The following is a 57,671-nucleotide window of genomic DNA, read 5'->3' as shown; positions in this document are numbered from 1 at the left end:
CAGATCCCCCTGGCCGACCACGCGGCCGCCACGGTTGTCGAGGTTGCCGGTGATATCCAACACGGCCTGGCCCTTGCCTTGCAGCAGGCCTTGCTCACGGTTGTCGATCGCACCGCCCGTGGCTTTCAGGGTGTCGTCGGCCAGCACCTGGCCTTTGCGGTTGTCCAGCAGGCCTGCGGTCAGCGTGGTGGCGCGGCCCTTGAGGCTGCCACCCTGGTTGTCGAGCGTGGCGCTGCTGTCGATCTCGAGGTTGCGGTTGGCGACCACGCTACCGCGGTTGTGCAGGGTCTGGCCCTTGAGGCTCACATCGCCCTGGGCGTTGCGGCTGTTGTCTGGCTCCACGCCGGCTTCGATGATGCCCTGGTTGTCGATCCGCGCGCCCTGCACGCTGATGCTGCCCTTGGCGGCGAGGCTCTGGCCGACAGTCACATCGTCACGCACACGCACGGTGGCGCTGCCGGCGGTGTAGGTCTTGCCGGTCAGCTCGGCGCTTTGCGCGGCAATCTTCAGGTCGCCGGCGCTGGAGGTCTGGGCAAGCGTCACCTTGCCGTTGGCGTCTACCTGGATATCGCCGGTGGTAGCAGCCATGTTGCCGGCCAGCTTGACGCCCACGCCCTGCTCGGTGCCGACCAGGCGGATGGTGTTGGCATACATGCCGCCCAGCGCCGAGCTGTCGATGGCCAGCAGAGGCTTTTCGCTGCCGTCATCGGCACGCGGGGTGGCCTGCAGGGTATCGGCCTGGACGTCGTTGCGCCCGGTGACGATGTTCAACTGCTTGGCGTGCAGCTCGGTATTGAGCTTGGCACTGCGGGTGATCAGGTCGAACTGGTCGAGGTTGGTGGCGTTGAGCGCATCGCCCTCGATGGCGATGTCGCCGCCATCGACCTGGAAGCGGTCCAGGCGCTCGCCGTCCATGATCGGCTTGCCGGTGGTGAGGGTCGCCCGTGGCGTGTTGATGAAGCCGCAGCCGTTGCAGGTGATGCCGTGGGGGTTGGCGACGATGACCCGTGCCGCCTGGCCCGCCACCTCGGTGTAGCCTTGCAGGGTACTGCGGTTGCCGCCGGTGACCTGGTTGAGGATGACCTGGGCCGCCTGCCCCCTGAGATTGGGGTTGCCGACGATGATGCCGCCCAGTTGAGTCGACTGGGTCTTGCCGGTGGCGTTGTTGAGGATCAGCCCGTTGCTGCCGACGTTGTAGTCACGGAAGGTGTTGCTCGACAGGCCGCTGCCGTTGGGGGTGGCGATATTGACGATCGGCACCCCGTTGCCGGCCTGGTTGATGCTGGTGTTGGCATTGGCCGCCGCATCGACGGTCAGCTGTGCAGCCGTGCTGACGATGGGGTTGAGAAACATCACGCCAGCAACGATCAGGGCGATGCACTGGTTCAGTGGGGTGCGGATATCCATGTCGAACAAACTCCAGTCGCAGCTCAGGCCAGTTGCCGGCCTGCCCCGCAAGGGGCAGCGATGTCACGGGTAATGGGTAGGGCCGGCGCTCAGAAGAAGGCGTCGACGCGGAAATAGATCGGGTGCTCGCGGCGGGTTACCGCATCGGGGCGCTCCAGCGAACGGGCAAAGGTTGCGCTGGCAGCGAAGTACTGGCCGCGCACATTGAACTCCAGGGCATTGCCGCTCAGGCGCCCATGGTCCTTGCCGTTGCCATGCTGGCCCTTGATCACACCGGCGTCGTAGGCGAACGCCATGCCGTATTCGCGCAACCAAGGCTGCAGCGCAGCCCAGGTGACCGGCCGACGCCAGCGCAACTGGTTGCGCCAGTAGCCGCCGCTGTCGCCGGTGAGGGTCTGATCCTTGAAGCCACGCACCGAGGTCAGCCCGCCGACACTGATGCGCTGGGCACTGTAGAGCGCGTCCTCGCTGCGCTGGCCGGTGGCCAGGCTGTCGAAGCTGAACTGCTCGCCCCACAGCTGGAACGGCTGCAGGTAGCTCAGGGTCAGGGTGTACTTGTTGTAGCGCGACACCGGTTCGTTGCCGTGGGGGTCGCCTGCGCCCTGGGCGTCGAGCGCGCCGATGCCCTGCTGCCAGCCGGCATCGAGGTTGACGAAGGCATTGCCGATGCGTCGGCCGTGGTTGACACCAAGCTGACGCTCGGTGATGCGGGTGCTGGAGACATCGATCAGGGTGTCGTCAAGGTAGTTGCGCGCACGCAAGTGGCTCACCCCGATATTCACCGCCGTCTTGCTCAGGCTGTCGCGGTGGATCACCCGTTCGGCCTGGAACTGGTGCACGCTGTTGTCGCCGTCGAGCTTGAAGGGAAAGCCGCTGGAGGTGTCGCGGGTGCGGTAGTAGTTGTGGTTGTAGCTGTAGTTGAAGGTCCACCAGCCCCACGGCAGGCTGTAGTTCAGGCCATGGCTGTCGGAATGGCGCCAGTGGTCGCTGACCACATCACGCCCGCCCCTGAGGCTCAGCTGATCGGCCAGGCCCAACGGGCTGTCCCACTCCAGGCCCAGGTTCATCTGTTGCTCGCCGCTGCTGGCATCACCATTGTTGTGGCGGCTGGCCGAGACTCGCCAGGGTTTGTCACGCTGGCCCTTGAGCTGCACGCGGCTACCGCCGACTTCCTGGCCTGGCACCAGCTCGACTTCGACCTGACGCGACGGCAAGCGACCAAGCTGGTCGACCATCTGCTCCATGTCGCGCAGGTTGAGCACTTCGGAGACCTGGCCGGGGAAGGTCATGGCCATTTCCCGTGGGCTGGCGAGCGCTGAGCTGTCCAGGCCTTCCAGGCGTCCTTCGACGATGATGATCTGCAGGATGCCCGAACCCAGGTCCTGCTGCGGCAGGTAGGCACGGGTGGTCAGGTAGCCACGGTCGATGTAGTGATCGGTGATGCGCTTGAGCAGGCCGTTGAGCTCGCCCACCTGCAGGCACTTGCCTTCATAGCCCTCGACCAGTGCCTGGCGCTGCCGCTCGCTGAGCAGGGTCGCACCTTGCAGCTCGACGCTGCGGATCTGGAAGCACCGCCCTTGCTCCGAGGGCACCACGGGGGCCTGAGGGGCCTGCTTGCCGGGCAATTGCTGCAGTTCCTCAAGGCGCTTGCGCTGCTCTTGCAGAAGGTTTTCCTGACGGTCACGAATCAGGTCGCGGTCGCCGGGAGACTGGAAGGGGGCGGCACTGGCAAGCAGCGGCAGGAGCGCAAAGCCGGTCGCCAGCGCACGGAGGAAGAGGGACATGCAAGTAATCCGTCACTTGAGAACTGATCGCATCACTGCGAAAGGGTGCGCAGGATACAAGAGCAGAACCACGCCATCAATGCGCCACTTAGTGCTTTGCGACGAACGCTGATTCGTTTCCGTGCTTGGATAGCGAAGGGATGCGGGTCGGGGGGATCGGGCGGGGTTTCGGGCAATTGCTACAGAATGAAAAAAGCCCGCCAGTGTGATAGCGGGCAAGGACCTACGAAGATTCTTCTAGCGACCAACCAGGCTCTGTCTGAAATGTATCTGCACTCGCCCATACTGCGTTGAAACGGCGCTCGGAATGCTCATTTACAACCCGTAAACTCCGCTTCCTCGCCCCGTTTCGCCTTGCCTGGCCTTCGCGCAGACACATTTCAGCCAGACCCTAGCTCCCACGATAGGTCGAATAACTGTACGGCGAGATCAGCAGCGGCACGTGATAGTGCTCCTGCCCTTCATCGATGCCGAAGCGCAGCACCACGACATCGAGAAACGCCTGGTCAGGCAGTGCAACACCCTTGGCCCGGTAGTAGTCCCCGGCGGCAAACTGCAACTGGTAGACACCGGTACGGTAGTCATCGCCCTGCAACAAAGGCGCATCGACGCGGCCATCGCTGTTGGTCAGTGCGCTGTTCACCAGCTCCAGTTGCTGGCCTTCGACACGGTACAGCTCGACCTTGATCGAGCTGCCCGGGCAGCCGTGAGCGGCATCCAGTACGTGTGTGGTCAAACGTCCCATTTGCTTGTCGCCTCTTGTCGTTTGCATGGGCAGAAAATACACGGCATGCACCAACACGAGGCTGACGAAATGCCGGAATGGGCTCATTAAGACACTTTCGATTCAGATTGTACACAATTTTTTGAACCCCGCTGCGCACCGCTCACACCAGGCCTTCCGAGCATGAGCATCCATCGCAAATACAGGGCCTGTGCAGCAGGCCGAGGTATTATCTGACCGATCAGGCAGGTTTCTTGCAGTGCTTTTCCAGCCTGAGTTTGAGGCGACAAGTGGGAAGAAATGCGGAAAAACGGGCTTACAAATGGTCAAATAAGTTGTATACAATCATCCCATCCGGTGCGTGCGACAACCCGCCGCGGTCCACCCACCACCCGCACCTACGAACATAAGGAAGACTGCAGTGAGCGCTGACTACCCTCGCGACCTGATCGGTTACGGCAACAACCCACCTCACCCGCAATGGCCGGGCAACGCCCGCATTGCCCTGTCTTTCGTGCTCAACTACGAAGAAGGTGGCGAGCGCAACATCCTGCACGGTGACAAGGAGTCCGAAGCCTTCCTCTCTGAAATGGTGGCTGCCCAGCCGCTGCAGGGCGTGCGCAACATGAGCATGGAGTCGCTCTACGAATACGGCAGCCGCGCCGGGGTGTGGCGCCTGCTCAAGCTGTTCAAGGACACCGGCGTACCGCTGACCGTGTTCGCCGTGGCCATGGCCGCCCAGCGCCACCCGGACGTGATCCGCGCCATGGTCGAGGCCGGCCATGAGATCTGCAGCCACGGCTACCGCTGGATCGACTACCAGTACATGGACGAGGCGCAGGAGCGCGAGCACATGCTCGAGGCCATCCGCATCCTCACCGAACTGACCGGCGAGCGCCCGCTGGGCTGGTACACCGGGCGAACTGGCCCGAACACCCGGCGCCTGGTGATGGAGGAAGGCGGCTTCCTCTACGACAGCGACACCTACGACGACGACCTGCCCTACTGGGAACCGAACAACCCCACCGACAAGCCGCACCTGGTGATCCCCTACACCCTGGACACCAACGACATGCGCTTCACCCAGGTGCAGGGCTTCAACTGCGGCGAGCAGTTCTTCCAGTACCTCAAGGACGCCTTCGACGTGCTCTACGAAGAAGGCGAGCACGCGCCGAAGATGCTCTCCATCGGCCTGCACTGCCGCCTGGTCGGCCGCCCCGCGCGCCTGGCCGCGCTCAAGCGCTTCGTCGAGTACGCCAAGAGCCACGAGCAGGTCTGGTTCGCCCGTCGCGTGGACATCGCCCGCCATTGGCACGCCACCCATCCGTACAAGAAAGAGAACGCCTGATGACCGCTTTCAACACCCTCAAGCCCTCGACCCTCGGCCGTGACGCCTTCGTCGCGGCCTTCGCCGACATCTACGAGCACTCGCCGTGGGTCGCCGAAAAAGCCTACGCGCTGGGCAACCTGAGCGAGCTGGACGAGATCGAGGTGCTGCACCAGCGCATGAGCGACATCCTGCTCAGCGCCAGCCACGCCGAGCAACTGGCGCTGATCAACGCTCACCCGGACCTGGCCGGCAAGGCAGCGGTGCAGGGCGAACTGACCGAATCGAGCACCAACGAACAGGCCGGCGCCGGCATTCACCAGTGCACTGCCGAAGAGTTCGCACGTTTCACCGAACTCAACGACGCCTACAAGGCAAAATTCCAGTTTCCGTTCATCATGGCGGTCAAGGGCAGCAACCGGCACCAGATCCTCGCCTCCTTCGAAAAGCGCATCCACAACGACACCGATGCCGAATTCAAGGAAGCGCTGGCGCAGATCAACCTGATCGCCCTGTTCCGCCTGCTGCAGCTTTGAGGACCAAACCCGGACTGGCCCGAGTGCGTGACGCGACCGCACCCAGGGCCTGCCCGAACGAGGTCCGCCCTACATACCGATAACGAATACAGAAGAGATAACCGCATGCGTACCCTGATGATCGAGCCCCTGACCAAAGAAGCCTTCGCCCAGTTCGGTGACGTGATCGAAACCGATGGCAGCGACCACTTCATGATCAACAACGGCTCGACCATGCGCTTCCACAAGCTCGCCACGGTCGAGACCGCCGAGCCGGAAGACAAGGCGATCATCAGCATCTTCCGCGCCGACGCGCTGGAGATGCCGCTGACCGTACGCATGCTGGAGCGCCATCCGCTGGGCAGCCAGGCTTTCATTCCGCTGCTCGGCAACCCCTTTCTGATCGTGGTCGCGCCAGTTGGCGATGCACCTGTATCAGGCTTGGTCCGAGCCTTCCGCAGCAACGGCAGGCAGGGCGTTAATTACCATCGCGGCGTCTGGCACCACCCGGTGCTGACGATCGAAAAGCGGGATGACTTCCTGGTGGTTGATCGCAGTGGTTCCGGCAACAACTGCGACGAGCATTACTTCACCGAGGAACAGATGTTGATCCTCAATCCCCACCAATAAGAAAAGGTCGGTCATCCCGGGTCTCGGCCTGTCGGTGATCGGCAGAGGTACATACTGTGGAAGCACACCTTCACGAATGGCTGAACCTGAGCATTCGCTGGGTTCACATGATCACCGGCGTAGCCTGGATCGGTGCATCGTTCTACTTCGTCTGGCTGGAGAACCACCTGAATCGAAGCAACCCGCGCGATGGGTTGTCAGGTGACCTCTGGGCCATCCATGGCGGTGGTATCTACCACCTGGAGAAATACAAGCTCGCACCACCGAAAATGCCCGAGAACCTGCACTGGTTCAAATGGGAAGCCTACTTCACCTGGATGTCCGGGATCGCCTTGCTGTGCGTGGTGTTCTACTGGAACCCAACCCTGTACCTGCTGGCACCTGGCAGCACCCTGAGCGGCGCCGAAGGCGTAGCCATCGGCATCGGCTCGCTGGTCGTCGGCTGGTTCGTCTACGACTTCCTCTGCGACTCACCACTGGGCAAGCGCCCCGCCCTGCTCGGCGCCGTGCTGTTCGTGCTGATCATCGCGGCATGCTGGGGCTTCAGCCTGGTGTTCAGCGGTCGTGGCGCGTACCTGCACACCGGCGCGATCATCGGCACCATCATGGTGGGCAACGTGTTCCGCATCATCATGCCGGCCCAGCGCCAGCTGGTGGCGGCGATCGAGAACAACCAGACCCCTGATCCGGTACTGCCGGCCAAGGGCCTGCTGCGCTCGCGACACAACAACTACTTCACCCTGCCGGTGCTGTTCATCATGATCAGCAACCACTTCCCGAGCACCTACGGCAGCCAGTACAACTGGCTGATCCTGGCCGGGATCGCAGTGGCTGCGGTACTGATCCGTCACTATTTCAACACCCGCCACGACAGCAACAAATACGCCTGGACCCTCCCTGTAGGTGCCCTGGCGATGATCTGCCTGGCCTATGTGACCGGTCCCAAGCCGCTGCCGACCTCGCCCGAGCAGGCTGCTGCGAAGATCGAGTACCAGCCATTGCCCGCCACTGCAGTCGGCGGCAAGACCGCTGCCGAGCTACGCGCCGAGGAAGCTGCCAAGGCTGCCCAGGCACCTGCCGAAGCGCCGGCCCAGGCCACCGCCCAGGCTGCGCCCGGCAACTTCGAGAAGATCCACGACGTCATCCAGGAACGCTGCACCGTGTGCCATTCGTCGAAACCGACCAGCCCACTGTTCAGCACCGCCCCGGGCGGCGTGATGTTCGACACCCCGCAGCAGATCCAGGCCCAGGCCGCGCGCATCCAGGCGCAGGCCGTCGCCAGCCAGATCATGCCGCTGGGCAACATCACCCAGATGACCGTCGAGGAACGCAAGCTGGTCGGCGACTGGATCGCCAAGGGTGCCCCGGTCAACTGACACCGCACATTCTGTTTGTGGGAGCGGGCTTGCCCGCGTAGAGGCCGGTGTTGCCGGCCTCGCTTCCAATGAAACACCGTAACAAGCAAGCATCGAGCGTACGGCTCCATCCGGAAACCCCAGGTCCTTCAACCGAAGCGCCTGCCGCCTGGAGCCGCCCGCTTGGATCCGAGAATAAAAACAAAACTCGAGGTGCTGCATGTCCGAGTCACCCAAGGCGTTCATCCCCGTTGCGCCGCCACGACAGCCCCTGCCCCTGTTCCAGCTGATCCTGGTGGGCCTGCAACATGTCCTGCTGATGTACGGCGGCGCCATCGCCGTGCCGCTGATCATCGGCCAGGCCGCCGGGCTGTCCCGTGAAGAAGTCGCCTTCCTGATCAACGCCGACCTGCTCGTGGCCGGTGTCGCTACCATCATCCAGTCGTTCGGCATCGGCCCGGTGGGCATCCGCATGCCGGTGATGATGGGCGCAAGCTTCGCCGCCGTCGGCAGCATGGTGGCCATGGCCGGCATGCCCGGTGTGGGTTTGCAGGGGATCTTCGGCGCGACCATCGCCGCCGGGTTCTTCGGCATGCTGATCGCGCCGTTCATGTCCAAGGTGGTGCGCTTCTTCCCGCCGCTGGTCACAGGTACCGTGATCACCTCCATCGGCCTGTCGCTGTTCCCGGTCGCGGTCAACTGGGCCGGCGGCGGGCAACAGGCGGAAACCTTCGGTTCGCCGATCTACCTGATGGTCGCAGGCCTGGTGCTGGCCGTGATCCTGCTGATCAATCGCTTCATGCGTGGCTTCTGGGTCAACGTGTCGGTGCTGGTGGGCATGGGCCTGGGTTATGTGCTGGCCGGTTCCATCGGCATGGTCGACCTGTCGGGCCTGAACGAAGCGCCGTGGCTGCAGGTGGTCACGCCACTGCACTTCGGCATGCCGACCTTCAGCCTCGCGCCGATCCTGTCGATGTGCCTGGTGGTGGTGATCATCTTCGTCGAGTCCACCGGCATGTTCCTGGCCCTGGGCAAGGTGACCGACCGCGAAGTGACACCCGGCATGCTGCGTCGCGGCCTGCTGTGCGATGCCGGCGCCTCGTTCGTGGCCGGTTTCTTCAACACCTTCACCCACTCCTCCTTCGCCCAGAACATCGGCCTGGTGCAGATGACCGGGGTGCGCTGCCGCTATGTCACGGTGGTCGCGGGCGCGCTGCTGATCCTGCTCAGCCTGCTGCCCAAGGCGGCCTTCCTGATCGCCTCGATCCCGCCTGCGGTACTGGGCGGCGCATCCATTGCCATGTTCGGCATGGTCACCGCCACCGGCATCAAGATCCTCCAGGAGGCCGACATCAGTGATCGGCGCAACCAGTTGCTGGTCGCGGTCAGCGTCGGCTTCGGGCTGATCCCGGTGGTGCGTCCGGAGTTCTTCGCGCAGATGCCCCAGTGGATGGAGCCCATCACCCACAGCGGCATCGCCATGGCCACGCTCAGCGCCCTGATACTGAACGTGCTGTTCAACATCCTCGGGGGCGCCGAACGCGCGGCCCACAACGAGGCCTGTCACCCGCACTGAGTCAGCGGGCGGCGCCCTGGCCGCCCGTCTCGTCCAAGCAGTGAAACGCAGTACCGGCGGCCCACGGGAGCGGGCCGTCCGGGGCGCCTGCGCGCCGAAGAAACCTCGAACAACAACAAGAACACGGGAATTCGCACATGAAGCGCACCACCTCGTCCCTGCTGCTGGGCAGCAGCCTGCTGGCCACCCTCCCCGCGTTCGCGGGCGACTGGCTGCAATGGCACGGCGAAAGCCTGACCTACCTCTACGGCAAGGATTTCAAGGTCAACCCGGACATCCAGCAGACCATCACCTTCGAGCACGCCAACAAGTGGAAGTACGGTGACACCTTCCTGTTCATCGACAAGATCTTCTACAACGGCAAGACCGACGCCAGCAAAGGCGTGAACACCTACTACGGCGAGTTCAGCCCGCGCCTGTCGTTCGGCAAGATCCTCGACCGAAAACTGGCCTTCGGCCCGGTCAAGGACGTGCTGCTGGCCATGACCTACGAGCGTGGCGAAGGGTTGAACGCCGCCTACCTGATCGGCCCCGGGTTCGACCTGGACATCCCTGGCTTCAACTATTTCTACCTCAACATCTACCTGCGCAACACCGAGGGCAGTCGCCCCGGCGACAACGTCTGGCAGTTCACTCCTGGCTGGTCGTACACCATTCCCCTGGGCCGCTCCGACCTTCTGATCGACGGCTACATGGACTGGGTGACCGACAACGACCAGACCCGCCGCGGCACCTACCACGCCAACCTGCACTTCAACCCGCAGGTCAAGTACGACCTGGGCAAGGCCCTCAACCTGGGCGCCAAGCAGTTGTATGTCGGGTTCGAGTACAGCTACTGGAAGGACAAGTACGGCATCGACAGCCGCGGCAATCTGCAGAGCAACCAGAGCGTGGCCAGTGCGCTGGTCAAGGTGCATTTCTAAGAACCTGACCGAACGCCCAATTTTGTATCACCGCGCTCCAGGACGGAGCACTTGAGGACCGGCGCGCAAGCCAGTAATCTGCGCGCCCCCTCGCTCAGGGCAGGCCGGATCCTGCCCGCGTTTACTGACCGCTCAGTCAATGAATTCGGGCGGTTGGTCGATGTTTTGCCAGCCAGAAACACCCTTTTCATCCGTTCAGAACGACGTCGAGCAGGATGGTTGTGACCAACCCGGAAAGTTGGCGCAGCACTTGCCAGAGAGCTGTGGCCAACCCGAAAAAACTGACCCGAAAGACAAGAAAGGCGCCGACACGAGCGCTGACAGCAACATCCAATCAAGGGAGCGACACACGCAATGCGCATCATCAACAGCCTGATCCTCGCCGGCGGCCTGCTCGCCTGCGGCACCAGCTTCGCCGACGACCTGCTGCAGTGGCAGACCAACAGCCTGACCTACCTCTGGGGCAAGAACTTCAAGGTCAACCCCGAGACCCAGCAGACCGTCACCTTCGAGCACGCAGATGCCTGGAAGTACGGCGACAACTTCATCTTCGTCGACAAGATCTTCTACCAGGGCAAGAAAGACGCGAACAACGGCCCGAACACCTACTACGGCGAGATCAGCCCACGCCTGTCGTTCGGCAAGATCTTCGACCAGAAGCTGGAGTTCGGCCCGGTCAAGGATGTGCTGCTGGCCATGACCTACGAGTTCGGCGAGGGTGATACCGAGTCCTACCTGATCGGCCCTGGCTTCGACCTGGCGATTCCTGGCTTCGACTATTTCCAGCTGAACTTCTACCACCGCACCACCGATGGCAGCCGCCCGGGTGATCACGTCTGGCAGATCACTCCAGTGTGGTCCTACACCATTCCCGTGGGCTCATCGGATGTGCTGATCGACGGCTTCATGGACTGGGTGGTGGACAACGACGAGAACAGCCGTGGCAGCTACCACGCCAACCTGCACTTCAACCCGCAGGTCAAATATGACCTGGGCAAGGCATTGCACCTGGGTGAGAAGCAGTTGTACGTCGGTATCGAGTACGACTACTGGAGCGACAAGTACGGGATCAAGGACAGCGATGCCTTCACCACCGACCAGAACACCATGAGTTTCCTGGTCAAGGTGCACTTCTGATCTGAGCGGTGGGTCTGCTTAGCGGGTAAAACCGCGAAGCAGACCCACCGATGATCACGCTGCTGGCCGCAGCATCCGCCACAACTTGCCAGCCACACTTACCACCGCCAGCACCACCGCCCCGGCTAACACTCCCAGCACACCGTTGATCAACGCCCCGGTCAGTGCCCCGCCACGTCCGTCGGCAAAGGCCTCGATGGCGTGATGCAGCGGCGCGATGCCGTGCACGAGAATGCCGCCACCGACCAGGAACATGGCCGCGGTGCCGATCACCGACAGACTCTTCATCATGTAGGGGGCCGCACGCAGGATGCCATTGCCGACCGCTTGTGCCAGGCTCGAGCCCTTGCGGGTCAGCCACAGCCCCAGGTCATCGAGCTTGACGATTCCGGCCACCAGCCCGTACACACCCAATGTCATGACCACGGCAATGCCTGACAGCACGATGATCTGCTGGCTCAGCGGCGCATCGGCCACCGTACCGAGGGTGATGGCGATGATTTCGGCGGAGAGGATGAAGTCCGTGCGCACTGCGCCCTTGATCTTGTTCTTCTCGAAGGCGACCAAGTCGACATTCGCATCGGCCACGGCCTCCTTGCGCGCCGTGTGCTGCGCCTGATCCTCCTCCTTGCTGTGCAGGAACTTGTGCGCCAGCTTCTCGAAGCCCTCGAAGCACAGGTAGGCACCCCCAAGCATCAGCAACGGCGTGACCGCCCAGGGGATGAATGCACTGATTAACAGGGCAGCCGGCACCAGGATCGCCTTGTTCAGCAGCGAGCCCTTGGCCACCGCCCAGACCACCGGGATCTCCCGCTCGGCCCGTACCCCGGTCACCTGCTGGGCGTTGAGCGCCAGGTCATCGCCCAGCACGCCTGCGGTCTTCTTCGCCGCGACCTTGGTCATCAGCGAAACATCGTCCAGCACCGTGGCGATGTCGTCGATCAACACCAGTAAGCTGCTTCCTGCCATGTCGTTGTGTTTCCAATGATTGCAAAGGTCCGATTCTAGCCCAATGCCGTCGCCTTGAGCCGCTCTCTGGGCCGGTGCTACCATGCCCGACGCTCTCAGGGTCTGTATGAAAAGCCTTGAGACGAAGGTCAGGCAAGGCGAAAACAGCCGAGGAAGCGGAGTTTACGGATTGTAAATGAGCATTCCGAGGCTGTTTTCAACGCAGCATCACCGAGTATCAAGGCTTTTCGTACAGAGCCTAGAGGCGGCCAGTCACAGGAAGATTCATAGACCATGAGCACGATTCGCGAGCGCAACAAGGAACTGATCCTGCGCGCGGCCAGCGAGGAATTCGCCGACAAAGGCTTCGCCGCCACCAAGACCAGCGATATCGCTGCCAAGGCCGGTCTGCCCAAGCCGAACGTCTACTACTACTTCAAGTCGAAAGAGAACCTCTACCGCGAGGTGCTCGAGAGCATCATCGCGCCGATCATGCAGGCGTCCACGCCGTTCAACGCCGATGGCGATCCCAAAGAAGTGCTCAGCGGCTACATCCGCTCGAAGATCCGCATCTCCCGCGACCTGCCCCATGCCTCCAAGGTGTTCGCCAGCGAGATCATGCACGGCGCCCCGCACCTCTCGCCTGGGCAGGTCGAGCAGCTCAACGAGCAGGCGCGACACAACATCGAGTGCATCCAGCGCTGGATCGAACGCGGCCAGATCGCCCCGGTCGATCCACATCACCTGATGTTCAGCATCTGGGCGGCGACGCAAACCTACGCCGACTTCGATTGGCAGATTGCCGTGGTGACCGGCAAGGCCAAGCTCGCCGACAGCGATTACGACGCCGCCGCCGAAACCATCATCCGCCTGGTGCTCAAGGGGTGTGAGCCCGAGGCGGCCTGACGGTCGGCGTACACCGCTCCCACCCGTGGCCGACGGGCCTTGGCGGGAGCGCAGGCCAGCGCAGTATCAGACAGCTACCCCAGCATCAGCCGTAAGCCCCAGCGCCTCGATGGCAGTGATTGCGCACTGCTCGTCGATGTCCGACGTGTCCCCGCTGATCCCCACCGCACCCAGCACTTTCCCCGCCTGATCACGGATCAGCACCCCACCTGGTGCGGGTACCACCGACCGCTCGCCCAAGCCGTTCAACGCCGCGAAAAACGCCGGTCGCTGCTGTGCATCCAGCGCCAGCAGGCGTGACCCCTTGCCCAGGGCCACAGCCCCCCAGGCCTTGCCCATCGCCACTTGCGGACGTAACAGACTGGCACCGTCCTCGCGTTGCAAGGCCAGCAGATGGCCGCCGGCATCCAGCACCGCCACGGTCAGCGGTGCGGCGTCGATCTTGCGCCCGGCGGCAAGGGCGGCGGCGACCAAGGTGTTGGCGACGTTGAGCGTCATTGCGTTCATGGAAAGGTCCTCTTCTTGTTGTGAGAAGCCCTGATGGGCAGTTGAAAACCGATAAGCAAATAGAACACAACAGAAAGTTTTTTTGTATACAATATTTTTGAACGATCGTACTCCAACAGATAGAACGCCTTTTCTGTGGGGTTTCCAGCGAAAGCCAATCGACCCGATGAAAATGCATTGACCTGAAGCTCAGAGCGTGAATACACTTTGGCGCAAAGCAAGTTGTATACAATTACAAAATCGATGAGGCACAAATCATGAGCAAAATGAGAGCAATCGATGCAGCCGTTCTGGTCATGCGCCGTGAAGGCGTAGAGACGGCATTCGGCATTCCCGGGGCTGCCATCAACCCGCTGTACTCGGCCCTGAAGAAAGTCGGCGGCATCGATCACGTCCTCGCTCGCCACGTCGAAGGTGCCTCGCACATGGCCGAGGGCTACACCCGCGCCAACCCAGGCAACATCGGTGTGTGCATCGGCACCTCCGGCCCAGCCGGCACCGACATGGTCACCGGCCTGTACAGCGCCTCGGCCGACTCCATCCCGATCCTGTGCATCACCGGCCAGGCCCCCCGCGCCCGCCTGCACAAGGAAGACTTCCAGGCCGTCGACATCACCAGCATCGTCAAGCCGGTGACCAAGTGGGCCACCACCGTGCTGGAGCCGGGCCAGGTGCCCTACGCCTTCCAGAAAGCCTTCTACGAGATGCGTACCGGCCGCCCAGGCCCGGTGCTGATCGACCTGCCATTCGACGTGCAGATGGCCGAAATCGAATTCGACATCGACGCCTACGCGCCACTGCCGGTACACAAGCCTTCGGCCACGCGTATCCAGGCCGAGAAAGCCCTGGCCCTGCTCAATGACGCCGAACGTCCGCTGCTGGTTGCAGGTGGCGGCATCATCAATGCCGACGCCAGCGACAAGCTGGTCGAGTTCGCCGAACTGACCGGCGTGCCAGTGATCCCGACCTTGATGGGCTGGGGCACCATCCCTGACGACCACGAACTGATGGTCGGCATGGTCGGCCTGCAGACCTCGCACCGCTATGGCAACGCTACCCTGCTCAAGTCCGACCTGGTGTTCGGCATCGGCAACCGCTGGGCCAACCGCCACACCGGCTCCGTCGATGTCTACACCGAAGGCCGCAAGTTCGTGCATGTCGACATCGAACCGACCCAGATCGGCCGTGTGTTCACCCCTGACCTGGGCATCGTCTCCGACGCCGGCGCTGCGCTGGACGCCTTCCTGGAAGTGGCCCGCGAATGGAAAGCGGCCGGCAAGCTCAAGTGCCGCAAGGCCTGGCTGGAAGATTGCCAGCAGCGCAAGTCGAGCCTGCAGCGCAAGACTCACTTCGACAACGTGCCGGTCAAGCCGCAGCGCGTATACGAAGAAATGAACCAGGTATTCGGCAAGGACACCTGCTACGTCAGCACCATCGGCCTGTCGCAGATTGCCGGCGCGCAGTTCCTGCACGTGTACAAGCCGCGCCACTGGATCAACTGCGGCCAGGCCGGCCCGCTGGGCTGGACCATCCCCGCGGCCCTCGGCGTGGTCAAGGCCGACCCGAAACGCAAGGTGGTGGCGCTGTCGGGTGACTACGACTTCCAGTTCATGATCGAGGAGTTGGCGGTCGGTGCGCAGTTCAACCTGCCCTACGTCCATGTGCTGGTGAACAACGCCTACCTCGGCCTGATCCGCCAGGCCCAGCGTGGCTTCGACATGGATTACTGTGTACAACTGGCGTTCGAGAACATCAACTCCAGCGAAGCCGGCAGCTACGGCGTGGATCACGTCGCCGTGGTCGAGGGCCTGGGCTGCAAGGCGCTGCGCGTGTTCGAGCCGGGCGAAATCGCCCCTGCCCTGCTCAAGGCGCAGAAAATGGCCGAAGAGTTCCGCGTGCCGGTGGTGGTCGAGGTGATTCTCGAGCGCGTCACCAACATTTCCATGGGTACCGAGATCAACGCGGTCAACGAGTTCGAAGACCTCGCGCTGGTCGGCAACGACGCGCCGACCGCCATCTCGCTGCTCGACTGATTGCCGACGCCCCCGCGCAGGCTGCCGGGGGCTTTCATCTGCAAGGAGACAACCATGCCTCGCTTCGCTGCCAACCTGTCCATGCTGTTCACCGAACAGGACTTCCTGGCCCGCTTCAAAGCCGCCGCCGACGCGGGCTTCAGCGGTGTCGAATACCTCTTCCCGTACGATTTCAGCGCCAGCGAGATCAAGCAGCAGCTCGATGCCCACGGCCTGACCCAGGTGCTGTTCAATCTGCCTGCAGGCGACTGGGCCAAAGGTGAACGCGGCATCACCTGCCACCCCGACCGCATCGAAGAGTTCCGCGCCGGCGTCGACAAGGCCATCGAATACGCCAAGGTGCTGGGCAACAAGCAGGTCAACGCCCTGGCCGGTATCCGCCCACAAGGCCTGCAGTGCGCCGAGGTGCGCAAGACCTTCGTCGACAACCTCAAGTACGCCGCCGACAAGCTCGAAGCCGCCGGGATCCGCCTGGTCATGGAGATGATCAACACCCGCGACATCCCAGGCTTCTACCTGAACACCACCGCCCAGGCCCTGGAGATCCAGGCCGAGGTGGGCAGCGCCAACCTGTTCCTGCAGTACGACATCTACCACATGCAGATCATGGAGGGTGACCTGGCGCGGACCCTGGAAACCCACCTCAAGCAGATCAACCACATCCAGCTCGCCGACAACCCCGGCCGTCACGAGCCGGGCACTGGCGAGATCAACTACCGCTTCCTGTTCGAGCACCTGGACCGCATCGGTTACCAGGGCTGGGTGGGTGCGGAGTACAAGCCCAAGACCACCACCGAGGCCGGGCTCGCCTGGCTGAAAACCCATAACGCGATCTAACGAACACAGTCGCTCCCTGTAGGAGCGGGCTTGTCCCGCGATGGCGCCCGCAAGGACACCTCCGTCGGCTGACCTGCCGCATTCGCGGGCAAGCCCGCTCCCACAAGGCGCTCAGTTCGCTTGAGATATCACAAATACAAAGAGGCACATTCTCATGGCTAAAATCGGTTTCATCGGCACCGGCATCATGGGCAAGCCCATGGCCCAGAACCTGCAGAAAGCAGGTCACAGCCTGTTCGTCTCCACCCACCACGACGCCGCTCCTGCCGACCTGGTCGCCGCAGGTGCCGTGGCCCTGGCCAACCCTAAAGAGGTGGCGCAGGAAGCCGAATTCATCATCGTGATGGTGCCCGACACCCCGCAGGTCGAGAGCGTGCTGTTTGGTGAAAATGGCGTCGGTGAAGGCGTCGGCCCGAACAAGGTGGTGATCGACATGAGCTCGATCTCCCCCACCGCGACCAAGGCCTTCGCCGAGAAAATCAAGGCAACTGGCGCCACCTACCTGGACGCCCCGGTATCCGGCGGTGAAGTCGGCGCCAAGGCCGCAACCCTGAGCATCATGGTCGGCGGCTGCCCGAAAGCCTTCGAGCGCGCCCTGCCGCTGTTCGAAGCCATGGGCAAGAACATCACGCGCGTCGGTGGCAACGGCGATGGCCAGACCGCCAAGGTGGCCAACCAGATCATCGTCGCCCTGAACATCCAGGCCGTCAGCGAAGCGCTGCTGTTCGCCGCCAAGAACGGCGCCGACCCGGCCAAGGTGCGCGAAGCGCTGATGGGCGGTTTCGCCTCCTCGAAGATCCTCGAAGTCCATGCCGAGCGCATGATCAAGGGCACCTTCGACCCGGGCTTCCGTATCAGCCTGCACCAGAAAGACCTCAACCTGGCCCTGCAGGGTGCCAAGGAGCTGGGCATCAACCTGCCCAACACCTCCAATGCCCAGCAGGTGTTCAACACCTGCGCGGCCCTGGGTGGCAGCAACTGGGACCACTCGGCACTGATCAAGGGGCTGGAGCACATGGCCAACTTCTCGATTCGTGACGACAAGTGATCTTGATGTAACCCTCAAGGGCCTCTTCGCGGGTAAACCCGCTCCCACAGGTACTCCACAGGCCTGAGGGCTGCGGTAATCCTGTGGGAGCGGGTTCACCCGCGAAGAAGCCTGCCCCGATGAGCCTGCGACCACAGGTTCATCAGGTGACACCGAGCAACACCCGCCCCTGGTTCGGCCTGCACGGAGGCAGTTCCAGGGGCGTTTTCGATTCTGCAGAACAACAAGAATTTTGGGAGCCTGCCATGTCGGTCGATCCACAGAAACTCCTGCGCGAGCTGTTCGACACAGCCATCGCCGCCGCCCATCCCCGTCAGGTCCTCGAACCTCACCTGCCCGCCGATCGCAGCGGCCGGGTCATCGTCATCGGCGCTGGCAAGGCCGCCGCCGCCATGGCCGAAGTGGTCGAGAAGAGCTGGCAGGGCGAAGTCTCGGGCCTGGTCGTGACCCGCTACGGCCATGGCGCCAATTGCCAGAAGATCGAGGTGGTCGAAGCCGCCCACCCGGTCCCCGACGCCGCCGGCCTTGCGGTCGCCAAGCGCGTGCTGCAACTGGTCAGCAACCTCGATGAAGACGACCGCGTCATCTTCCTGCTCTCCGGCGGCGGCTCGGCCCTGCTGGCACTGCCCGCCGAGGGCCTCACGCTGGCCGACAAGCAGCAGATCAACAAGGCGCTGCTCAAGTCCGGCGCCACCATCGGCGAGATGAACTGCGTGCGCAAGCACCTCTCGGCGATCAAGGGCGGACGCCTGGCCAAGGCCTGCTGGCCCGCCACCGTCTATACCTACGCCATTTCCGATGTGCCGGGCGATCTGGCTACCGTCATCGCCTCCGGCCCCACCGTGGCCGACCCGAGCACCTCGGCCGATGCCCTGGCGATCCTCAAGCGCTACGACATCGAGGCGCCCAAGGCGGTCATCGACTGGCTGAACAACCCGGCATCGGAAACCGTCAAGGCCGATGACCCGGCCCTGGCGCGCAGCCACTTCACACTGATCGCCAAACCCCAGCAATCGCTCGAGGCTGCCGCGGTGAAAGCCCGCCAGGCCGGTTTCAGCCCACTGATCCTGGGGGATCTGGAAGGTGAATCGCGCGAAGTGGCCAAGGTGCACGCCGGCATCACCCGGCAGATCGTCCTGCATGGCCAGCCGCTGAAAGCCCCTTGCGTGATCCTGTCCGGCGGCGAGACCACCGTCACCGTGCGCGGCAATGGCCGTGGCGGGCGCAACGCCGAGTTCCTGCTCAGCCTCACCGAAAGCCTCAAGGGCCTGCCTGGCGTATACGCACTGGCCGGCGACACCGACGGCATCGACGGCTCCGAAGAAAACGCCGGTGCGCTGATGACCCCGGACAGCTTCAGCCGCGCACAGGCCTTGGGCCTGTCGGCCAGTGACGAGCTGGACAACAACAACGGCTATGGCTACTTCGCCGCGCTCGATGCCTTGATCGTCACCGAGCCAACCCGCACCAACGTCAACGACTTCCGCGCCATCCTGATCCTCGAGACCTCGCAATCATGACGCCCGATAAAAAAGTGAAAATCCTCGCCACCCTGGGGCCGGCGATCAACGGCATCGATGACATCCGCCAGCTGGTCGAAGCCGGGGTGAATATCTTCCGCCTCAACTTCAGCCACGGCGAACACGCCGACCACGCCCTGCGCTACCAGTGGATCCGTGAGGTCGAGCAGCAACTGAACTACCCGCTGGGCATCCTCATGGACCTGCAGGGGCCGAAACTGCGTGTCGGCCGTTTCGCCGAAGGCAAGGTGCAGTTGCAGCGTGGCCAGGCCCTGCGCCTGGACCTGGACAAGGCCCCCGGCGACAGCCACCGGGTCAACCTGCCGCACCCGGAAATCATCGACGCGCTGGAGCCCGGCATGGACCTGCTGCTCGATGATGGCAAGCTGCGCCTGCGGGTAACCGCCAAGCACGCCGACGCCATCGACACCGAAGTGCTGGCCGGCGGCGAGCTGTCCGACCGCAAGGGCGTCAACGTCCCTCAAGCTGTGCTGGACCTCTCCCCGCTCACCGAGAAAGACCGCCGCGACCTGGCCTTCGGCCTGGAACTGGGCGTGGACTGGGTGGCGCTGTCGTTCGTCCAGCGCCCCGAGGATATCGTCGAGGCGCGCCAGTTGATCGACGATCGTGCCTACCTGATGGCCAAGATCGAGAAGCCCTCGGCGGTCGAGCAACTGCAGGCCATCGCCGAGCTGTCCGATGCGATCATGGTCGCCCGTGGCGACCTGGGCGTGGAAGTGCCGGCTGAAAGCGTGCCGCAGATCCAGAAGCGCATCATCAGTACCTGCCGCCAACTGGGCAAGCCGGTGGTGGTGGCGACGCAGATGCTCGAGTCGATGCGCTTCTCGCCCGCTCCGACCCGCGCCGAGGTCACCGACGTGGCCAATGCCGTGGCCGAAGGCGCCGACGCGGTGATGCTGTCGGCCGAGACCGCCTCCGGCGATTACCCACTGGAGGCGGTGCAGATGATGAGCAAGATCATCCGCCAAGTGGAAAACGGCCCGGACTACCAGGCCCAGCTCGACGTCGGCCGCCCCAAGGCCGAAGCCACGGTTTCGGATGCCATCAGCTGCGCGATTCGGCGCATCAGCGGCATCCTGCCGGTGGCGGTGCTGGTCAACTACAGCGAGTCAGGGGCCTCGACCTTGCGCGCCGCCCGCGAGCGGCCACGGGCCCCCATCCTCAACCTGACCCCGAACCTCAAGACCGCGCGCCGACTCAGCGTCACCTGGGGTGTGCATTCGGTGGTCAACGACCGCCTGCGCCAGGTCGATGAGATCTGCTCGACTGCGCTGGAGATCGCCCAGGCGCAAGGCATGGCCAGCCGTGGCGACACCCTGCTGATCACCGCGGGGGTGCCGTTCGGCCAGCCGGGGAGCACCAATACCTTGCGGATCGAGACCTTGATCTGAAGACCGGCCCTGCAATTTTGTAGAAGCAACTGTCTTGTTCGAAATCTAAAGGCCAGCCCAATTCCTGTGGGAGCGGGCTTGTCCCGCGAACACGGGCGTAGCCCGTGCCAGGCAGCGCGGTGTCTTTTTCGCGGGCAAGCCCGCTCCTACAGAGCGCGCAGAGCCAATCCAATGGCGCACAACCGAGGCCCGAAGAGGCCCAGCGCCTTTCACTCACCTTGCCGACTGCCCATGTACACCAAGAATTTCGTCAACCCGTGCCCCGACTGGGCCACGGCGCTGCTCAACGGCTTCAGCCAGGTGCTGCTGCTGCGCGATCCCCTGTGCGGCCTATGCTGCCTGCTGGCCATCCTGCTCACCGCCCCGGACCTGGTCGGCGGCGCGCTGCTTGGCGCCCTCGCCGGCCTGCTCACGGCGCAGCGCCGCGGCTATGCCCGCGCTGATCGCCAGGCCGGCCTTTACAGCTACAACGGTGTGCTGATCGGCCTGCTGATCAGTGCGCTGGTGCCTTGGTCGGCGATCGTGCCTGCGCTGATCCTTGCTGCAGGCGGCCTGTCGAGCATCATCACCCACCAGTGGCGCAAGCGCGGCGGCCCTCTGCTGTTGGCCTACACCGCGCCTTTCGTGCTGCTGGGCTGGATCATGCTGCTGATCATCGAGCCCGGCGTCAGCGGCCAGGTCGAAGCCAGCCACGTGCACGGGGTGCTGCGTGGGGTCGGCCAGGTGTTTCTGCTCGATGCACCGCTGGCGGGCCTGCTGATCGTTGCCGGCATGTTCTTCGCCCATCCTCGTGCTGCGTGCTGGGCCCTGATCGGCTCAGCCATCGGTGGCGGTGCGGCCTTGCTCGCTGACCAGGCAGCTGCGGCCTGGATGGGCTTGTATGGTTTCAACACCACACTGGCCGCACTGGCCTTCAGCCGTCAGGGCGAACGCCCCTGGGTCCCGCTGCTGGCCATCGCCCTGGCCCTGCTGCTGCAGGCGCTGTCCAGTCTGTGGCCGCTGCCGGCGCTCACCGCGCCCTTCGTCCTCGCTTGCTGGTTGATGCACCTGGGCGGCCACCTCGTCCAGCAAGCCCGACAGCGCAGCGCGCAGCGCTTGCACGGCTGAGAGCCAGCCCCTAGGCTCTCACCGGCAACGTATAACGGAACGAGCCCATGGACACCCCTTCGAGCCTGCGCGAGCGGCTCTATGTCATCGTCTTCCAGACCGACACCGTCGCTGGAAGACGCTTCGACAAGATCCTTCTGCTGATCATCCTGGCCAGCCTGGTCACCGTCATCCTCGACAGCATCGACGATGTGCACCGCAATTATTCCGGCTTGCTGGCCGGCATCGAGTGGGCCTTCACGGCGATCTTCCTCGCCGAGTACCTCACCCGCCTGTACTGCTCGCCAAAGCCGCTGCGCTACGCGTTCAGCTTCTACGGCCTGGTCGACCTGCTGGCCATCGTGCCGGGGATCATCGCCCTGTACTACAGCGACGCCCAGTACCTGCTGATCATCCGGGTAATCCGCATGCTGCGGATCTTTCGCGTGCTCAAGCTCAGCCCCTACCTCAAGCAGGCGCACTATCTGCTCGAGGCGTTGCGCGGCAGCAAACAGAAGATCATCGTGTTCCTGGTCAGCGTTTCGACCCTGGTCACCGTGTTCGGTACGCTGATGTACGTGATCGAAGGGCCCGAGCACGGCTTTACCAGCATTCCCAAGGGCATCTACTGGGCCATCGTCACCCTGACCACGGTCGGCTTCGGCGACATCGTGCCCAAGACGCCGTTGGGCCAGGTACTGTCATCGCTGGTGATGATCATCGGCTACTCGATCATCGCCGTGCCCACCGGGATCTTCACTGCCGAGCTGGCCAACGCCATGCGCGGCGAACAGTTGCGCCACGATTGCCCGACCTGCGCCAAGAAAACCCATGAGCCGACGGCAGCATTCTGTTCGCGCTGTGGCAATGCGCTGTTTCCCAAGGCAGCGACCAAGCAGGCATAAGCAAAGTCTGTTTTGATCTTTAATGGCTCAAGAACCAAAGGTTATAGTTACTGGCACATTGCCAAACTTTCACTCACAACAAGGAACGCCTCTGTGAAAAAACTCTTCAGCGCCTCGCTGCTCGCCGCAGGCCTGGCCCTCGGCAACCTGGCCCAGGCCGCGCCGACCCTGCTGAACGTCTCGTATGACGTGATGCGCGACTTCTACAAGGACTACAACCCGGCGTTCCAGAAGCATTGGGAAGAAGAGCACAAGGAAAAGGTCAATGTGCAGATGTCCTTCGGCGGCTCGAGCAAGCAGGCGCGTGCTGTGATCGATGGCCTGCCGGCCGATGTCATCACCATGAACATGGCCACCGACATCAATGCCCTGGTCGACAACGGCAAGCTGGTGCCGGACAACTGGGTTACCCGCCTGCCGAACAACAGCGCGCCGTTCACCTCGGCCACCGTGTTCATCGTGCGCAAGGGCAACCCGAAGGCGCTGAAAGACTGGCCGGATCTGCTCAAGGATGGCGTGCAGGTGATCGTGCCCAACCCCAAGACCTCGGGTAACGGCCGCTACACCTACCTCTCGGCCTGGGGCTACGTACTCAAGCAAGGCGGCGACGAAGCCAAGGCCCGTGATTTCGTCGGCAAGCTGTTCAAGCAGGCACCGGTGCTCGACACTGGCGGTCGCGCTGCCACCACGACCTTCATGACCAACCAGATCGGCGACGTGCTGGTCACCTTCGAGAACGAAGCCGAGATGATCGCCCGCGAGTTCGGTCGTGATCAGTTCGAAGTGGTCTATCCGAGCGTGTCGGCGGAAGCCGAGCCACCGGTGAGCGTGGTCGACAAGGTGGTCGAGAAGAAGCAGACCCGCGCCGTGGCCGAGGAATACCTCAAATACCTGTGGTCGCCGGCGGCCCAGGAAATCGCTGCGCAGAACTACCTGCGCCCGCGTGATGCCACCGTCCTGGCCAAGTACACCGACCGTTTCCCGAAAGTCGACTTCCTCTCGGTGGAGAAGACCTTCGGTGACTGGCGCACCGTGCAGAAGACCCACTTCAACGACGGCGGCGTGTTCGATCAGATCTACACCAACAAGTAACTGGCTTGGGGCGCGCTGCGCGCCCCAATCACACCGACCACCCCATCTGTATCTTCAGGAGCGGCGGTTCGCCGCTGCGACTTGTCCCGCGAACACGGGCGTAGCCCGTGCCAAGCAGCGCGGTGTCTTTTTCGCGGGTAAACCCGCTCCCACAGGTACCGCACCGGTGCTGAGGGCCGTGCGCCGGCTGCCCCAACGCTTACAGCGAGATAGGACGGCGCCCGGCAAAGGCATGCGCAAGCGTGCCACCGTCCACCAGCTCCAACTCCCCCCCCAGCGGCACGCCATGGGCGATACGCGAGGCAGTCAGACCCTTCTCGGCCAGCAACTGGGCGATGTAATGCGCCGTCGCCTCGCCTTCCACCGTGGGGTTGGTCGCCAGGATCACCTCGCTGAAGGTGCCCTGCTCCTCGATCCGCGCCATCAGTTGTGGAATACCGATCGCCTCGGGGCCCAGGCCGTCGAGCGGCGACAGGTGCCCCTTGAGCACGAAGTAACGGCCACGGTAGCCGGTCTGCTCTACCGCATACACATCCATCGGCCCTTCCACCACGCACAGTTGCGTGTCGTCGCGGCGTGGATCGGCACACTGCGGGCACAGCTCCTGCTCGGTCAGGGTGCGGCACTGGCGGCAATGGCCAACACCTTCCATGGCCTGGCTCAGGGCCTGTGCCAGGCGCGTGCCTCCGCTGCGGTCGCGCTCGAGCAACTGCAGGGCCATGCGCTGGGCGGTTTTCTGGCCGACACCCGGGAGCACACGCAGGGCATCGATCAGTTGGCGGATCAGGGGACTGAAGCTCATGTAGGCAGGCCTGTCAGTGGTACAGAATGAAGAAGGGAGCAGCGATCAGTCGATCGTGCTCCCCATGTGCTGCAAACCGTCGATCAGAACGGCATCTTGAAACCAGGCGGCAGCTGCATGCCGGCAGTCATGCTGCCCATCTTGTCCTGGCTGTTCTGCTCGACCTTGCGCACGGCGTCGTTGAGTGCCGCGGCGATCAAGTCCTCGAGCACTTCCTTGTCGTCCGGATCGGTCGACATCAGGCTGGCGTCGATGTTGACGCGCTTGACATCATGACGACCGGTCATCACCACGCTGACCAGACCTGCACCGGACTGGCCGGTGACTTCTGCATTGGCCAGCTCTTCCTGCATCTTGGCCATTTTTTCCTGCATCTGCTGAGCCTGCTTCATCAGGCCGGCCATGCCACCTTTCATCATGGGAGAATCCTCGATTGGGTCATGTATGCGGCCGGCACGAGGCCGGGCGCAAGGGGTTCGCTTCACTGCCCCGGGGTTGCCAGGGCCGCGTCTACAGGTTCGATTGTATCGTGCCGCACCCGGGCGCCGAACTGCTTGATCATCTGCTGGATGAGCGGGTCCTGCTCGATCGACAGCTCCGCGTCATGCTGGCGCTCGGCGCGCTTGCGCGCGGCGGCCTGCGCGGGGGTTTCCTGCTCGGGGCGGATCAGCTCGATCTGCAGGCGTAGCGTACGCCCCAGATGCTGGTTGAGCGCCTCGTTGAGTCGACGTTGCTGGGTGCTGTTGAACAACGCACCCTGGCCTGGGTCCAGGTGCAGCAGCCAGTCATCGCCATCGGCGCTGATCAGCGTACAGTTCGCGGCGATGTTGCCTGTCATACCGGAGACAGGCAACTGTGGGAATAATTCCAGCCATTGCAGGGCCAGGCCCGTGGCCGGCTGCGCCGCAGGCAGAGGCTCGGGCGCCGCCGCAGGCGCGTCCTCCTGGATATGCTCGGCGAGCTCGTCCAGGTAGCTGAAACCTGTCGGATCGGCTTGCGGCACGTAGTAATCGTCATCCGCACCGTCGTCGTCGCGCTCCATGCCGACCGACGCATACGCCGACGGATCGAAGGGAGGTTCGTCGTAGTCCGGCTGATCGTCAGGCGGCTGCGCGACGACGGCCGGGATGACCGGCGCCGAGGGCGCGACCGTTGGGGAAGGCTCTTCCCACGGCAGATCGACGACTGTCTCTGGCGGTGCAACGGCGTGCACGGGCTCGGGCTCGATCGAAGGCACCGCTTCCGGAGCCACGGCGGACGCAGCAGCAGCGACCGGCTCGACGGCGGGTGCCTTATCGACCACAGGTGCGGGCGGCGCAACAGGCTCAGGCGCAGCGGCAACCACGGAGGGCTCGGCCACCACGGTCGCAGCTGCCACCGGTCTGGCTGGATCAGCTGTGGCCTGGCTGATCCCCACCGGCTTTAGCGCAGGTTTCGGCGCGTCATCCGTGTCGGCCGGGCGGAAGGCGAGCATGCGCAGCAGGACCATCTCGAAGCCGCCCCGCGGATCCGGCGCCAGCGGCAGGTCGCGCCGACCGATCAGGCCCATCTGGTAGTAGAACTGCACATCCTCGGCCGGCAACGCAGCCGCCAGCGCGAGCACCTTGTCGCGATCGCCCTGGCCGTTGTCCACCGCCTCCGGCAAGGCCTGGGCGATGGCGACCCGGTGCAGCACATTGAGCATCTCGGACAATACGCCATTCCAGTCAGGCCCCTGCTCGGCCAGGGCGCGCACCGCCTCGAGCAGCGCCCGGGCGTCACCTTCGAGCAAGGCCTGCAGCACACCGTACACCTGGCCATGATCGAGCGTGCCGAGCATGGCCCGCACATCGGCGGCCAGTACCTTGCCCTCGCCGAAGGCGATGGCCTGGTCGGTCAGGCTCATGGCGTCGCGCATCGAGCCGTCGGCGGCGCGGCCCAGCAGCCACAGGGCATCTTCCTCGAATGGCACGTTTTCGGCGCCGAGCACGTGGGTAAGGTGCTCGACCACCCGCTCCGGGCTCATGTTCTTCAGCGAGAACTGCAGGCAGCGCGAGAGAATGGTTGCCGGCAACTTCTGCGGATCGGTGGTGGCGAGGATGAATTTGACGTAGGGTGGCGGCTCTTCCAGCGTCTTGAGCAAGGCGTTGAAGGAGTGGGTGGACAGCATGTGCACTTCGTCGATCAGGTAGACCTTGAAGCGTCCGCGGCTGGGCGCGTACTGCACGTTGTCGAGCAGTTCGCGGGTGTCTTCGACCTTGGTGCGGCTGGCGGCGTCGATCTCGATCAGGTCGACGAAGCGGCCTTCATCGATTTCCCGGCATACCGAACAGGTGCCGCAAGGTGTGGAGGTGATACCGGTTTCGCAGTTCAGGCACTTGGCGATGATCCGCGCGATGGTGGTCTTGCCGACCCCTCGGGTGCCGGTGAACAGGTAGGCGTGATGCAGCCGCTGGTTGTCCAGGGCGTTGATCAATGCCTTGAGCACATGAGTCTGGCCTACCATCTCGCGGAACGAGCGCGGGCGCCATTTACGTGCAAGAACCTGATAACTCATCAAAAAACCATCGCAGCCTGATCGAGCGGAAGATCGCTAATGCTAGCGGAGCGGGGGCAAAATTGCACCCTGCCCGGCTCGTCTAGACTATGGGCGCTGCCGGTGAACATGGAAAGTCCAAGGAGGATAGACGTGCGGCGACTTCTCGCCATCCTGTTGCTATGGAGCTCAAGCGGCCTTGCCGAGCAGCCGGTGCTGCGCTTTTCCGTCGCGGAGAGCTGGAGCATGCCGTTGATGCGCACCGAGGGCGACGTGCCGGTCGACGGCATTCTCTTCGACCTGATCCAGGCCCTGGCCCGCGAAGCCGGGGTACGCCCGCAATACCACGTGATGGCGCGCCTGCGCCTGGAGCAGGCCATGGCCGCTGGCGACATCGACGTGCGCTGCTACGTGGCCAGCAACTGGCTCAACGAACGGCCCGGTGAGTTCATCTGGAGCGTGCCGCTGATCCACCAACGCGACCTGCTGGTCGGGCGTGCTGGCGATGGGCTGCCCGGCGGCCTGGCGCAACTGCCCGCACAAGCCATCGGTACAGTACTGGGCTACACCTACCCGACCCTGGACCCGATGTTCGCGCAGCGTCTGCTGACGCGGGAAGACAGCCGCAACCAGGACCTGGCCCTGCAGAAACTGCAAGCCAGCCGTTATCGTTATGCGGTGAGCAACCAATTGTCGCTGCAATGGTTCAACCGCCAGCAACCCCGGGAGCAGCGCCTGCGCCCGCTGGCCCTGCTGGAAGAGCAGGACCTGGGCTGCATGGTGCGCAACGACCCGGCCATTCCCGCTCAGCAGGTGCTGCGGGCCTTGGTGCGCCTGAAGCAGTCCGGCGAGATCGATCGGATCATCGAGCGCTACACCCAGGTGCAAGGGACGCTGTCGGCCGATCAGTAGCCGTGTGACTCGCGGAATTTCTGGCCCTTGTGGTACGCCACCCACTCGTCCACATCGTAGGGCAGATACAGATGGCGCCGGGCACGTGACAGCGCGATATAGACCGCGCAGACCCGGTTGTCGAAGGCGTAGGCATCCTTGAACGGATTCAGCGCCATCAGCTCCTGGGTCAACAGCACGTGATCGAACTCCTGCCCCCCGGCCTCCTGCGCCGGCATCAGCAACAGGCTGCCCGGCTCATTGGAGAAGCGTGCCGACAAGGCGTTGAGCTCGGCAATCCGAAAACCGTCCTGCAGCCGCGCCTCGACCCACAGGAATGACTCGTCGAAGCGATTGTCCTCATGCACTTGTCGCCAGTTCAGCGCGTGAGCGAAATAGGCGTGCGTGTCCTGGCCATCGCTGCCCGCGCCATAGAGGTCGGCACGGAACAACTGCACGGCGCTGGACATGAAACGCTGCATCCCGACGTTATCGGAGAAGCCCACCCGGCACTGGTTGTCGGCCAGTTGCATGGCCCACTTCATCGAATCCCAGGGCGACGCGGTGAGCACTACACAGCCTTGCGGTGGCACGAAATCGAGGGGGTAGTGCTCGATGCCGACATCCACGCTGCCGGCGCCTTCGAAGGCGAGCTTGGATTTTTGCGAATGCACACCGATCAGCGGGTTGATCAGCCGCTCCACTTTCGGCCCGCAGCGCACCGAGAAGGCGATGTCGCGCTGGCGCACCTGACGCGCGCGGCGCAGTCCGGGCCCGTCGGCACGCTGGTATTCGTCACCCAGCGTGATCAGCACCTGGCGGCCACGCTCGATGATCTGCAACAACGGGCCAGGCATGTCCTGGCTCTCGTCGACGATCACATGGCTGTAGCGGCTCGGCACACTGTGGCCAGCGAGGCTGGCGCGCTTGAGCAGCAGCAACGTGGGGAAGCCGGTCTGGCGATCCCAGGCAGGGTTTTCCTGCAGATAGGCCCACAGGCGGCTGGCGTATTCGAGCAGCACCTGGCTATCCAGCCGCGACAGCGCCTGGGCGAAGTGCGGAAGGTGGCGCACGGTGAGGCTGTGATCGCGGGACTCACAGTAGTTTTTCAGCAGCTCCAGGCAGATATCCAGGGTCTTTTCGCCGTCGTATTGGCGAAAGCCCAGGATGTTCAGGGTTTCGGCCACCGCGCGCTTGCTCGGCAGGCGTGCCGATGCGCGTGCGGCAGGCCGCCCAGGCACGCTCAGCAGGGCCTGGGCAAACTCGGCGAACGTCTTGCCAGCCTTGGAGCCTTTTCCGATACGCCGCCGCAGGGCGTCGAGCTTGCCGGGCGTGCGCGCCAGTGCCAACACCCGCCCCCTGGGCAGGCAATTGATCAGCGCTCCCAGCAGGTAGCTCTTGCCGATGCCCGCATAGCCCTGCACATGCAGGTCTTCGTCAGGATTGGCGCGCAGCACCCGCAGCAACTTGTCTTGCTCGCGGGTCAGCCAGCGCTCTTTATTGAAGCCGGTGAGGGCCTGCTGGCTGAACGGATTGTGGCGCGGGTGGCGAAGCGACCTGAAGCGCATGTCCCAGGTACCGTCATCCAACAAGTACTCGCGCTGCGCCACCTCCTCGGCCCCCAGCAGTTGCAAGCGCGAGCCCTTGATGACTTCCAGGCCGAAATACAGCTTGCGTGCATCGAACAGCCGCCGCGCCTCGGACCTCAGCCCCACGCCCGGCGCATGCGGCCCTCGGACCGACCACTGCAGCAACTTGGCCAGCACCTTTTCCGCCGCTGCAGGGTCGAGCACCTGCTCGCGCGCCTGGGACAGGTTCTGGATCACCAGCACCGCCGCCAGCTCCGGATCGCTCAACCCTTCGAGCCCGGAGGCATCCTCGAGCAGGCCTTGGCAGACTTCCAGGGTGACGGGAAGAAACACGGTGTCGGCGAAATCGTAATGTTCAGGTTGCATGCGCGCAGGTCATTCGCTGGTGTCGGGATTGGCTTCAAGTTCATAGGCGTAGGCGCCCAGCGAGCCGGACATGCCGCCCGGGTAGACGCGCCGCACGTCATCCTCGCAGCGGGCTTCGGCAGCCAGCGCGCTATCGAGCTCGTGCAGCGCCATCTCCAGCAGCTTGCGCAGGTCCTGGGCATTGCGCGCCGAGACGCTCAGGCGAAAATCCAGCCCCGGTGCCTGATCGACTGCTGCTGTGGCGTCGGCTGCGGGCGTGGCTTCGCCAAGGATGCGTTCGTGTTCCTCTTCCATCTGGTCGAGTACTTTCGAAAGCTCAAGGGTGCGCTCGGGGTGCGAGGCCATCTGGTCCTTGATCTCCAGGCGGCGCGCTTGCCAGTCGCGGATGCGCTGGCGGGTCAGATCGTCAACCTGATCCATGCTGATGGCCTCTCTCAGAAATGGGTGGGCTGCGAGAGGCGCATCATAAGCCTGTTTGCCGATAAATGCAGGTGCGGCGGGCTCGGCTCGTCACCCGAGCACAGCTTCAGCCCTTGGGCGCAACGAGTCGGCGGTACTGATCCTGACTGATCCAACCCGTGAACGAGCGGTCGTCCTGGTTGATGAACTCGACCTTGGCCCAGCCGTCCTTGAACGCCAGCACGCCCACTACATCGCCCTTGACGATATAGGGTCGTTTGCTCGCGCTGCTGCCCGCCTGCTTGCGCAGATAGGCCTTGTCAGCAGTGACCGTCAGCAGCGCGATCCAGGGCTTTTCCGCATAGCGACTGAGCTCCAGCCCCGTGGCGATCTCCGGCATCAGCACACTGACGCAGCCGGGGTGCTCGCGGCCTCGTGCAACGGTGAGGGTAACGCCATCGCCCGTGGCCGCCAGGCTGCCGGGGAAGGTCTGGTCTTCCCAGGTGGCCAGCGCAACCGCCCCATCGCCGCTGATCTGCCCCTTGAGGTAGAAGGTGCAATGCCGGGTCACACCTTCGCCAAGGGTCTCGGAATAGTAGCCCTCCACCTGGCGATCCGGCGTGACCGCCAGCATCAGCGCGTCGTATTGCCCAGGCTTCAGTACGGCGGCGTCTGCATGAACAGCCCCGGACAATCCCAGCAGTGCGGTGGCCAGAACAGTCAGTCGCCGCGAGAAACTCTTTGCCATGTCACTTCTTCCCTTCAAGTGCTTCGTAGGCCTTCTTGATACGCACGTCATAGTCACCATAATCCTTGCCGTTGTAACTGGCGGCCATGCCGGCGTAGTCCTTGTTCTTCGCCGCCTTGATAAACGACGGGTTCTTGCTGCAGAAACCGAGGAAGGCCTTGAGTTGCTGCCCGGCATTGAGTTTCATGGCCGCGACGAATTCAAACACATTCGCGTGCCCGCAATCGGCGAAGTTGAAACCCATGATCTGGAACATGCCCCAGGACGCAGACTTCAATGCCGCCTCCTGATCCAGCCCGAATGCCGTGGCCATGGTTTCCCAGGCCTTGGCCTGATCCTTGTTGTTGGCTTGCCACTGCGGGCCGGCTTTCTTCTTGTACTTGTACGAGAGCAGCGGATGAGTCTGGTCGTACTTGTGCTTGGTATAGCGCTGGAAGTGATGCCCCTCGAAGGCGATCACCGGCAGCTTGGCCGGCCCGAAACCCGAACGACCACCCGACTCCACCGTGGCGAATGCCTTGATCAGGTTGGCTGAAATGCCGTTGCCCAATTGAGTGGCGGCGTTCTGGAAGTCGCTGTCGCTGAGCGTCATGCCGCCATCGCAGGTGACCTGCAGCACCATCTGCCGATTGCGCCGCTCGGCTTCGATCACCGCGCGCATCCGGTCCAGATAATGATTGACCGTGGCCTGCACCTGGGCATCGACATTATTGGCGAAGACATTGATGAAGGTGGGCAGACGCAGTGCTGGAATCAACTTGACCGGCACTCGAACAGCCTCCTCGACCAGGCTGTTGAAAGTGCGCCCATTCGGATCGACGACCCCATCGGGATGCGCGTACTTCAGGTGACGGAACTGGTACTGACTGATGCGCTGCACCAGCTGCCCGTCGCAACGGCCATTCTCGGGCAACGGAAAACCGAGCCGCGGGATGAGTAGGTTGAACAGGTACTGGATGCACTGAACATCGGCGGGCAAGTTTCGGGCTTTACCGGGCGTGCCGACCGAAGCGCTGATAAGACTGGGCAAACCTTGCAGGCTTTTCATTCAATGCGTCCTTGCTCGTCATAAATTGATATCAAATCAATATCACTTAAGTGCCACTGTCATATTTTGAAATATATGGCGGACGCAAACTAACAAGGGTGTTTTCAGTTGTCCAGAACGGGACTTCAAGGCTGTGAAGCAGTCTTCACCCCCAGCGAATCGCCAAGGGGCCGGCGAATGGTTGCGCAATACAACCAAACATGGTTGTATTGCGCAACCATTCCTGATGAGACCTTGAAAATGATCGACCCTTCGGTCGTGGAGCAAATCCGCTCCGCCTCACGCACGATGGTCCGTGAACTGGGCTTCATGCGCACGACATTAGCCGGCACGGAGTACTCCCCCTCTGCCGTTCACACGCTGCTTGAGCTAGGCGAGCATGGGGAGCGGACTGCCGCTCAACTGGTGCAGACGCTGGGGCTTGAGAAGTCCAGCGTCAGCCGCATGGTTGCGAAGCTCGTTCAACTGGGTGAACTGCAAGAGCATGAAAGTGAGCAGGATGGCCGCACGAAGCAATTGCGCCTTACCGAGCAAGGGAAACGCACCCTTGAAGAGATTCATGCCTACGGGCAAATGCAGGTCAGCTCAACGCTGGCCCCACTGCCCCCGAAAGAACAGCAGGTCATCGCCCAAGGCCTGAATGCCTATGCCCAGGCGTTGAAGGCTTCCCGCCAACAACCCACCGAAACAGCGGCCTCCAGGGTTCAAATCACCCTCGGATACCGTCCCGGCCTGATCGGACGCATGACGCAGATGCATGCAAGCTACTACTCGCGCCATGCCGGTTTCGGCCAGTTCTTCGAGAGCAGGGTTGCAACCAACATTGCCGAGTTTGCAGGACGGCTGGGGAACCCGCGCAACGCAGTCTGGGTCGCTGAAGACGCTGGCCGAATCGTAGGGTCGGTGGCTATCGACGGCGAGGACCTCGGGAACGATGAAGCTCACCTGCGCTGGTTCCTGCTGGATGATGGCTGCCGTGGTGGCGGTGTAGGTCGCCGGCTACTCACCGAAGCAGTCGCTTTCTGTGACCGGCAGAACTTCTCGGCAATCCAGTTGCACACGTTCAAAGGACTGGAAGCCGCCCGGCACCTCTACGAATCGCTGGGCTTCGAACTGACTCATGAAGAGCAAGGCAGCCAATGGGGCTCGACGGTTACGGAACAGCAGTTCACGCGTAAACGCTGACGATGGGACCAAGTGGCGGGATAAGCAAAGGCAGGGAGGGCTAGGCGTACGGTGCGTCACGCTTTGGATCACCAGGCGGTGAAGAGCGAAAGCCGTTCGAGAGCAGGACTTCGAGAGAAATGGAGGCAGCCCCACCAGCCACACCCCGGCACTCGATGTTCCCGCTGTGGCTGCTCCCTTCCGGGCCTGACCAGGTTAACGGGTAATCAATGCGGGGGGACCGGTGGGGCCACCATAACGCAGCTCATCAGGTGACGAGCCGCGCCATTGTACCGTTACGGGGGGAAGTTACAACCTTTGATGGCAAAAAAACCATCATTTCTCAAGGACTTGTCCGCCAGGGATGAGGTTCTCGGGAATTTGTGCCGGCCTCATCGCGGGACGAGCCCGCTCCCACAGGATAAATGCAAAGGCGCACCTGTGGGAGCGGGCTCGTCCCGCGATGAGGCCAGGGCAGGCAACATCAGACCGTGATGCCCTGCCCCGCCAGGAACGCGACGAAGGCCTCTTCGTCCAGCACCTTGACCCCCAGCTCACTGGCCTTGGCCAGCTTCGACCCCGCCCCCGGACCTGCCACCACGCAGTGGGTCTTGCCGGACACCGAACCCGCCACCTTGGCGCCGAGGCTTTCCAGCTTGTCCTTGGCGATGTCGCGGCTCATGCGCTCCAGGGTGCCGGTCAGCACCCAGGTCTGACCGGCCAGGGGCAGGCCCTCGGTGGTTTTCTTCTCGCTGTGCCAGTGCATGCCGAACGCTTGGAGCTGGGCTTCGATGGCGCGGGCGAGTTGCTGGTTGGCCTCGACCTTGAAGAACTCGCGCACGGCATCGGCCTGCTTGGTATTCAGGGCCTGGCGCAGGTCGATACCGTCGGCGGCGATGATCTTGTCGAGGGTGCCGAGCTTGTCCACCAGCTTCTCGGCGCCGGTCGGGCCGACCGAGGGGATGTCGAGTTTGGCGATCATGCCAGCGAGGGTGGTGCTGGCGGCGAACTCCGCCGCCAGCTCGCCCTGATCCTGTAACTGCATGCCGCTGTCGAGCAACTGCTGGATGACTTCGCGGTTGTGCGCATCCTCGAAGAAGTTGTGGATCTCGTAGGCGACTTCAAGGCCGATGTCCGGCAGGTAGGTCAGCACCTGCGGTAGCGCCACCTGCACCCGCTCCAGGCTGCCCAGGGAGCGGGCCAGGACCTTGGCGGTCTCCTCGCCGACATCTGGGATGCCCAGGGCGAAGATGAAGCGCGCGAGCGGCGGGCGCTTGCTCGCCTCGATGGCTTCGAGCAGCTTGCGGCTGGAGACTTCGGCGAAGCCCTCCAGGTCGACGATCTGCTCGAACTGCAGCTTGTACAGGTCTGCCGGGGAACCGATCAGGCCTTCGTCGACCAATTGCTCGACGCTCTTCTCGCCAAGGCCGTCGATGTCCATCGCCCGTCGCGATACATAGTGAATGATCGCCTGCTTGAGCTGGGCGCCACAGGCCAGGCGGCCGACGCAGCGATACACCGCCCCTTCGCTGGTGGTCTCCTTGCCCTTGCTGCGCTTGACCAACTGCGTGCGCTCGACCTGCGAGCCGCACACCGGGCAGGCGCTCGGCACCTCGACCGGGCGAGCGTCATCAGGGCGACGATCGAGCACCACCTGCATCACCTGCGGAATCACGTCACCGGCACGGCGGATGATCACCGTGTCGCCGATGCGCAGGCCCAGGCGGGCGATCTCGTCCATGTTGTGCAGGGTGGCGTTGGATACGGTCACCCCGGCCACCTTGACCGGCTTGAGACGGGCGACCGGAGTCACCGCACCGGTACGGCCGACCTGGAACTCGACGTCCAGCACCTCGGTGAGTTCTTCCATGGCCGGGAACTTGTGGGCGATGGCCCAGCGCGGCTCACGCGCACGGAAACCCAGCTCGCGCTGCGCCGCCAGGCTGTTGACCTTGAACACCACGCCGTCGATCTCGTAGGGCAGCGCGTTGCGGCGGGCGCCGATGTCCTGGTAATAGGCCAGGCATTGTTCGATACCGGCGGCGTGCTTGAGCTCAGGGCTGATCGGCATGCCCCAGACCTTGAGCTGCTCGAGGATGCCGATATGGCTGTCGCCGACGCTCGCTGAAGTCTGGCCGATGCCATAGCAGCAGAATTCCAGCGGGCGGCTGGCGGTGATCTTCGAGTCCAGTTGACGCAGGCTGCCAGCGGCAGCGTTGCGGGGGTTGGCGAAGGTCTTGCCGCCGATTTCGGCCTGAGCGGCATTGAGCCGCTCGAAGCCCGCCTTGCTCATGTACACCTCGCCACGCACTTCGAGCACTTCGGGCCAGCCGCTGCCATGCAGCTTCAACGGGACGTTGCGGATGGTGCGCACGTTGGTGCTGATGTCTTCGCCGGTCGTGCCGTCGCCACGGGTGGCGCCCTGCACCAGCTGGCCGTCGCGATACAACAGGCTCACCGCGAGGCCATCGAGCTTGGGCTCGCAGCTGTAGTCGACCGCCTCGGCCTGGTCGAGCCCTTCGACCACGCGCCGCCCGAACTCACGCAGGTCGGCCTCTTCGAAGGCGTTGCCCAGGCTGAGCATCGGGATCTCGTGGCGCACCTGGGTGAAGGCCGCCAAGGCTGCACCGCCGACGCGCTGGGTGGGCGAGTCAGGAGTGACCAGGTGTGGGTTCTCGGCTTCCAGGGCCTTGAGTTCGTTGAACAGCCGGTCGTATTCGGCGTCGGGCACACTGGGCTCGTCCAGCACGTAGTAGCGATAGTTGTGCTGGTCGAGTTCGGCGCGCAGTTCGTGGATTCGGTTTTCGGCGTTCATCTTTCAGGTCTCTTGCAAAGCAAAAGAGCAGCCTGGGTGATGCCGGCGCGGATCGGGATGCTGTTCAGCATGTACTGACCTCATCACCGGACAAGCCGGACGCCGCACCACCGCTCCCACAGACAATCGTGTATCTGTGGGAGCGGCGGTGCGGCGTCCGGCTTGTCCGGCAATGGGGCCGGCACAGGCAACGTCATCTGCCGAACCGACCAGCAATCCCATGGGCTGCTCTTGAGTCTGGATCTATCAGCGCTTCTGGGTCAGCGCACGGCGTTCGAACTCGACGATACGCTGGCGGTAGTGCTCGATGGTCTGCGCGGTCAGCACGCTGCGCTGGTCATCCTTGAGCTCACCGTCGAGCTCGTGGGCCAGCTTGCGCGCGGCGGCAACCATCACGTCGAAGGCCTGCTTCGGATGACGCGGGCCGGGCAGGCCAAGGAAGAAGCTGACCGCACGGGTGCTGAAATGGTCGATGTCATCCAGGTCGAATATGCCTGGCTTGACCGCGTTGGCCATGGAGAACAGCACCTCGCCGTGACCGGCCATGCTTTCGTGACGATGGAAGATGTCCATCTCGCCGAAACGCAGGCCGCTTTCCAGGATGTTCTGCAGCAACGCCGGGCCCTTGAAGCCACCTTCGTCACGGGAGATGACGCTGATCACCAGCACCTCTTCGACCGGAGGCAACTCCTTGGCGGCGTTGTTGCTCGTGGCGAAACCGCTGTTGCGGTTGTTGTCGGCACTGAAGTCGTCATCGCTGTCGGCGAACAGGTCCGGCTCGCGCGGTTCAGCGACCAGATTCAGGTCGCCCTGCTGCGACTCGGCAGCAGCACGCTTGCCACGCTTGGGCGCCCTGGCCGGCTTTGGCTCGCGCTCGCGTTCACGGGCCGGGGCGCTCATCGACGGCAGGTCGGTTTCGTCCAGCTCCGGCTCTTTATGCGTGTCCAGGACGCGCGCAGGGCCGAGCACCTCGGCACTGCCCTCGTCGTCCGGGAGGTTGGAATAGCTACGATCCAGACGGAACTTCAACTTGCCCTTGCCGCCGCGCATGCGGCGCCAGCCGTCGAAAAGAATACCGGCGATGACAATGATGCCGATGACGATCAGCCACTCGCGCAGACCGATTTCCATGTAATCCCGTGCCTCTATAAAAATATGCTTGAAAACAAAGGCTTCAAAGCCCTTTAACACGTGGCGCCAACTCTATGTTCTGACAGGCGTTTTACCCACGCAAAAAACGAGTGACATTAAGCTAGCACGACCAAAGACAACTTTACACCGTCTGTCGCACATGCAAGGCGCATTTGCCTACAGATATCGCCCAATCTTCGCGCATCAGGCGTCAACCATGGCCATGGCCTCCTCCACATCAACTGCAACAAGACGTGAACAACCGGGCTCATGCATGGTGACCCCCATCAATTGATCAGCCATTTCCATGGCAATCTTGTTATGCGTAATGTAGATGAACTGCACGGTCTCGCTCATTTCCTTCACCAACCGGGCGTAACGCCCGACGTTGGCATCGTCCAGCGGCGCATCGACTTCGTCGAGCATGCAGAACGGTGCCGGGTTCAGCTTGAAGATGGCGAACACCAACGCCAATGCGGTCAGTGCCTTCTCGCCGCCGGACAGCAAATGAATGGTGCTGTTCTTCTTGCCCGGCGGGCGCGCCATGATCGTCACCCCTGTATCGAGTAGATCTTCGCCCGTCAGTTCCAGATAAGCGCTGCCGCCACCGAAAACTTTTGGGAAAAGTGCCTGTAATCCGGCATTTATCTGATCAAAGGTATCCTTGAAACGGTTTCGGGTTTCCTTGTCGATCTTGCGGATGACGTTCTCGAGCGTCTCCAGCGCCTCGACCAGGTCAGCGTTCTGGGCATCGAGATAGCGCTTGCGCTCGGACTGCTGCTCGTACTCCTCGATTGCCGCCAGGTTGATCGCACCCAGGCGCTGGATCCGCGCTTCAGTCTGCTCCAATTCCTGCTCGGTACCCTGCTCGCTGGCTTCGGGCTCGAGCGTGGCGAGCACACCCTGCAGGTCGTAACCGTCGGCGAGCAACTGCTCTTGCAGGGTCTTGCGCCGCACATCCAGGCCCTGGGACTCAAGGCGTGACTGCTCCAGCTGCCCGCGCAACAACTGGGCCTGCTGTTCAGCCTGGGCACGGCGTTTTTCGACGTCGCGCAGTTCGCGATCGGCCTCGTCCATGTGCAGGCGCGCCTGGCGCATTTCCTCATCGACACTCATGCGCCGTTCGAGCAGCTCTTCGAGCTTCAGGCGCAACTCTTCCAGCGGGGCCTCGCCCTCTTCAAGATTGAGGCTCAACTGCTCCTGGCGCTCGCTCAGACGCGCGGCCTGCTGCTCAAGACGCTCCAGGGCCTGGCGCGTGGAGTCGTGCTGGGCGCGCAGGGAACCCAGGCGCACTGCCAACTGGTGGGCATGGTCCTTGTGCTGGCGGGCCTCCTGGCGGACGCGATCGAGGGTTTCGCGCAGGGTGTCGCGACGGGCCATCAGTTGTTCACGCTGCTCGGTGTCCTGGGCCATGAGATCCAGGGCTTCCTGCAGCACCAGGCGCGCTTCGCCCAGTTGCTCATGCTCCAGGGCGCGTTGCTCCTGGAGTTCGGCCAGTTCTTCCTGCAAGCGGCGGCGGCGCAGCTCCAACTGCTCCGCACGTGCACGCCCGGCAGACAGGCTCGCCTTCAGCTCGCCAAGCTGCCGGTTTTCGTCCTGGCTGCGGCGGCGCAGTTGCTCGCGCTGTTCTTCCTGGTCGAGCTGTTGCTCGCGAAGGTCTTGCAGCTGCTGCGTGAGCTGTTCGAGCAACGCCTCGTGCTCCAGTTGCTCTTGGCCGAGGCGCTCGATCTCCTGTCCTCGCGCCAACACGCCACCCTGGGACTCGCCACCGCGGCTGACCCGCAGGAAATGCCGGCCCACCCAGTAGCCATCGCGGCTGACCAGGCTGTGGCCCTCTTCAAGCGTGACGCGCAGGGCCAGGGCCTGCTCCAGGGACTCGACCGGCTTGACCTGGCCGAGCCAGGGTGCCAGATCGATGCGTCCGTCGACCTTGTCCAGCAGGCTGCCGGGCAGGCGCGCACCCTCGCCGCTCGCCTGCAGCAGGCGCAGGTCGCCCTGCTCCAGGGCGGCAAAATCAAGTGCAGCAAAATCGTCCACCAGCACCGCCTGCAGGTCGGCACCCAGTACGGTCTCCACCGCCAGCTCCCAGCCGGGCTCCACACGCAGCCCTTCAGCCAGGCGCGGACGGTTGCCCAAGCCCTGCCCCTGCAGCCATTCAGCCGCACCGCTGCCGGGTTCGAGGGCCGCTTGCTGCAGGGCCTCCAGTGACGCCAGACGCCCGCCCAGGCGCTGCAATTCACCCTGCTGTTGTTGCTGGGCCTGGGTCGCCTGCTGCAGTTGCTCGCGCACAGCCTCAAGCCGCTCGACCACCTGCTGCTCCTGCAACTGCAACGCTTCGAGCTGCAACTCGCTGCCAGCCACCTGCTCCGACAGTTCGAGCATGGCGGCGTCCTGGGGATCGGCGCCCAGTTGCTGGTTCTCTTCGCTCAGCTTGCGCTGGCGCTCGGCCAGACGTTCCAGGCTGCTCTCCAGCTGCTGCAGGCGTGCCTGCTGGACCTCGGCCTGACGCCGTGGCTCGGCGGAGCGGGTATTGAAATCGTCCCACTGAGCCTGCCAGCCGTGCATGCCCAGCTCGGCCTCCTCGAGCGTCGCAGCGGACTCTTCGGCGGCGGCGAGGGTCATTTCCTGCTCGGGCTCGAGCATCGCGAGATCTTCGGCCAGGGTCGCCAGCAGGGTGCGGTCGTGGCCCAGGTGCGACTCGGTTTCCAGGCGCGTGCGCTCGGCTTCCTTGAGATCATCCTGCAACTGGCGCAGGCGCTGCTGGCCGTGCTGGATGCTCTGCTCGACCCGGGCGATATCGCCCGCTACGGAATAGAAGCGCCCCTGCACCTGGTTGAACCGCTCGGACAGCTCATGGTGCCCGTCGCGCAGGCGTTCGATGCTGGCATCGGCATTGCGCTGCTCGGCCACCAGTGCCTCGAAGGCCACTTCCTGGTCACCGATGATGCTTTCGCGCTGGCGCACGCGCTCATCCAGTGCACGCCAGCGCAGTGCCGACAAGCGCGCCTTGAGTTGGCGCTCCTGGGCCTTGTATTCGCGGTATTTCTCGGCGGCCTGGGCCTGGCGATGCAGGCGTTCGAGCTGGCGCTCCAGCTCTTCGCGCAGGTCGGTCAGGCGCGCCAGGTTCTCCTGGGTGCGGCGGATGCGGTTCTCGGTCTCGCGGCGACGCTCCTTGTACTTGGAGATGCCCGCCGCTTCCTCGATGAAGTTGCGCAGCTCCTCGGGCTTGGCCTCGATCAGCTTGGAGATCATGCCCTGCTCGATGATCGAGTAGCTGCGCGGGCCCAGGCCGGTGCCAAGGAAGATGTCAGTGATGTCGCGGCGGCGGCACTTGGTGCCGTTGAGGTAGTAGGTGTTCTGCGCGTCGCGGGTCACCTTGCGACGGATGGAGATCTCGGCATAGGCGGCGTATTCACCGACCAGGGTGCTGTCGCTGTTGTCGAACACCAGCTCGATGCTCGCCTGGCTCACCGGCTTGCGCCCGGAGGAGCCGTTGAAGATGACATCGGTCATCGACTCGCCACGCAGGTTCTTCGCCGAGCTTTCGCCCATCACCCAGCGTACGGCGTCGATGATGTTGGATTTGCCACAGCCGTTGGGCCCGACCACCGCCGCCATGTTGCTGGGGAAATTGACCGTGGTGGGGTCGACGAACGACTTGAACCCGGCCAGGCGAATGCACTTGAGGCGCATCGGTCAGGCCTGCGCCAGCGCAGCCAACACCAGCTCGCAGCTGCGTTGGCAATAGGCGATCAGCACCTCGCGGATACGCGGCAGGTCGCGCAGCAATACTGCCTCCAGCAGGCGGGCGAACAGGTCGACGTAGTCGTCCATGCTGGCCTGGCGTTGATCCAGCGCCAGGTAGTAGGCGCGGCTCATGGCCGGCTGCAGGTTCTCCACGGTCTCCTGCAGGTAAGGGTTGCGTGCGAAGGGGAAGGCAGCGCGCATGACGGCGAAACTTTCGGCGACGAACGCCTTGATGTCCAGGTTGTTGCGGGCCTGGTGCAGGCGCTGCTGGATCTCCAGGAACGGCAGCAGGTCGGTCTCGCTGCGCCACTGCTGGGCGACGGCGTTGCCCAGCAGGATGTACAGCTCGCCCATGAGGCTGCACAGGCTCCGCACACTGTGCTCGTCGAGCTCGGTGACGTGGGCTCCGCGGCGCGGCAGGATAGCCACCAGATGACGACGTTCAAGAATCAGCAGCGCTTCGCGTACCGAGCCGCGGCTGACATTCAGGGCCTGGGTGACCTTCTGCTCCTGGATGCGCTCGCCGGGTGCAAGCTCGCCGCGAATGATCCGCTCGGCCAGGTAGTGGGCAATTTGCTCGGAGAGGCTGTCCGGCGCCTTGAACGTCATGATTTTCCTTCGGAATCGAAAACGGGGCACGAAAGGCGCGATTGTAGCGCACTCGCCGGGCTTGCGCGCAGCGGCGCGCGAGGCTTTGTGCGACCTGTCGGTCAGTTGCCATGCCCGGCGCGATCTATGCTTGTAAAGAGACAGGGTTGGGCGGCCAGAACCCGGCACGGGCAAAATCTTGACCTTTGAGTCAGAAAAATATTGACCTCAAGGTCAGCCCTTGCTTAGAGTCCGCCCAACAACAATAAAACCATTACGAGGCCTTCCCCGTGATCCAGTTTCTCGTCAACCAGGAGCTGCGCAACGAGCACGCCCTGGACCCGAACATGACGGTGCTGCAGTACCTGCGCGAGCACCTGGGCAAACCCGGCACCAAGGAAGGCTGCGCCAGCGGCGACTGCGGCGCCTGCACCGTGGTCGTGGGCGAACTGACCCCGGATGACCTGGGCCAGCCGACGCTGCGTTATCGCAGCCTCAACTCCTGCCTGACGTTCGTTTCCTCCTTGCACGGCAAGCAACTGATCAGTGTCGAGGGCCTCAAGCACCAGGGCGAGCTGCACAGCGTGCAGAAGGCCATGGCCGACTGCCACGGCTCGCAGTGCGGCTTCTGCACTCCAGGCTTCGTCATGTCGCTGTTCGCCCTGCAGAAGAACAGCAGCGGCCACGACCTGCACCAGGCACAGGAAGCCCTGGCCGGCAACCTGTGCCGCTGCACCGGCTACCGGCCGATACTCGACGCCGCCAAGCAGAGTTGCGCCCGCCCCTGCCAGGACCAGTTCGACGCCCAGCAGGCGCAGACCATCGCCCGTCTCCAGGCCATCGCCCCGCAGCAGACTGGCGAGCTCAACAGTGGTGACAAGCGCTGCCTGGTCCCGCTGACCGTCGCCGACCTGGCCGACCTGTACAGCTCGCACCCCGAGGCACGCCTGCTCGCAGGCGGCACCGACCTGGCACTGGAAGTCACCCAGTTCCACAAGACCCTGCCGGTGATGATCTATGTCGGCCATGTCGCCGAGCTCAAGCGCATCGACAAGACCAGCAGCCACCTGGAAATCGGCGCCGCCACCCCGCTCACCGACTGCTATGGCGCGCTGAACGAGGAATACCCCGACTTCGGCGCCCTGCTGCACCGCTTCGCTTCGCTGCAGATCCGCAACCAGGGCACCCTGGGCGGCAACATCGGCAACGCCTCGCCGATCGGCGACTCGCCACCCCTGCTGATCGCCCTCAACGCACAGATCGTCCTGCGCCAGGGCGATCGCCAGCGCACCCTGGCGCTGGAAGACTATTTCATCGACTACCGCATCACTGCCCGCCAGGACAGCGAGTTCATCGAGAAGATCCTGGTGCCACGCGCCAGCAACGACTGGACGTTCCGCGCCTACAAGGTGTCCAAGCGTCTGGACGACGACATTTCTGCGGTATGCGCAGCGTTCAACCTGAACATCGAGAACGGCGTGGTCGGCGGCGTGCGCATCGCCTTCGGTGGCATGGCAGCGATTCCCAAGCGTGCCCGTGCCTGCGAGGCGGCGCTGCTTGGCAAGCCCTGGAACCAGGCGAGCATCGAGCGCGCCTGCCAGGCACTGGCCGAAGACTTCAGCCCGCTGACGGATTTTCGCGCCAGCAAGGAATACCGCCTGCTGACCGCGCAGAACCTGCTGCGCAAATACTTCATCGAACAGCAATCGCCGTACATCGAGACCCGGGTGACCGCTTATGTCTAACCATCACGCCGTCAAGAGCCAGGCCGAGATGGCCGAACTGTTCAGCCAGGACCTGACCAGCGGGGTCGGTCGCAGCGTCAAGCACGACAGCGCCGACAAGCACGTGTCAGGTGAAGCGGTGTACATCGACGACCGCCTGGAATTCCCCAACCAGTTGCACGTCTATGCGCGCACCGCCGACCGTGCTCACGCGCGCATCCTGCGCATCGACACGTCCCCCTGCTATCAGTTCGAAGGCGTGCGCATCGCCATCACTCACGAGGACATCCCTGGGCTCAAGGATATCGGCCCGGTCGTCGCGGGCGATCCGCTGCTGGCCATCGACAAGGTCGAGTTCTTCGGCCAGCCGGTGCTCGCCGTCGCCGCCCGCGACCTGGACACCGCTCGCCGCGCCGCCCTGGCGGCCATCGTCGAGTACGAAGACCTGGAACCGGTGCTCGATGTGGTCGAAGCCTTGCGCAAGAAGCATTTCGTGCTCGACAGCCACACCCACCAGCGCGGCGACTCGGCCAAGGCCCTGGCCAGTGCCCCGCATCGCCTGCAAGGCACCCTGCACATCGGCGGCCAGGAGCACTTCTACCTGGAAACCCAGATTTCTTCGGTGATGCCCACCGAAGACGGTGGCATGATCGTCTACTGCTCGACGCAGAACCCCACCGAGGTGCAGAAGCTGGTCGCCGAAGTGCTCGACGTGCCGATGAACAAGGTGGTGCTGGACATGCGCCGCATGGGCGGCGGTTTTGGTGGCAAGGAAACCCAGGCCGCCAGCCCCGCTTGCCTGTGCGCGGTGATCGCGCGCCTCACCGGGCAGCCGACCAAGATGCGCCTGCCGCGGGTCGAGGACATGACCATGACCGGCAAGCGTCACCCGTTCTACGTCGAATATGACGTCGGCTTCGATGATGAAGGCCGCCTGCACGGCATCGAATTCGACCTGGCCGGCAACTGCGGTTATTCGCCGGACCTGTCCGGCTCGATCGTCGACCGCGCCATGTTCCACTCCGACAACGCCTACTACCTGGGCGATGCCACGGTGAACGGCCACCGCTGCAAGACCAATACCGCGTCGAACACCGCCTACCGCGGCTTCGGCGGCCCGCAGGGGATGGTCGCCATCGAGCAGGTGATGGACCACATCGCCCGCCACCTGGCGCTCGACCCGCTGGCGGTGCGCAAGGCCAACTACTACGGCAAGACCGAGCGCAACGTCACCCACTACTACCAGACCGTCGAGCACAACCTGCTCGAGGAAATGACCGCCGACCTGGAAGCCAGCAGCGACTATGCCGAGCGGCGCAAGTCTATCCGCCAGTTCAATGAACACAGCCCGGTGCTGAAGAAGGGCCTGGCTCTGACCCCGGTGAAGTTCGGCATCTCGTTCACGGCCACCTTCCTCAACCAGGCAGGCGCCTTGATCCACATCTATACCGACGGCAGCATCCACCTCAACCACGGCGGCACCGAGATGGGCCAGGGCCTGAACACCAAGGTCGCCCAGGTGGTCGCGCAGGTGTTCCAGGTCGATTTCAACCGCATCCAGATCACCGCCACCAACACCGACAAGGTGCCCAACACCTCGCCGACGGCGGCGTCCAGCGGTGCGGACCTGAACGGCAAGGCGGCGCAGAACGCGGCCGAGATCCTCAAGAAACGCCTGACCGAATTCGCCGCCCGGCACTACCAGGTCACCGAGGAAGATGTCGAGTTCCGCAACGGCCATGTGCGCGTACGCGACCAGTTGCTGAGCTTCGAGCAACTGGTGCAACAGGCGTACTTCGCCCAGGTGTCGCTGTCGAGCACTGGCTTCTACCGCACGCCGAAGATCTTCTACGACCGCAGCCAGGCACGCGGCCGACCGTTCTACTACTTCGCCTTTGGCGCCGCCTGCGTCGAAGTGATCGTCGACACCCTGACCGGCGAGTACAAGATTCTGCGTGCCGACATCCTGCACGACGTCGGCGACTCGCTGAACCCGGCGATCGACATCGGTCAGGTCGAGGGTGGCTTCATCCAGGGCATGGGCTGGCTGACCACAGAGGAACTGGTGTGGAACGCCAAGGGCAAGCTGATGACCAACGGCCCGGCGAGCTACAAGATCCCGGCGGTGGCCGACATGCCCCTGGACCTGCGCGTGAAGCTGGTGGAAAACCGCAAGAACCCCGAGGACACGGTGTTCCATTCCAAGGCCGTGGGCGAGCCGCCGTTCATGCTCGGTATCGCCGCCTGGTGCGCGATCAAGGATGCGGTGGCGAGCCTCGCCGACTATCGCGTGCAGCCGCACATCGACGCCCCGGCGACACCCGAGCGGGTGCTGTGGGGGTGCGAGCAGATGCGCAAGGCAGCGGCGCAACAGCAGCCGACCGGACAAGAACTGGAAACCGTCACCCACTGACAGCGAGGGATTCCCTGGGAGCGGGCTTGCCCGCGAATGTGAAGATGGCCTTACCGCCCTCTTCGCGGGCAAGCCCGCTCCTACAGGGCCCTCAGCATGGTTTAGAGAGGCTACATCATGCACCAATGGATCAATGCCCTCGCCGACCACCAGTCCCGCGGCGAACCCTGCATCCTGGTGACCATCATCGAGGAGCGCGGCTCGACGCCACGCAACGCTGGCTCGAAGATGGTGGTCAGCGCCAGCAACCTGTTCGACACCATCGGTGGCGGGCACCTGGAGTTCAAGGCCCTGCACATCGCCCGGCAGATGCTTGCCGAGCAGCGCAGCACACCGCATCTGGAGCGCTTCAGCCTGGGCGCGAGCCTGGGCCAGTGCTGTGGCGGCGTCACGGTGCTGTTGTTCGAACCCATGGCGCCGGTGCAGGCGCAGATCGCGGTGTTCGGCGCGGGCCATGTCGGCCGGGCTCTGGTACCCTTGCTCGCCGCATTGCCCTGCCGGGTGCGCTGGATCGATTCGCGCGAGCAGGAGTTCCCGCCGCTTATCCCCCACGGGGTGACCAAGGTGGTCAGCGAGGAGCCGGTCGACGAAGTGGCCGAACTGCCGCCGGGCAGTTACTGCATCGTCATGACCCACAATCACCAGCTCGACCTGGAACTGACCGCCGCCATCCTCAAGCGCAACGACTTCACCTGGTTCGGCCTGATCGGCTCGAAGACCAAACGGGTCAAGTTCGAACACCGCCTGCGCGAGCGCGGCTACGACGATGCCGTGCTGGCACGCATGCGCTGCCCCATGGGCCTGCCGGAGGTCAAGGGCAAGCTGCCCATCGAGATCGCGGTGTCCATCGCCGGCGAAATCATCGCCACCTACAACGCCTGCTTCGGCCAGCATGACGCTGGCGCCAATGCAGGCCCCATTGCCCAGTTGCTGCCGCCCTCCCGGCGCAGCCAAGCCATTTGACGAGCGCTTTATGACTGCAACCCGCAAAGCCTACCGTGCCGCCATCCTGCACAGCATCGCCGACCCTGCCGAGGTCGGCCTGGAGGCCTCCCACGAATACTACGAAGACGGCCTGTTGGTGGTCGACGAAGGCCGCATCAGCGCCCTGGGGCACGCCAGCGACCTGCTGCCGACCCTCGACGCCGGTATCGAGGTGGTGCACTACCAGGATGCCCTGATCACCCCGGGCTTCATCGACACCCATATCCATTTCCCGCAGACCGGCATGATTGGCTCCTACGGCGAGCAACTGCTGGACTGGCTGAACACCTACACCTTCCCTTGCGAAAAGCAGTTCGCCGACAAGGCCCATGCCGACAAGGTGGCGAAGATCTTCCTGCAGGAACTGCTGCGCAATGGCACCACCACCGCGCTGGTGTTCGGCAGCGTGCACCCGGAGTCGGTCAACGCCCTGTTCGAGGAGGCCGAGCGCCTGGACCTGCGCCTGATCGCCGGCAAGGTGATGATGGACCGCAATGCCCCTGACTACCTGACCGACACCGCCGAGTCGAGCTACAGCGAGAGCAAGGCGCTGATCCAGCGCTGGCATGGCAAGGCTCGCCTGCACTATGCGGTGACGCCGCGCTTCGCGCCCACCAGCACGCCTGAACAACTGGCCATGGCCGGACAACTGCTCAAGGAGCATCCGGGCGTGTACCTGCACACCCACCTGTCGGAGAACCTCAAGGAGATCGACTGGGTCAAGGAACTGTTCCCCGAGCGCAAGGGCTACCTGGACGTCTACGACCACTTCGAACTGCTGGGCGAGCGCTCGGTGTTCGCCCACGGCGTGCACCTGTGTGACGAGGAATGCCAGCGCCTGGCCGAAACCGGCTCGGCCGTGGCCTTCTGTCCGACGTCCAACCTGTTCCTGGGCAGTGGTCTGTTCAACCTGCCCCAGGCCGAGCGTTTCAAGGTCAATGTCGGGCTGGGCACCGATGTGGGCGCTGGAACCAGCTTCTCGCTGCTCAACACGCTGAACGAGGCGTACAAGGTGATGCAACTGCAGGGTGCGCGCCTGCACCCGTACAAGTCGCTGTACCTGGCAACCCTCGGCGGCGCCCGCGCCCTGCGCCTGGACGACCGCATCGGCAGCCTGCGCGCCGGCAACGATGCCGATTTCGTGGTGCTCGACTACAAGGCCACGCCGCTGCTGGACTACCGCATCCAGCAATCCAACAGCATCGAGGAGACCTTGTTCGTGCTGACCACCCTGGGCGATGACCGTACCGTGCGCGAGACCTTCGCCGCGGGGCGCTCGGTGCATCGGCGCTGATGCACAAAGGGCCGCTGCGCGGCCCATCGCGGGACGAGCCCGCTGCCACAGAGAAAGCACCAGGCCCGAGGGGTGTGCTGTACCTGAACTGCCGCAAAGGTTGGATTCATGTCCAACTTGGCAGCAGTCCAACCTGTGGGAGCGGGCTGGTCCCGCGATGGGCTGCACAGCAGCCCTCGGTCATTCATTCAGGCAAACGATCAACCCTTGGCGGCAGCCTTGGGTTTTTTCAGCAGGTGCGAGAACACCGCATGCAGGTCGTCGGACGCGCTGTCTTCGTCAAGGTTGAGCTTGCTGTCGATATGATCCATGTGATGCATCATCAGGCTCACCGCCTGCTCGGCATCACGCGCCTCGATGGCGTCGATCAGCTGCATGTGTTCATCGTACGAGCAATGCGAGCGGTTGCCGCTTTCGTACTGGGCGATGATCAACGACGTTTGCGACACCAGGCTGCGCTGGAAGCTGACCAGCGGTGCATTGCCGGCCGCCTCGGCCAGCTTGAGGTGGAACTCGCCGGAAAGACGGATACCGGCGCCACGATCGCCACGCGAGAAGCTGTCGCGCTCATCGCGGACCATCTGGCGCAGTTCGTTGAGTTGCTCGCCGGTGGCGTGCTGCACCGCAAGCTCGGTGATGGCGCGCTCGACCATGCGCCGGGAGAAGAACACCTGGCGCGCCTCCTCCACCGTAGGGCTGGCCACGACCGCACCACGGTTGGGTCGCAGGAGCACCACGCTTTCATGGGCCAGACGCGACAGGGCGCGGCGAATGATGGTGCGGCTGACGCCGAAGATTTCGCCCAGCGCTTCCTCACTCAACTTGGTGCCCGGCGCCAGGCGCTGTTCGAGAATGGCCTCGAAAATGTGCGCATAGACGATGTCGTCCTGGGTACCGCTGCGGCCGGCCTTGGCTGCGCGCGCAGGTTTCTTCAGAGGTTGCAGCTGTTCGTTCATGGGCACTCGAGCACAAGGGATCGGCCAGTGGAACCTCGACTGTAATACCTGTCAGAGGGTGGCTGGCAAGTCCTGGGGTGAAAAAAGGGATCAAGGTATCTGCGCATTGTACACAGGCTGAGCCGTTTCTGCAGGTGGCCAATTCCCATATAGCTGCGCTGACGCAGATTGTGCGCACAAAAGATAAAACATTATTTGCATTCTTTGTACACAAAAGCATAATCCACCGAGCAACTTCCTGACCCAAAAGTCAACAAAGCCGTCAGGCGTCTGCCACCCCCTCGCGGAGCCGCCAAGTGCATGCGCAGGACCAAGGCTCCAGAACAACAAGAAAGACTTGAGGAGTACTCGCTGTGGAAAGCCGCAAATCCGAAGCCCCAACGCTGGATCTCGCTGCGTCGCCCCGACCGGGATGGCTGGAGCGGATCTTCAAACTCCGGCACCACGGCACGACCGTCAGGACCGAAATGATCGCCGGGATGACCACCTTCATCACCATGGCCTACATCATCTTCGTCAACCCCAACATCATGGCCGACGCCGGTATCGATCACGGTGCCGCCTTCGTCGCCACCTGCATCGCCGCCGCCCTGGGCTGCCTGCTGATGGGCCTGTACGCCAACTGGCCGGTGGGCCTGGCACCGGGCATGGGGCTCAACGCCTTCTTCACCTACACCGTGGTCGGCACCATGGGCTACACCTGGGAGGCCGCGCTGGGCGCCGTGTTCGTCTCGGGCGTGCTGTTCATGCTGCTGACCCTGTCGCGGGTACGCGAGTGGCTGCTCAACAGCATTCCGGTGAGCCTGCGCCATGCCATGGGTGCCGGTGTCGGGCTGTTCCTCGGGCTGATCGGCCTGAAGACCGCCGGCATCATCGTCGACAGCCCGGCGACGCTGATCAAGCTCGGTTCGCTGCATGAGCCCGGACCGCTGCTGGCGGCCGTGTGTTTCCTGATGATCGCGGTGCTGAGCTACCACCGGGTGTTCGGCGCCATTCTCATCAGCATCATCGCCGTGACCCTGGCCGGCTGGGGCCTGGGCCTGGTGCAGTATGGCGGGGTGTTCTCGCTGCCACCGAGCCTGGCACCGACCTGGATGGCCATGGACGTGGCCGGTGTCTTCAACGTCAGCATGATCAGCGTGGTGCTGGCCTTCCTGTTCGTGCACATGTTCGACACCGCCGGCACCTTGATGGGCGTGGCGCAGCGGGCGAACCTGGTGGCCCCGGACGGTCGCATCGAAAACCTGTCGCGTGCCCTCAAGGCCGACAGTGCCTCCAGCGTGTTCGGCGCCGCAGTGGGTGTACCGCCGGTGACCAGCTACGTGGAAAGTGCCGCCGGGGTCGCCGCGGGCGGGCGCACCGGCCTGACGGCGGTGGTGGTCGGGCTGCTGTTCGTCGCGGCGATGTTCTTCGCCCCGCTGGCCGGGATGATCCCCGCCTACGCCACGGCCGGCGCGCTGATCTACGTGGCGATGCTGATGATGGGCAGCATGGCGCACATCAACTGGGACGAGGCGACCGACAGCATCCCGGCGATCGTCACCGCGATCATGATGCCGTTGACCTTTTCGGTGGCCGACGGCATCGCCCTGGGCTTCATCAGCTACGTCGTGCTCAAGGCCGGGACCGGCAAGTACAAGGAAATTTCCGCAAGCCTGTGGGTGCTGTGCGTGATCTTCATCGCCAAGTTCGTGTTCCTCTGAAACGTCGCCGGGCCCGCAACGGGCCCGCCCCCCCCCCCCACCCCCCCCACCCCCCCCCCCGCGCCCCCCCCCCCCCCCCCCCCCCCCCCACTCCAGCCGTCAGGAATTTTTCGGAAACCCGATTGGTCGCCGCACCCCTGGATGGATTAAAGTATCACCCCCTGCCCGGCAACCGCCCTCCCCCAAGCGCCCGGCCCATTTCCAGGAACCGCCGACGATGGAACACCGTGAAGCGCTGATCGCGCTGCGCACCTTTCTCTCCTCCCAGATCCTTGGCCAGGAGAAGCTGGTCGAGCGCCTGCTGATCGTCCTGCTCGCCGACGGGCACATGCTGGTCGAGGGTGCACCGGGCCTGGCCAAGACCAAGGCCATCAAAGAGTTGGCCGAGGGTATCGAGGCGCAGTTCCACCGTATCCAGTTCACCCCCGACCTGCTGCCGGCCGACATCACCGGTACCGAGATCTATCGCCCGGAAACCGGCAGCTTCGTGTTCCAGCAAGGGCCGATCTTCCACAACCTGGTCCTGGCAGACGAGATCAACCGCGCCCCGGCCAAGGTGCAATCGGCACTGCTCGAGGCCATGGCCGAGCGCCAGGTCAGCGTGGGCCGCAGCACCTACGAGCTGTCGCCGCTGTTCCTGGTCATGGCCACGCAGAACCCGATCGAGCAGGAAGGCACCTACCCGCTGCCCGAAGCGCAACTCGACCGTTTCCTCATGCACGTGAAAATCGGCTTCCCCGACGCGGCCGTCGAACGTCGTATCCTCCAGCAGGCCCGTGGCGAGGCGCTGGGCGGCGAGGTCAAGCCGGAGCGCCAGGTCAGCCAGCAGGCGATCTTCGCCGCACGCAAGGAAATCCTCGGCCTGTACATGGCCGATGCCGTTGAGGAATACCTGGTGCAACTGGTCATGGCCACGCGCACCCCGGCCAAGTTCGACAGCGAGCTTGCCGACTGGATCGCCTACGGCGCCAGCCCCCGTGGCTCGATCGCCCTGGACCGCTGCGCACGTGCCCATGCCTGGCTGGCCGGGCGCGACTTCGTCAGCCCGGAAGACATCCAGGCCGTGCTGTTCGACGTGCTGCGCCACCGCGTCATCCTGTCGTTCGAAGCCGAAGCTGCGGGCATCGACCAGGACCGTGTGGTACAGCGTATCCTCGACGTCGTCGCCGTCGCCTGACCCCATGCCCGCCACGCACCTCGCCGAACCCGGCATCCGCATCGGCCTGGCCGAGCTGATCGACATGCGCCACCGCGTGCGCGAGATCCAGCTGTTCTCCCGGCCCGGCCAGCGCAGCCCGCTGGTGGGCCTGCACCACTCCAAGCTGCGCGGACGCGGGGTCGACTTCGACCAGGTGCGCGTGTACCAGGCCGGCGACGACGTGCGCAACATCGACTGGCGTGTCACCGCTCGCACGCAGGAACCTCACACCAAGTTGTTCCATGAAGAGCGTGAGCGGCCGATCTTCATCATGGTCGAGCAGAGCCAGCGCTTGTTCTTCGGCTCGGGCCTGATGTTCAAGTCGGTGCTCGCGGCCCAGGCGGCGGCGTTGTTCGGTTGGGCGGCGCTGGGCCATAACGACCGCATCGGCGGCCTGGTGTTCGGCGACAACGAACACCACGAGATCAAGCCCCGGCGCAGCAAGCAGAGCCTGCTGCAACTGCTCAACCGCCTGGCCAAGGTCAACCAGTCGCTGCACACCGAAGCGTTGCCCCAATCCGACAGCCTGGGCCTGGCCTTGCGCCGCGCACGCGAAGTGCTGCGCCCCGGCAGCCTGGCCATCGTCATCTGCGATGAACGCGCACTCACCCCAGCCGTCGAACAGCACCTGGCAATGCTCTCACGCCACTGCGACGTGCTGCTGATGCCGGTCTCCGACCCTCTCGACCACGCCCTGCCCGCCGCTGGCCTGCTACGCTTCGCTCAACGCGGCGCGCACCTGGAGCTCGACACCCTGGACGCCAACCTGCGCCAGCTCTATCGCCAACAGGCCGAAGCACGTATCGAACGCTGGGAACTGCTGGCGCAGAAAATGCGCGTGGTGCTGATGCCGTTGAGCACCCAGAGCGAAATGATCGAGCAGTTGCGCGAGTACCTCAACCAGCGTCCGGGAAGCGGCCAATGAACCCGCTCGACCAACTGCAACCCCTGATCGCCCCGCCGGCCATCGGCCTGTGGCCACCGGCGCCGGGCTGGTGGCTGCTGCTGGTCCTGTTGCCGCTGCTCGGCTGGGGGCTGTGGCGCCTGCGCCGCTGGCGGCCAGGCCGACGCCAGGCGCCGCCCGCCGAACAGCCGCTGGACCCGATCCGCGTCGAAGCCCTGGCCGAACTCGCCCGCCTGCCGCGCCCCTACGACGGCGCACCGGCGGGTGCCTGGCTGCAGCAGATCAATGCCCTGCTCAAACGCCTGTGCCGCAATCACTACCCTGGCGCCAACAGCCACACGCTCAACGGCCGTCAATGGCTGGCGTTTCTCGACAACCGCTGTCCGGCCGCCGGCCTGACCCGCTGGATGGTACTGGTCGAAGGCGCCTACAAGCCCGAGTGCAAGCTCGACGACAAGGCCATCGCCGGGCTCGCCCAGGCGGTCGAGACCTGGATTCGCAAACATGTTTGACCTGGCCTGGCCGTGGATCTTCGCCCTGCTGCCGCTGCCCTGGCTGATGCGCCTGCTGCTGCCTGCCGCCGACAGCGGCGAGCCGGTGCTCAAGGTGGGCTTTCTCGATGAGCTTGAAGGCCTTGCCGGGCGCCGCGCCCGCCTCAACCTGCCCACCTGGCGCCAGCAGGCGCCGTTCGTGGTGATCTGGCTGCTTCTGCTGCTGGCGGCCGCCCGGCCACAGTGGTTGGGCGACCCGGTACCGATCGCGGCCAGTGGCCGCGACCTGTTGGTAGCGGTGGACGTGTCGGGCTCGATGGACTTCCCCGACATGCAGTGGAAAGGCGACGAAATCAGTCGCCTCGATCTGGTCAAGGCGCTGCTCGGTGACTTTCTCCAGGACCGTGAAGGCGACCGGGTCGGGCTGATCCTGTTCGGCAGCGAGGCCTACCTGCAAGCCCCGTTGACCTTCGACCGACGCACCGTGCGTACCTTCCTCGACGAAGCGCAGATCGGCATCGCCGGCAAGAACACCGCCATCGGTGATGCCATCGGCCTTGCGGTCAAGCGCCTGCGTCAGCGCCCGGCACAGAGCCGGGTGCTGGTGCTGGTGACCGATGGCGCCAACAACGGCGGGCTGATACATCCCCTGACGGCCGCGCGCCTGGCGGCCCAGGAAGGCGTACGCATCTACACCATCGGCATCGGCGCCAACCCCGACGCCAGTGGTACTCCAGGCCTGCTCGGCCTGAATCCGAGCCTGGACCTGGACGAAGCTTCGCTCAAGGAAATCGCCGAGCTCACCCATGGCGCCTATTTCCGCGCCCATGACGGCGCCGAGCTGAACAGCATCGGTGACACCCTCGATCAGCTCGAACCAGTGGCCCAACAACCCACCCAGGCGCGCACCGCCAGGGAGCTGTATGCCTGGCCGCTGGCCCTGGCGCTGCTGCTCAGCGTCCTGTTGGTGATCGCCGTGCAGTGGCCTGACAATCTGCTGCAACGCGCGCTGCGTCGACCACGCTTTCTGCAGCCCCACCCCGAATGGCGCCAGCGCCTCAAGCGCCTGCGCCTGAGGAGGCGGCGATGATCGAACTCTGGCCACAATGGCTGCGCCCACTCTGGCTGCTGGTGGTGCCCCTGCTCGGCTGGCTGCTGTTCAAGCTCTGGCATCGACGCAAACGTGCCGGACGCTGGCAGATGATCCTGCCGCCGCAGTTCCATGCAGTGTTGCTCGGGGGCGGCAATGGCAGCACCAGCAAGCTGCCGTGGATCGCCCTGGGCCTGGCCTGGCTGCTGGTGCTCCTGGCCCTGCTCGGACCCAGCTGGCAGCGCCTGGAAGAAACCCGCCAACGCCCGGCCGACCCGCTGGTGATCCTGCTCGAACTGACCCCGCAGATGCTCGCCGAAGACAGCCCGCCCAACCGTCTGGAACAGGCCCGACGCAAGGTGCTCGACCTGCTCGAACACCGTCGCGACAGCCAGACCGCGTTGATCGTCTATGCCGGCAGCGCGCACACCCTGGTGCCACTGTCGGATGACCTGGGCACCACACGCAACCTGCTCGAGGCCGTCGACCCCTCGATCATGCCGCAGCCCGGCCACCGCGCCGACCTGGCAGTGCAAAAGGGCCTGGCGCTGCTCGCTCAGAGCGGCCTGGGGCAAGGCCGCGTGCTGCTGATCGGGAGCTCGCTCAGCCAGCAGGAGCGCCAGGGTATCGTCCAGGCCCTGGGTCGCCAGGGCCCCTCTTTGTTGATGCTCGGCGTCGGCACCGCCGAGGGCGCGCCCGTGCGCCAGGCCAGTGGCGAGTACCTCAAGGATGACCAGGGCGCCATCCTCGTCCCACGCCTGGACAGTGCCGAGCTCAAGCGCTTCATCGTCGGCACGGGCGGACGCTACCGGCATGCCCGTATCGACGATCTCGACCTGCGTGGTCTGGGCCTGTTCGACTCCCCCCGCGCCCTGCGCAACGACGGCCAGACCCTGCAACTGGACAGCTGGGCCGACCAGGGCTACTGGCTATTGCTGCCCCTGTTGCTGCTGGCCGCCTGCGCCGGTCGTCGCGGCTGGCTGTTCTGCCTGCCACTGCTGCTGGCCCTGCCCCAACCGAGCCAGGCGTTCGAATTCCAGGACCTCTGGCGTCGCCCCGACCAACAGGGCCAGCACCTGCTGCAACACCAGCGCCCGGCCGAAGCCGCCCAGCGCTTCGAGGATCCGCAGTGGCGCGGCATGGCGCTGTACCAGGCGGGCGACTACACTGGCGCCGCCCAGGCCTTCGCCCAGGGCAACAGCGCCGCGGCCCACTACAATCGAGGCAACGCCCTGGCCCGCGCCGGCGAACTGGATGCCGCTCTGGATGCCTACGAGCAGGCACTGGAGCGCCAGCCCGACCTGCAACCGGCGCTGGACAACCAGGCACTGGTGCAACAACTGCTGCAACAACGCGAGGGCCGCGCCGAGCAAAAACCGGACACCAGCGACGCACAACCGACGCCGAGCCGCGACACCGACGGCAACAGCAGCTCGGCCTCCAGCAGTGCCCAGGGCACGCCCGGCAACGACGAACAGAGCCCAGCGCAGGACGGCGGCGACAGCACCAGCAACAGCAACAACCAGGCGTCGTCCGGCAACCAGGGCGGCGATGATGACAGCCTCACCCAGCCGCCGCAGCGGCCCACCTCTACCAGCCTCGACGCCGAACAGCGCCAGGCCCTGGAGCAGTGGTTGCGGGAGATCCCCGACAACCCGGCGCAGTTGCTGCGACGCAAATTCTGGTACGAACAGCAATTGCATCAGGAACCCCAACGATGAGTCGCCTCGGCGTCTTCTTGCTCAGCCTGCTCTGGCTCACCCTGGCCCAGGCCCAACCGGCGCTGCAGGCGAGTGTCGATCGCACCCGCGTGGAAGCCGGCGAAACCCTGGAGCTCACGCTGGAAAGCCAGGATGTCACCCAGTTCGGCAAACCTGACCTGCGCGCCCTGGAGGGCGACTTCGAAGTGCGCGGCACCCGCCAGCTCAACAGCCTGCACACCCTCGATGGCGAAACCCGTGCCAGCACCCGCTGGATCGTCACCCTGCTGCCACGGCGCAGCGGCAGCCTGCAGATCCCGGAGTTGCAACTGGGGCAGTCGCGCAGCCAGGCCATCGAATTGCAAGTGGTACAACCCGACCCCAATCGCCCGGACAGCGCCTCGCAGGTGTTCATCGAGGCGACCCTCGACAACCCCGAGGTCTACGTCCAGGCCCAGGCGGTACTGACCCTGCGCATCTACCATTCGGTGTCGCTGTACGACGACAGCAACCTCAGCCCGCTGCGCCTTGAGAACGCCAAGGTCGAGCCGCTGGGCGAGTCGCGCACCTACGAGAAAGAAATCAACGGCGTGCGCCATGGCGTGATCGAAACCCGCTACGCGCTTTATCCGCAACAGAGCGGCGTACTGCAAGTGCCTCCCCTGACCTTCACCGCCACCGCTGCCGACAGCACTGAACCGCCTGCCGGCGGGGCACGCAGCGGGCGCCAGGTGCAGGTCAGCTCGCTGCCGCTTGACCTGCAGGTCAAGGCCATCCCTGCGACCTGGCCTGCTGGTGTGACCTGGCTCCCGGCCCGCAGCCTCAGCCTGGAAGAACGTTGGAACCCCGACCCGAACCAGCAGCCGACGCAGATTGGTGATTCCCTGACGCGCAGCATCACCCTGCGCGCCGAGGGGCTGTCCAGCACGCAGTTGCCACCGCTGCCAGCTACCGAGGTCACTGGCCTGCGCCGCTACCCGGACCAACCCCTGCTGCGCAACGAGATCAACGAACGCGGGATGACCGCCAATCGTGAGGAGCGCGAAGCGCTGGTGCCGATCCACAGTGGCAACCTGATGCTGCCTGCGCTGGAGGTCACCTGGTGGAACACCCTCGAAGACCATCTGGAGCACAGTAGCCTGCCGGCGCGAAGCATCAAGGTCGACGATAACCCGGCGTTGAGCGCCGACACGCCGGTGGGGGATGTCAGCAGCGGATCTGCGCTGCTCTGGCCGTGGCAACTGGCAACGATGATATTGGCGCTGACCACGCTGCTGGGCTTTGCCCTCTGGTGGCGGGCGCGTTCGCAACCGGCGGTATTGCGCGCATCGCAGAGTGGGCCCAGCCCGCGTACGCTGCTCGACGATCTCAAGCGCGCGACCCTCGCCAACGATCCGCAGGCGACGCGCCAGGCGCTGGATGCCTGGGCGCGGCAGCAACCCGAGACCCTGGCGGAGATGGCGGCGCGCTTCGTGCCCTTGTCCAATGCCCTGGATGGGCTCAATGGCGCGCTCTACAGCGAGGCGGGGCAGCATTGGCAGGGGGATGAGTTGTGGCGGGCGATCGGAGATATTCCTTCGGCTCAGCAGGGGTTGCCTGTGGGTGGGGATGGTGGGGGTTTGCCGCCGCTTTATCCCAAGTGAGTTTTCAGGTGCTTGCCGACAGATTTTCAGCGCCCATGAGATCGCGCGCCGCCCGCGCGGCGCTTCGCGGGTAAACCCGCTCCTACATTTGTTTCG

General features: G+C 64.2%; 46 protein-coding genes and 1 other RNA gene (1 of these 47 running past the window's edge). 29 read left to right on the top strand and 18 right to left on the bottom strand.

Annotation, left to right across the window (positions count from 1 at the left end):
- From IAE40_RS11610 to uraH, 3 genes are all read right to left on the bottom strand, one after another.
- Positions 1-1,407 carry the 5' end (the start) of a two-partner secretion domain-containing protein gene (locus IAE40_RS11610; RefSeq protein ID WP_200603196.1) on the bottom strand. It extends 9,357 nt beyond the left edge of the window, so only the first 1,407 of its 10,764 coding nucleotides appear in the window; its start codon is at positions 1,405-1,407; the stop codon falls past the left edge of the window.
- Positions 1,408-1,496: 89 nt separating this feature from the next.
- The gene (locus IAE40_RS11605) at positions 1,497-3,191 is read right to left on the bottom strand and encodes a ShlB/FhaC/HecB family hemolysin secretion/activation protein (protein WP_200603195.1); all 1,695 of its coding nucleotides are present in this window, start codon (positions 3,189-3,191) and stop codon (positions 1,497-1,499) included.
- Between the two features lie 391 nt (positions 3,192-3,582).
- On the bottom strand, positions 3,583-3,936 hold the full coding sequence (gene uraH, locus IAE40_RS11600) for a hydroxyisourate hydrolase (protein ID WP_054893660.1): 354 nt from the start codon (positions 3,934-3,936) through the stop codon (positions 3,583-3,585).
- Between the two features lie 400 nt (positions 3,937-4,336).
- On the opposite strand from uraH, the gene puuE reads away from it, so the two are divergent.
- The 7 genes from puuE to IAE40_RS11565 all read left to right on the top strand — a co-directional run bounded on the left by puuE (position 4,337) and on the right by IAE40_RS11565 (position 11,378).
- A complete protein-coding gene (puuE, locus tag IAE40_RS11595) occupies positions 4,337-5,263 on the top strand; it encodes an allantoinase PuuE (protein WP_054893659.1) in 927 nt (308 codons plus the stop codon).
- A complete protein-coding gene (gene uraD, locus IAE40_RS11590; RefSeq protein WP_054893658.1) occupies positions 5,263-5,778 on the top strand; it encodes a 2-oxo-4-hydroxy-4-carboxy-5-ureidoimidazoline decarboxylase in 516 nt (171 codons plus the stop codon). The genes puuE and uraD overlap by 1 nt, the downstream gene beginning before the upstream one ends.
- Before the next feature lie 105 nt (positions 5,779-5,883).
- On the top strand, positions 5,884-6,387 hold the full coding sequence (locus IAE40_RS11585; protein ID WP_054893657.1) for an ureidoglycolate lyase: 504 nt from the start codon (positions 5,884-5,886) through the stop codon (positions 6,385-6,387).
- Positions 6,388-6,443: 56 nt separating this feature from the next.
- Positions 6,444-7,763 (top strand): urate hydroxylase PuuD, encoded by a 1,320-nt coding sequence (locus IAE40_RS11580; protein WP_153773389.1) that lies wholly within the window; start codon positions 6,444-6,446, stop codon positions 7,761-7,763.
- A gap of 199 nt (positions 7,764-7,962) precedes the next feature.
- Positions 7,963-9,318, top strand: coding sequence for a nucleobase:cation symporter-2 family protein (locus IAE40_RS11575; protein WP_197892484.1), 1,356 nt, complete (start codon positions 7,963-7,965; stop codon positions 9,316-9,318).
- A gap of 137 nt (positions 9,319-9,455) precedes the next feature.
- Entirely contained in the window at positions 9,456-10,241 is a 786-nt protein-coding gene (locus IAE40_RS11570) for an outer membrane protein OmpK (protein ID WP_063543971.1), read from the top strand.
- 354 nt (positions 10,242-10,595) lie between these two features.
- Entirely contained in the window at positions 10,596-11,378 is a 783-nt protein-coding gene (locus tag IAE40_RS11565; RefSeq protein WP_054893653.1) for an outer membrane protein OmpK, read from the top strand.
- Positions 11,379-11,432: 54 nt separating this feature from the next.
- Here IAE40_RS11565 and IAE40_RS11560 read toward each other — a convergent pair whose 3' ends face one another.
- Positions 11,433-12,347 carry a DUF808 domain-containing protein gene (locus IAE40_RS11560; protein ID WP_200603194.1) on the bottom strand — a complete coding sequence of 305 codons (915 nt, stop codon included), beginning with the start codon at positions 12,345-12,347 and terminating at the stop codon, positions 11,433-11,435.
- A gap of 273 nt (positions 12,348-12,620) precedes the next feature.
- Here IAE40_RS11560 and IAE40_RS11555 point away from each other — a divergent pair, with 273 nt between their 5' ends.
- On the top strand, positions 12,621-13,232 hold the full coding sequence (locus IAE40_RS11555; RefSeq protein ID WP_054893651.1) for a TetR/AcrR family transcriptional regulator: 612 nt from the start codon (positions 12,621-12,623) through the stop codon (positions 13,230-13,232).
- Between the two features lie 66 nt (positions 13,233-13,298).
- Here the strand turns inward: IAE40_RS11555 and IAE40_RS11550 are convergent, their stop codons facing one another.
- Positions 13,299-13,739, bottom strand: coding sequence for a GlcG/HbpS family heme-binding protein (locus IAE40_RS11550; RefSeq protein ID WP_054893650.1), 441 nt, complete (start codon positions 13,737-13,739; stop codon positions 13,299-13,301).
- A gap of 257 nt (positions 13,740-13,996) precedes the next feature.
- Here IAE40_RS11550 and gcl point away from each other — a divergent pair, with 257 nt between their 5' ends.
- From gcl to IAE40_RS11510, 8 genes are all read left to right on the top strand, one after another.
- A complete protein-coding gene (gene gcl, locus IAE40_RS11545) occupies positions 13,997-15,772 on the top strand; it encodes a glyoxylate carboligase (protein WP_063543967.1) in 1,776 nt (591 codons plus the stop codon).
- 54 nt (positions 15,773-15,826) lie between these two features.
- On the top strand, positions 15,827-16,609 hold the full coding sequence (gene hyi / locus IAE40_RS11540) for a hydroxypyruvate isomerase (protein ID WP_063543965.1): 783 nt from the start codon (positions 15,827-15,829) through the stop codon (positions 16,607-16,609).
- Between the two features lie 154 nt (positions 16,610-16,763).
- Entirely contained in the window at positions 16,764-17,657 is an 894-nt protein-coding gene (locus IAE40_RS11535) for a 2-hydroxy-3-oxopropionate reductase (protein WP_197892482.1), read from the top strand.
- A gap of 245 nt (positions 17,658-17,902) precedes the next feature.
- The gene (locus IAE40_RS11530; protein WP_063543961.1) at positions 17,903-19,177 is read left to right on the top strand and encodes a glycerate kinase type-2 family protein; all 1,275 of its coding nucleotides are present in this window, start codon (positions 17,903-17,905) and stop codon (positions 19,175-19,177) included.
- A complete protein-coding gene (gene pyk / locus IAE40_RS11525) occupies positions 19,174-20,589 on the top strand; it encodes a pyruvate kinase (protein ID WP_200603193.1) in 1,416 nt (471 codons plus the stop codon). The genes IAE40_RS11530 and pyk overlap by 4 nt, the downstream gene beginning before the upstream one ends.
- Positions 20,590-20,820: 231 nt before the next feature.
- A complete protein-coding gene (locus tag IAE40_RS11520; RefSeq protein ID WP_200603192.1) occupies positions 20,821-21,696 on the top strand; it encodes an urea transporter in 876 nt (291 codons plus the stop codon).
- A gap of 47 nt (positions 21,697-21,743) precedes the next feature.
- Complete coding sequence (locus IAE40_RS11515; protein WP_063543957.1) at positions 21,744-22,580, top strand: ion transporter; 837 nt, start codon at positions 21,744-21,746, stop codon at positions 22,578-22,580.
- A 93-nt stretch (positions 22,581-22,673) separates the two neighbouring features.
- Positions 22,674-23,672, top strand: a complete 999-nt coding sequence (locus IAE40_RS11510) for a sulfate ABC transporter substrate-binding protein (RefSeq protein WP_054893642.1) — start codon at positions 22,674-22,676, stop codon at positions 23,670-23,672.
- Positions 23,673-23,871: 199 nt separating this feature from the next.
- On the opposite strand, the gene recR is transcribed toward IAE40_RS11510, so the two are convergent.
- The 3 genes from recR to dnaX all read right to left on the bottom strand — a co-directional run bounded on the left by recR (position 23,872) and on the right by dnaX (position 27,010).
- Positions 23,872-24,474: a recombination mediator RecR gene (recR, locus tag IAE40_RS11505; RefSeq protein ID WP_054893641.1), complete on the bottom strand. Its 603-nt coding sequence runs from the start codon at positions 24,472-24,474 to the stop codon at positions 23,872-23,874.
- Between the two features lie 83 nt (positions 24,475-24,557).
- The gene (locus IAE40_RS11500) at positions 24,558-24,893 is read right to left on the bottom strand and encodes a YbaB/EbfC family nucleoid-associated protein (protein WP_054893640.1); all 336 of its coding nucleotides are present in this window, start codon (positions 24,891-24,893) and stop codon (positions 24,558-24,560) included.
- A gap of 62 nt (positions 24,894-24,955) precedes the next feature.
- The gene (gene dnaX, locus IAE40_RS11495) at positions 24,956-27,010 is read right to left on the bottom strand and encodes a DNA polymerase III subunit gamma/tau (RefSeq protein ID WP_197892475.1); all 2,055 of its coding nucleotides are present in this window, start codon (positions 27,008-27,010) and stop codon (positions 24,956-24,958) included.
- Positions 27,011-27,142: 132 nt separating this feature from the next.
- On the opposite strand from dnaX, the gene IAE40_RS11490 reads away from it, so the two are divergent.
- Entirely contained in the window at positions 27,143-27,901 is a 759-nt protein-coding gene (locus IAE40_RS11490) for a substrate-binding periplasmic protein (protein WP_200603191.1), read from the top strand.
- Here the strand turns inward: IAE40_RS11490 and IAE40_RS11485 are convergent.
- From IAE40_RS11485 to IAE40_RS11470, 4 genes are all read right to left on the bottom strand, one after another.
- On the bottom strand, positions 27,895-29,835 hold the full coding sequence (locus IAE40_RS11485; RefSeq protein ID WP_200603190.1) for a hypothetical protein: 1,941 nt from the start codon (positions 29,833-29,835) through the stop codon (positions 27,895-27,897). The two genes, IAE40_RS11490 and IAE40_RS11485, sit on opposite strands and share 7 nt — an antisense overlap.
- Positions 29,836-29,844: 9 nt before the next feature.
- Entirely contained in the window at positions 29,845-30,255 is a 411-nt protein-coding gene (locus IAE40_RS11480; protein WP_200603189.1) for a hypothetical protein, read from the bottom strand.
- Between the two features lie 106 nt (positions 30,256-30,361).
- Complete coding sequence (locus tag IAE40_RS11475) at positions 30,362-30,982, bottom strand: hypothetical protein (protein WP_231100314.1); 621 nt, start codon at positions 30,980-30,982, stop codon at positions 30,362-30,364.
- 1 nt (position 30,983) lies between these two features.
- Entirely contained in the window at positions 30,984-32,030 is a 1,047-nt protein-coding gene (locus IAE40_RS11470) for an N-acetylmuramidase family protein (RefSeq protein ID WP_054893635.1), read from the bottom strand.
- Positions 32,031-32,270: 240 nt separating this feature from the next.
- On the opposite strand from IAE40_RS11470, the gene IAE40_RS11465 reads away from it, so the two are divergent.
- Complete coding sequence (locus tag IAE40_RS11465) at positions 32,271-33,215, top strand: bifunctional helix-turn-helix transcriptional regulator/GNAT family N-acetyltransferase (protein WP_200603214.1); 945 nt, start codon at positions 32,271-32,273, stop codon at positions 33,213-33,215.
- Between the two features lie 129 nt (positions 33,216-33,344).
- On the opposite strand, the gene ffs is transcribed toward IAE40_RS11465, so the two are convergent.
- The 5 genes from ffs to IAE40_RS11440 form a co-directional block, all read right to left on the bottom strand.
- An RNA gene (gene ffs / locus IAE40_RS11460) (signal recognition particle sRNA small type) lies at positions 33,345-33,441 on the bottom strand.
- A gap of 237 nt (positions 33,442-33,678) precedes the next feature.
- Complete coding sequence (ligA, locus tag IAE40_RS11455; protein WP_112897785.1) at positions 33,679-36,009, bottom strand: NAD-dependent DNA ligase LigA; 2,331 nt, start codon at positions 36,007-36,009, stop codon at positions 33,679-33,681.
- A gap of 246 nt (positions 36,010-36,255) precedes the next feature.
- Positions 36,256-37,140 carry a cell division protein ZipA gene (gene zipA, locus IAE40_RS11450; protein WP_200603188.1) on the bottom strand — a complete coding sequence of 295 codons (885 nt, stop codon included), beginning with the start codon at positions 37,138-37,140 and terminating at the stop codon, positions 36,256-36,258.
- Positions 37,141-37,344: 204 nt separating this feature from the next.
- Entirely contained in the window at positions 37,345-40,833 is a 3,489-nt protein-coding gene (gene smc, locus IAE40_RS11445) for a chromosome segregation protein SMC (protein ID WP_197892464.1), read from the bottom strand.
- Between the two features lie 3 nt (positions 40,834-40,836).
- The gene (locus IAE40_RS11440) at positions 40,837-41,496 is read right to left on the bottom strand and encodes a GntR family transcriptional regulator (protein WP_063543931.1); all 660 of its coding nucleotides are present in this window, start codon (positions 41,494-41,496) and stop codon (positions 40,837-40,839) included.
- 269 nt (positions 41,497-41,765) lie between these two features.
- Between IAE40_RS11440 and xdhA the strand changes: the two genes are divergently transcribed.
- From xdhA to guaD, 4 genes are all read left to right on the top strand, one after another.
- A complete protein-coding gene (gene xdhA, locus IAE40_RS11435) occupies positions 41,766-43,220 on the top strand; it encodes a xanthine dehydrogenase small subunit (RefSeq protein ID WP_200603187.1) in 1,455 nt (484 codons plus the stop codon).
- Positions 43,213-45,612 (top strand): xanthine dehydrogenase molybdopterin binding subunit, encoded by a 2,400-nt coding sequence (gene xdhB / locus IAE40_RS11430; protein ID WP_200603186.1) that lies wholly within the window; start codon positions 43,213-43,215, stop codon positions 45,610-45,612. Before xdhA ends, xdhB begins: the two co-directional genes overlap by 8 nt.
- A gap of 117 nt (positions 45,613-45,729) precedes the next feature.
- The gene (gene xdhC, locus IAE40_RS11425) at positions 45,730-46,575 is read left to right on the top strand and encodes a xanthine dehydrogenase accessory protein XdhC (protein ID WP_125930396.1); all 846 of its coding nucleotides are present in this window, start codon (positions 45,730-45,732) and stop codon (positions 46,573-46,575) included.
- Positions 46,576-46,585: 10 nt separating this feature from the next.
- Positions 46,586-47,890, top strand: a complete 1,305-nt coding sequence (guaD, locus tag IAE40_RS11420; protein WP_153773405.1) for a guanine deaminase — start codon at positions 46,586-46,588, stop codon at positions 47,888-47,890.
- Between the two features lie 200 nt (positions 47,891-48,090).
- Here the strand turns inward: guaD and IAE40_RS11415 are convergent, their stop codons facing one another.
- Positions 48,091-48,846, bottom strand: a complete 756-nt coding sequence (locus IAE40_RS11415; protein WP_197892459.1) for a GntR family transcriptional regulator — start codon at positions 48,844-48,846, stop codon at positions 48,091-48,093.
- Positions 48,847-49,313: 467 nt separating this feature from the next.
- On the opposite strand from IAE40_RS11415, the gene IAE40_RS11410 reads away from it, so the two are divergent.
- From IAE40_RS11410 to IAE40_RS11380, 7 genes are all read left to right on the top strand, one after another.
- A complete protein-coding gene (locus IAE40_RS11410; protein WP_371105597.1) occupies positions 49,314-50,549 on the top strand; it encodes an NCS2 family permease in 1,236 nt (411 codons plus the stop codon).
- A 217-nt stretch (positions 50,550-50,766) separates the two neighbouring features.
- Positions 50,767-51,726, top strand: a complete 960-nt coding sequence (locus tag IAE40_RS11405; RefSeq protein WP_054893623.1) for an AAA family ATPase — start codon at positions 50,767-50,769, stop codon at positions 51,724-51,726.
- Positions 51,727-51,730: 4 nt separating this feature from the next.
- Positions 51,731-52,672: a DUF58 domain-containing protein gene (locus IAE40_RS11400; protein ID WP_186666749.1), complete on the top strand. Its 942-nt coding sequence runs from the start codon at positions 51,731-51,733 to the stop codon at positions 52,670-52,672.
- Positions 52,669-53,163 carry a DUF4381 domain-containing protein gene (locus tag IAE40_RS11395; protein WP_054893621.1) on the top strand — a complete coding sequence of 165 codons (495 nt, stop codon included), beginning with the start codon at positions 52,669-52,671 and terminating at the stop codon, positions 53,161-53,163. Before IAE40_RS11400 ends, IAE40_RS11395 begins: the two co-directional genes overlap by 4 nt.
- Positions 53,156-54,232, top strand: a complete 1,077-nt coding sequence (locus IAE40_RS11390; protein WP_054893620.1) for a vWA domain-containing protein — start codon at positions 53,156-53,158, stop codon at positions 54,230-54,232. Before IAE40_RS11395 ends, IAE40_RS11390 begins: the two co-directional genes overlap by 8 nt.
- On the top strand, positions 54,229-55,953 hold the full coding sequence (locus IAE40_RS11385; RefSeq protein ID WP_197889824.1) for a tetratricopeptide repeat protein: 1,725 nt from the start codon (positions 54,229-54,231) through the stop codon (positions 55,951-55,953). The genes IAE40_RS11390 and IAE40_RS11385 overlap by 4 nt, the downstream gene beginning before the upstream one ends.
- Positions 55,950-57,575, top strand: a complete 1,626-nt coding sequence (locus tag IAE40_RS11380) for a BatD family protein (protein WP_112897779.1) — start codon at positions 55,950-55,952, stop codon at positions 57,573-57,575. The genes IAE40_RS11385 and IAE40_RS11380 overlap by 4 nt, the downstream gene beginning before the upstream one ends.
- Positions 57,576-57,671 lie beyond the last annotated feature (96 nt).

It is taken from the genome of Pseudomonas sp. S44 (assembly GCF_016624805.1).
Taxonomy (GTDB): Bacteria; Pseudomonadota; Gammaproteobacteria; order Pseudomonadales; family Pseudomonadaceae; genus Aquipseudomonas; species Aquipseudomonas machongensis.
The sequence above is the reverse complement of the archived record's forward strand: the minus strand, read 5'-3'. Positions and strand labels throughout refer to the sequence as shown.

Bases quoted from the DNA above. Each gene is read 5' to 3' on its own strand.
- IAE40_RS11485 (WP_200603190.1), bottom strand. From the start codon at position 29,835: ATGCAACCTGAACATTACGATTTCGCCGACACCGTGTTTCTTCCCGTC.
- IAE40_RS11575 (WP_197892484.1), top strand. From the start codon at position 7,963: ATGTCCGAGTCACCCAAGGCGTTCATCCCCGTTGCGCCGCCACGACAG.
- IAE40_RS11415 (WP_197892459.1), bottom strand. From the start codon at position 48,846: ATGAACGAACAGCTGCAACCTCTGAAGAAACCTGCGCGCGCAGCCAAG.
- IAE40_RS11385 (WP_197889824.1), top strand. From the start codon at position 54,229: ATGATCGAACTCTGGCCACAATGGCTGCGCCCACTCTGGCTGCTGGTG.
- smc (WP_197892464.1), bottom strand. From the start codon at position 40,833: ATGCGCCTCAAGTGCATTCGCCTGGCCGGGTTCAAGTCGTTCGTCGAC.
- IAE40_RS11480 (WP_200603189.1), bottom strand. From the start codon at position 30,255: ATGGATCAGGTTGACGATCTGACCCGCCAGCGCATCCGCGACTGGCAA.
- IAE40_RS11390 (WP_054893620.1), top strand. From the start codon at position 53,156: ATGTTTGACCTGGCCTGGCCGTGGATCTTCGCCCTGCTGCCGCTGCCC.
- IAE40_RS11440 (WP_063543931.1), bottom strand. From the start codon at position 41,496: ATGACGTTCAAGGCGCCGGACAGCCTCTCCGAGCAAATTGCCCACTAC.
- IAE40_RS11395 (WP_054893621.1), top strand. From the start codon at position 52,669: ATGAACCCGCTCGACCAACTGCAACCCCTGATCGCCCCGCCGGCCATC.
- IAE40_RS11565 (WP_054893653.1), top strand. From the start codon at position 10,596: ATGCGCATCATCAACAGCCTGATCCTCGCCGGCGGCCTGCTCGCCTGC.
- IAE40_RS11400 (WP_186666749.1), top strand. From the start codon at position 51,731: ATGCCCGCCACGCACCTCGCCGAACCCGGCATCCGCATCGGCCTGGCC.
- IAE40_RS11560 (WP_200603194.1), bottom strand. From the start codon at position 12,347: ATGGCAGGAAGCAGCTTACTGGTGTTGATCGACGACATCGCCACGGTG.
- gcl (WP_063543967.1), top strand. From the start codon at position 13,997: ATGAGCAAAATGAGAGCAATCGATGCAGCCGTTCTGGTCATGCGCCGT.
- guaD (WP_153773405.1), top strand. From the start codon at position 46,586: ATGACTGCAACCCGCAAAGCCTACCGTGCCGCCATCCTGCACAGCATC.
- uraH (WP_054893660.1), bottom strand. From the start codon at position 3,936: ATGGGACGTTTGACCACACACGTACTGGATGCCGCTCACGGCTGCCCG.
- ligA (WP_112897785.1), bottom strand. From the start codon at position 36,009: ATGAACGCCGAAAACCGAATCCACGAACTGCGCGCCGAACTCGACCAG.
- IAE40_RS11585 (WP_054893657.1), top strand. From the start codon at position 5,884: ATGCGTACCCTGATGATCGAGCCCCTGACCAAAGAAGCCTTCGCCCAG.
- IAE40_RS11515 (WP_063543957.1), top strand. From the start codon at position 21,744: ATGGACACCCCTTCGAGCCTGCGCGAGCGGCTCTATGTCATCGTCTTC.
- dnaX (WP_197892475.1), bottom strand. From the start codon at position 27,010: ATGAGTTATCAGGTTCTTGCACGTAAATGGCGCCCGCGCTCGTTCCGC.
- xdhC (WP_125930396.1), top strand. From the start codon at position 45,730: ATGCACCAATGGATCAATGCCCTCGCCGACCACCAGTCCCGCGGCGAA.
- recR (WP_054893641.1), bottom strand. From the start codon at position 24,474: ATGAGCTTCAGTCCCCTGATCCGCCAACTGATCGATGCCCTGCGTGTG.
- IAE40_RS11410 (WP_371105597.1), top strand. From the start codon at position 49,314: ATGATCGCCGGGATGACCACCTTCATCACCATGGCCTACATCATCTTC.
- IAE40_RS11500 (WP_054893640.1), bottom strand. From the start codon at position 24,893: ATGATGAAAGGTGGCATGGCCGGCCTGATGAAGCAGGCTCAGCAGATG.
- xdhB (WP_200603186.1), top strand. From the start codon at position 43,213: ATGTCTAACCATCACGCCGTCAAGAGCCAGGCCGAGATGGCCGAACTG.
- IAE40_RS11465 (WP_200603214.1), top strand. From the start codon at position 32,271: ATGATCGACCCTTCGGTCGTGGAGCAAATCCGCTCCGCCTCACGCACG.
- IAE40_RS11380 (WP_112897779.1), top strand. From the start codon at position 55,950: ATGAGTCGCCTCGGCGTCTTCTTGCTCAGCCTGCTCTGGCTCACCCTG.
- IAE40_RS11475 (WP_231100314.1), bottom strand. From the start codon at position 30,982: ATGGCAAAGAGTTTCTCGCGGCGACTGACTGTTCTGGCCACCGCACTG.
- IAE40_RS11520 (WP_200603192.1), top strand. From the start codon at position 20,821: ATGTACACCAAGAATTTCGTCAACCCGTGCCCCGACTGGGCCACGGCG.
- IAE40_RS11405 (WP_054893623.1), top strand. From the start codon at position 50,767: ATGGAACACCGTGAAGCGCTGATCGCGCTGCGCACCTTTCTCTCCTCC.
- IAE40_RS11530 (WP_063543961.1), top strand. From the start codon at position 17,903: ATGTCGGTCGATCCACAGAAACTCCTGCGCGAGCTGTTCGACACAGCC.
- pyk (WP_200603193.1), top strand. From the start codon at position 19,174: ATGACGCCCGATAAAAAAGTGAAAATCCTCGCCACCCTGGGGCCGGCG.
- zipA (WP_200603188.1), bottom strand. From the start codon at position 37,140: ATGGAAATCGGTCTGCGCGAGTGGCTGATCGTCATCGGCATCATTGTC.
- uraD (WP_054893658.1), top strand. From the start codon at position 5,263: ATGACCGCTTTCAACACCCTCAAGCCCTCGACCCTCGGCCGTGACGCC.
- IAE40_RS11605 (WP_200603195.1), bottom strand. From the start codon at position 3,191: ATGTCCCTCTTCCTCCGTGCGCTGGCGACCGGCTTTGCGCTCCTGCCG.
- IAE40_RS11555 (WP_054893651.1), top strand. From the start codon at position 12,621: ATGAGCACGATTCGCGAGCGCAACAAGGAACTGATCCTGCGCGCGGCC.
- IAE40_RS11570 (WP_063543971.1), top strand. From the start codon at position 9,456: ATGAAGCGCACCACCTCGTCCCTGCTGCTGGGCAGCAGCCTGCTGGCC.
- IAE40_RS11470 (WP_054893635.1), bottom strand. From the start codon at position 32,030: ATGAAAAGCCTGCAAGGTTTGCCCAGTCTTATCAGCGCTTCGGTCGGC.
- IAE40_RS11550 (WP_054893650.1), bottom strand. From the start codon at position 13,739: ATGAACGCAATGACGCTCAACGTCGCCAACACCTTGGTCGCCGCCGCC.
- hyi (WP_063543965.1), top strand. From the start codon at position 15,827: ATGCCTCGCTTCGCTGCCAACCTGTCCATGCTGTTCACCGAACAGGAC.
- IAE40_RS11535 (WP_197892482.1), top strand. From the start codon at position 16,764: ATGGCTAAAATCGGTTTCATCGGCACCGGCATCATGGGCAAGCCCATG.